This window comes from Flavobacteriales bacterium, assembly GCA_025210295.1.
In the GTDB taxonomy this organism is placed as follows: Bacteria; Bacteroidota; Bacteroidia; order Flavobacteriales_D; family Parvicellaceae; genus S010-51.
Genome location: JAOASC010000028.1, coordinates 115,343 through 173,013, shown reverse-complemented (window position 1 = coordinate 173,013; position 57,671 = coordinate 115,343). Strand labels below are relative to the sequence as shown.

Here is a 57,671-nt window from a genome sequence, read left to right as displayed (position 1 = left end):
CGCTGGAATTCCCTATAAATCAGCTTCTAGTTCTTTAGATGCTCTTTATGCTATGGACCCTGGTTATGATAGAACATCTACACAATGGGGAGACAAAATTAGAGACGAGCATCCTAACTATACTGGAAGCTTTCCTAAAATGGCTATTTTTCATGGAACAAGTGATGCCGTAGTGGCTCATGAAAACGCAGTTGAATTAACCGAACAATGGTGTGATATAAATGGGGCTGACATTAACCCCGACATTACCAATAGTAACTTTCAAAACAACAATATTGTAACTCAAAAAGTTTATCTTATGCCCAACAATAGTGATACTGCGGTATTAAGATATGACTTTCAAAACATAGGTCATGTTATTCCTATTGATGAAGGAAACGGTCTGATGCAAGGAGGAAGTCCTGGTGCTTATACTCAAGATATTAATTTTTACTCTACCTACTGGGTAGCTGACTTCTTTAACCTAATTCCTTCGGTCTCTAATCAAGTAGAAGAAACAAATGATATCTCCTTTAAAGTATATAATATTGATCAAAACTCTTTTGGGTTTTCTAGCAATTCATCTAAAAATTTGATCTACGAGATTTATGATTTTAATGGAGGCTTAATACAAAATGGAATATTGAGCGATCAAGCAATTGTCACGTTAAAAAAACATATCAGCATAGGAATCATCGTGTTAAAACAAAAAGAAGAAGTGATTTATTCGAAAAAGATTATATTTGAATAAAAACCTACTTTATTATGAAACATCTTTTTTTTGCTGCCCTGCTACTTTCATTTTTTTCGAATTTAGCACAATTCGACACCACTCAATGCGATTTTGAGGTTATCGATACAATTCAATATGTAATTAACAAATCCAATACACCTACAGCGTTATCTGTAAACACAATTAACGAATCTACCACACCTGCGAACGATGATGGATACAGCGCTTATGGTCAACTTTTTGAAGCTCCTGACACCGTTCAACTCAATGGATTTTGTTTCTATGCATTTATGTACAGTGGAACTACCGACAGTGTACTCTCAAGAGTCTACCAAACCAACTCCTCTGGAGAAATAGACAGTTTAATAGACTCTATGTGGATAACAGTTCCTTTACACGCCAACTACAATGGAGACTTATATTCAGACAGTATTAAAATATGTGCCACATTCAACTCGCCACTTCAATTGATAGGCGACTATGTGATTACATTAACTAACAACAGTACATCTGATATGTATATTGTTAGAAACGGTGATGGACAAGGAGAAGACCTCTCTTTCTCTTTTTATTATTGGGCATCTAATCATTCTTTTGATGGATGGTACCGCTCATTTAGTGCATTTGGAAGTGCTTGGGATTTTGATATTATCATTGAGCCAATTGTTTCTTATTTTATTACGACACAGCATATCACCAATCAAAATAGTAACTGCTTAGGAGATACGCTAACCATAAGTAGCAGCATTGCATATAGCGACAGCTTGCTTCACCATAGGATGTATAACCCAAATTTCAACAGTTATACTCCTGCACATAGTTTTATTTATCATTATGGGGATACCGTCAAATCTGATACTTCCCATAATTATGCTAACCCTGGGGCATACAACCTGTTTTTAAATGGTGTAACAACTATGAGTGGATGGACTTTTAACAACTATACAGCTGTTTGTCCTTACAATATCAATGTATTAGATCTACAAATTGACCTTGGCCCTGACACTAGCCTTTGTATGGACTCTATCAACCTTACTGCTGGTCAGTTTTTTGATGGCTACCTCTGGAATACCATGGACACCACAGCTATTTTAACGCTTTATGCTGACTCTTTAAATAATGGAGTATACCAATATGCTATTCGTACTGAATACAATGGATGTTATAGTCATGATACTATAGACATTACAGTTGGTAGCTTACCTATAAACTTAGGAAATGATACGACACTATGTCTCAATCAACAACTGGAACTTACCACCAATAGCAATGGACAACACAGTTGGAATACAGGACAACTCACCAATACTATTACTGTAGGACCATTTAACGCTCCTAACTCACTCACTTATACTGTAGAAGTAGAAGCTGCAGGATGTATAGGACAAGATACCATTAATGTTGTAATTGATAATTGCTTAGACATTTATGATTCGCCAGCACCAGAAATAACCACTTACCCTAATCCTTCTAATCAGTATATAACTATAACGAATGATTTATGGAGTGCTTACACCATCACTATTAGTGACTTAAGTGGTCAAATAATCATGCAAGAGCAAGGTTTGGAGTATCAACAGACCTTAGATTTAAGTAACATTAGTACGGGAACTTATATTTTAACACTATCAAAAGACCACCAAAAATATCAACAAAAACTACAAATAATAAAATAAGGTATTGCAAATAAAAATAATATGACTATCTTTGCGACCTTGAATTAACAAAAATAAGATTTTTAGAGATGGCAAAAGCTAAGGGAAATAGAATACAAGTGATACTTGAGTGTACAGAACATAAGAATTCTGGGATGCCAGGAACTTCTAGATATATTACTACGAAGAATAGAAAAAACACTCCAGAAAGAATAGAGTTAAGAAAATACAATCCTGTATTAAAGAAATACACAGTACACAAAGAGATTAAATAATTTTGAGACATGGCAAAGAAAGTAGTAGCATCCTTACAAAAAGGTGGGGGAAAACAACACACTAAAGTTATTAAAATGGTAAAGTCTCCTAAGTCTGGAGCTTATTCATTTAAAGAAGAAATCGTACACAACGATAAAGTAAAAGAATTCTTCGAGAAAAAATAAAATTTATTTTTTTATCAAAGCCCTTGTATAGTAATACAAGGGCTTTTTTTTGACTAATTTCTAACATTTTATTGCAGTTATACTTAAAATTAGGTAAATTGTAGCCGAAATAGATTATATCATAAATAAGCTTATGGCATTTGAAGTAGAAAAAACACAAAAGACTCCAGAAATATTTTTTGACGCAGATAAAGGTTTTTTTAAAATTCACGGAGCTATTTTCCCTGAAAATTCAGCTAAATTTTTTGCTCCCCTCTTCAACTATGTTCAAGAATACCTTTCAAACCCTAAACCTGAAAGCACCTTAGAATTGTTTATATTCTATTTTAATACCTCTTCTTCAAAACAAATATATGAATTCATCAAACTGTTTGATGCAAACAAAACCAAAACAAAGGTTACTGTGAATTGGCTGTTTGACGAAGACGATGAGGATATGGAGGAAACTGGAGAAGAATACAATACTTTCTTCACTGAGTTGCCTTTTAATTTCCTTCCTCAAGAATAAACTTTTGGAGCTTACGATATAATAAATGTAGCGGCAATCCCATTACATTATAGTAATCACCTTTCATTTCTTTAATTCCGATATATCCTATCCACTCTTGGATACCATAAGATCCAGCTTTATCAAAAGGTTGATGCTGCTCTATATAAAAGTCTATTTCTTCATCTGACAACTCATAAAAGGTCACCAAAGTCTTATCATAAAAAGAAAGCTTTTGGGTATTAGTTAGAAGTGTTACCCCTGTTATTACCTCATGTGTATTCCCACTCAATCCCTTTAGCATTTTAATAGCCTCAGTTTTATCTTTTGGTTTACCTAACACTTTGCTACCTATACAAACTATAGTATCAGCTGTAATTATAACTTCTTCTTGTTGTACATCCTCCTTAAAAGCTTGCGCTTTTAATTCACTCAAATACACGGCTATTTCTCCATTTGTTAGTCCATCAGGAAAAACCTCATCAACTGATCTAACCTCAGTTTTAAAATCATCGACAATTCCCGACAGTAACTCTTTTCTACGCGGTGATTGAGATGCTAAAATAATGGTTTTATCTTTTATTAAATTCGTCAACATCATGGAAGTTATTTAAAGTTGTCGTTAAATTAAGAATTTTATTCATTTTTGGATGTAGTCAAAGTTCAATTTTTACTACATAGCCTTAGCTACGGAATAAAAATTAACTGAAGAATAAATTCAAAAAGGGCTAGTATTTAAGGAAGACTAAAAAAAACTTCATAATATAAATAAAATTAATACTCCTGAAAAAAGGGTGAGTTTGAGGAATAAACTTGCTTTTGAGTATTGCTTTTTAAACACAAAGTATAAACTTAAAATATAAATCAAAAACACAATAAATAAAATAAATTCATTTGAAAATAAAGTTAAAATGAGACCAAATAAAAAAGAAAAATAATCTATTGAAAAAGGTAAAATTGACCATACTAATAGAGTAGGCAACAATATAAAACTACACATTAAAACTATCAACAAATTTCTTGTTGTATTTTCTCCTATCAAAACCGGTAAAGTTTTATATCCACATTCTCTATCACCTTTTAAATCTTCAATATCCTTTACAACTTCTCTAAACAAGGTGATAAAGAAACCGATAACTGATAAAAAATAGGGTACTTCGATGAAATAATATGGTTTTTCAACTATCGCATCAAACTCAATATATAAAAATGGTATAATAGCTGTCAAACTCGCTACAACAATGTTCCCTATTAATGGTTGTTTTTGAAAAAGAATGGAATACCAATATAAAAACACTATTGCTGCCATCAAAAACACAAATGTTACAACTGACTCTACAACCAATATCGACAAACAAATTGCCGACACATTCATAGCTGTATATATAATCCAAGAAGTCTTCTTGGAGTATGCCAAGGATTTATTTGGACGGTTTACTTTATCTACATCAACATCTATAATATCATTAACTAAATATCCAGCTGCTGAAATCAACCCAACAATGACTAATAAAATCAAAAATTCTACATCACTCCTAGAAAAAAAATAGCTTTTATACGCTACACTTAAATTAAATCTATAAAACCTAAGTCCCACTAGCAACAACAGCATTGAAAAAACATTCAATAACCGAAAAGACTTTAACAAAAGGACCAAGTTCTTCAAGACAGTTTCATTTTATATTTGCGGAACAAACCATTTGCCTTGTACACGCATTGTTTGTTCTATAACATCACGTACTGCTCCTTTTCCCCCTTTAAAAGTTGAGACATAATCAGCAATCAATCGCAATTCTTTTACTGCATCTCTTGGACATGTTCCTATCCCTGCCAATTGAAGACATTCAAAATCTGGGATATCATCTCCCATATACAAGACCTCATCTCTTGATAAGTTTTCCTCCTTTAAAAACTCAGAAAAAACCTTTCCTTTATTCATCACATTTAGAAAAACACGCGCTACTCCAATCTTTTCAAACAGCTCCTTTACAACATCTGAGTCACCACGTGTAATGACAGCTATCTGAAACCCTTTTTCTAATGCAGCAGTTATGGCATAACCATCTTTTGCGTTCAATGCACGAACCGTTTCTCCTTGCTCTCTAAAAAATATTTCTCCATTTGTAAATACCCCATCAACATCAAAAACAAATGTGGTGATTGCAGCTAAACGTTCTTTATAGTTTGAATTGGTTTTCATGAAATTCGTCTAAAATTAATTGTGAAAATGTTTTATATATTCTTTGGTACTTAGGAGAGTTTTCCAATTGGTCAATATGTTCTTTAATAATAGCAACATCTCCCCTTCTTGCCGGCCCTGTTTGCATATTTAAAGCCCCATCTACATAAAAAGAATTATTGACAGTCTGCATCAATAAATTTGTTAGGTACTCAGGTTTTAGATTACTTTCTTCGCAATAATGTTTAGTAATACTCAATAAGTAATGTGTAAAATTGTTCAAACCAACTCCAGCAATGTGCAACGACTTACGTTCACTAGAAGTCATTTCGACAACTTGTTCTGAAAATAACTTAGCAGTCGTTTTTATTACTTCTTGATCTTCGTTAGTATTTGCTTCAATAAAAAAATGAATTTCTTCTAGTTTCGTTTCTATTTCTTTTCGAAATGTTTGAAATGGATATATGCATCCGTATCGCTTAGAAAATGATTCCAGATTAGCAGTATCAAAACTACCTGAAGTATGTACAATTAACCCTGAAATATTATCAGTTCTTTTCAAAACATCCACAATAATATCATCTTTTAATGCAACAACTATTAAATCACTATCAAAAGTCATCTCTTCTAACTGATTGATAGGCTTGGCATTAATTTTTTGTGCCAATAAAGTAGCGTTTTCAAGGGTATTACTATAGATATACTCAACAACAATTCCCTTTTTATAAAAGGCTTTCGCAAGATTTGTTGCTACGTTCCCAGACCCTAAAAAAGAAACAGTTTTTATTCTATTCATAAGCAAAACAAAGATAGACAAAATCCCTATTTACCTACTATGAATAAGATGCAAAACAAAATATTCTATTTTTTTGTCATTTTTATGTACCATTTATATTCCTTTGTATTTAACTAGTTGAATTAATAACAATCTAAGTTTTGGAGACGAGTAAAAAGAGTAGGAATATTGCTTTAGAAAAGAGACAGATTGAAGCTGCAAAGCTTAATCCTGCTCATTTTGCTCCTTTGTATAACACCTATTTTAAACCAATATACATCTTCATTTTTAAAAAGGTAAAAAATGAAGATTTAGCTGGAGACATTACTTCTAAGGTCTTCTTAAAAGCATTATTAAACATTAAGAAGTATAAACACATGGGATTCCCTTTCTCATCATGGTTATATCGTATTGCTAGTAATGAAGTAAACCTTCATTACAGGCAACTAAATAAAACGACAGAAGTTGAATTATTAGAAAAGGACGTCATTGCTTTATTAGATGAAATCGACCACCCTGAAGATATTCAACAACAAGAAAGAATGTTAAATGCATTAAACAACTTACCTTTGCATACAGCAGAGTTAATTGAAATGCGTTTTTTTGAAAAACTCTCTTTCAACGAAATTGGTGCAGTTCTTGGATTAAAACCTGTCACAGCAAAAATTAGGGTGTATAGAGCATTGGATAAATTAAAAAAGCAAATTTTAACTACTTGAAGCAGTATAAAATAAATAGAGACCAAAAACCAAAAGCAATTCCTTCGGATGAAGTTATTGCTAAGTATCGTAACTTTAAGCAACTACAAGTAAGCTATAATGATGTTACGAAACGCTCTAGAATTCCGCTATATAAAAATAGAAAGATGTTCCTATTTTTACTAATGGTTGGGCTTGTTGCTTGGATCATTGCTGAAGGTGGTTTTGAAGATGAAGAGCCTCCAAAAGAGAACACTGAAATTTCTAAATAATTTACCTCATCCATTTTATTCTTTTTTAACACAATCAGAACTTTACTAAACTTAGTTTATGATATAATTCCTTATCTTTGTGCCCATCTATATCATAAACCATGAAACTAAATACAATAGAAGAGGCTTTAGAAGACCTTAAACAAGGAAAAGTTATTATCGTAGTTGACGACGAGGATAGAGAAAACGAAGGTGACTTTGTAACTGCTGCCTCTAATATTACCCCTGAAATAGTAAACTTTATGGCGCGTTACGGTCGTGGGCTAATCTGTGCTCCGCTTACAGCCAAAAGATGTGATGAGTTAGGCCTCGATTTAATGGTGAATAACAACACCGTTTTACATGCCACTCCTTTTACTGTTTCTATTGATTTAATTGGACAAGGTTGTACTACTGGTATTTCTGCTAGTGACCGTTCTAAAACAATTCAATCATTAGTAGACCCCAATACTAAACCAGAAGATCTAGGTAGACCAGGACATATTTTTCCTTTGAGAGCTAGAGATGGTGGTGTTTTGAGAAGAGCAGGACATACAGAAGCAAGTGTCGACTTAGCTCGTTTAGCAGGATTAGAACCTGCTGGAGTTTTGGTTGAAATCTTAAACGAAGACGGTTCGATGGCTAGAATGCCACAATTACAAGAGATCGCTAAAGAACATGATTTAAAAATCGTTACTATTGAAGACTTAATTCAATATAGAATGCGTCATGAATCTCTAGTAGATGAAGTAGTAAAAGTTAAAATGCCAACAGTGCATGGAGACTTTACATTAAGAGCTTTTAAAGTTTCTACTACTGGCGAAGAACATTTAGCAATAACAAAAGGTACTTGGGAAAAAGATGAACCAATATTGGTTAGAGTTCATTCTTCATGTGCAACAGGAGATATTCTTGGATCGTTAAGATGCGATTGTGGACCTCAACTAGAAGAAGCTTTAAATAAAGTTGAAAAAGAAGGAAAAGGAGTTGTTTTATACCTTAACCAAGAAGGTAGAGGAATTGGGTTGATCAATAAATTAAAGGCATATAAATTACAAGAAGAAGGATACGATACTGTTGAGGCCAATGAAAAGCTAGGTTTTTTAGCTGATTATAGAGATTATGGTATTGGAGCACAAATACTTCACAAACTAGGAGTAAGCAAAATGCGTTTAATGAGTAATAACCCTAAAAAAAGAACTGGACTTACAGGGTATGGGTTGGAAGTCGTTGAAAATGTTCCATTAGAAATAACATGCAACACTCATAATGCCAATTACCTAAAAACTAAAAAAGAAAAATTAGGACATAGCCTTAATTTAAAATAATCTAAACCATGAAATACGAACAAATAGATCATCAGTTATTTATACACAACAGAGCTAAATATGTAAAAGAGTTAGCTCCTAATTCGTTAGCAGTATTTAATTCTAATGATATTGTAACTACAGGTGCAGATAGCACTACTCCATTTGTTCAACATCGTGACATCTTTTATTTATCAGGAGTAGATCAAGAAGAGAGTATTTTGGTTTTATTCCCTGATTGTAAAGATGAAAAACATCGTGAAATTTTGTTCTTAAAAGAAACGAATGAAACGATAGCTATTTGGGAAGGAGAAAAGTTAAATGAAGCACAAGCATTTGAAACTTCTGGAATCAAAACAGTTTACTGGCTAACTGATTTTGAACGTGTTTTTGAATCATTAATGACTACTGTAGAAAATGTTTATTTAAATACAAACGAACATCACAGAGCCAATAAAGAAGCTGAAACAAGAGAAGATCGTTTTATCGCCAAGTGCAAAGCCCAATACCCATTACACACTTATAAAAGAAGTGCACCAATCATGCATAAAATTCGTTCGATAAAACATCCTATCGAAATTGATCTAATGCAAAAAGCTTGTAATATTACAGAAAAAGGAGTACGAAGAATTTTACCTTTTATCCAACCAGGTGTGATGGAATATAATATTGAAGCAGAATTAATGCACGAATTCTTAAACAATCGTTCAAAAGGTTTTGCTTATACACCAATTATTGCTTCTGGTTTTTCTGCTTGTGTACTGCACTATATTGAAAACAATAAGGAATGTAAAGATGGCGATGTCATCTTAATGGATTTTGGTGCAGAATACGCGAATTATTCATCTGATTTAACAAGATGTTTTCCTGTAAATGGAAAATTTACTGAACGACAAAAGGCGGTATACAATGCTGTATTACATGTGAAAAAAGAAGCAACCAAATTATTAGTTCCTGGTACACTTATAGGAGATTACCATGCGCAGGTTGGAAAAATCATGGAGGGAGAATTGCTAAAGTTGGGATTAATTACTGAAAAAGACATTCAAGAACAAGATCCAAAGTGGCCAGCATATAAAAAATACTTTATGCATGGAACCTCACATTTTATTGGCTTAGACACACATGACTTAGGTTTATACGACCAACCAATTGAAGCAGGGATGGTATTTACAGTAGAACCAGGCATTTACATCCCAGAAGAAAATTTAGGAATTCGTTTGGAAGATGATGTAGTGGTACAGGAAAATGGAGAACCATTTAACCTCATGCAAAACATTCCTATCGAAATTGAAGATATTGAAGCTTTAATGGCTTAATAAAAAAGACCTCATTTAAGTGATTTAAATGAGGTCCTTTTATTTAATGATTTAGAGATCCTATATTCCCCAACCTATTATAACACAATAAAAACAGCGTTATATCTTTATAGTCTCTTAGTATTGAACAGGTATATTATTATGATCATACATCCCATAAAAATGAAATATTTACTATCTATACTAATTTTTATATCTATTAAGACGACTTTTTCTCAGAACATAGATACAACGATTATAAATTATCAGTGAGAAAAATTTTACCACCTAAAAAACAAAAACAATAAAAACATTTTAATTTTCTTACATGGGGGAATTAAAAACCCTATTTATAAAAGCGCTCCAGAACTAAAAAAGTTAAATACATTATTAGAAAACAATCATACATTTATCCCTTTAGCTATAGCCAACGGGTTTGACGTTCTTATTCCTCAAACCAATGATAGTTTAAACTGGTTAACCAACCTACAATATTGTTTTCAATTCTTATCTGATTACATTACCTCACAATCCTACGATACTAAAGTTATTGCTGGATTCTCTGATGGTGGTACAGGAAGTTTTAAATTATTTTACCAGCACCCCAATTACTTTGACGGATTAATTGTCTTTAACGGATATCCACAACACCAAAACTTTTATAGAAATGTAAATTATAATGCGATAACCAATCAAAAAATTCTATTTTATTCAACATTTCAAGATAAACGTATTCCTTACGAATTTTTATTAACTGAATATAGCAAACAAAAAAAACTAACCCCAATACCTACTTATATATAAAACCTGGTACACATTCTTTTAATACTTATCAAGCAACTGATTTTAAAATATGTTTTGACATTTTAAATGCTAAGATAACCAACACCCAAACAATTCCAATCCATGGATATATTAAACAAGATACATTAGTTGACTTTTACACATTTAGAAAGAAAGTATACAAAAAATACGCCTTTGGTAAACTTGACTATTTGGAGAATAAAAAACAAAGTAAAATTTACAAATAATTATAGTTTAAAATTGCATAAAAGTTAAAAGCTTCATTTTTCTAAAAATAAAATTTAATCATTAAATTTGTGACTATGTCGAAGATAGAAACATTAGAAAATAAAATAGCTGAATCGAAATTAGGAGGAGGCGAAAAGAGAATAGCATCTCAACATAAAAAAGGTAAACTAACTGCAAGAGAACGTATCCACTTTTTAATGGACAAAGGCTCTTTCGAAGAAATTGGAGCTTTTGTTACACACCGTTCAACCAACTTTGGTTTAGATAAAACAAAATTTTTGGGTGATGGTGTAGTTACAGGTTACGGAACTGTAAATGGACGTTTAACTTATGTATTCTCTCAAGACTTTACGGTAATGGGAGGTTCTTTAGCCGAAGCACATGCTGAAAAAATCTGTAGAATTATGGATTTGGCTATTGAGAATGGAGCACCTGTTATTGGTTTAAATGATAGTGGTGGAGCTAGAATTCAAGAAGGCGTAGTTTCATTAGGAGGTTATGCTGATATTTTTTATAGAAACACACTTTCTTCTGGTGTTATTCCACAAATTTCTGGAATAATGGGACCTTGTGCTGGTGGAGCAGTTTATTCTCCAGCTTTAACAGACTTTATCTTGATGGTAGAAAACACCTCATATATGTTTGTTACAGGACCAAACGTAGTTAAAACCGTTACCAACGAAGAAGTAACTGCTGAAGAACTTGGAGGCGCTACAACACACTCATCTAAATCTGGTGTTACGCATTTTGCATGTGCCAACGAAATTGAAGCTATTACAAACATCAAAAAGCTGTTATCATACGTACCACAAAACTGTGAAGAAAAACCTCCAGTTTTACCTTACGATATGAATGTAGACGAGAAAAGAGATGTTTTAAACTCTATAATTCCAGATAACCCTAATCAACCTTATGATATTAAAGAGGTTATTGACGGTATTATTGATACAGACTCTTTCTTTGAAGTACATAAAGACTATGCTGAAAATATTGTTGTTGGTTTTGCTCGTTTAGCTGGGCGTTCTATTGGTATTGTTGCTAATCAACCATCTATGCTTGCAGGAGTTTTAGATGTAGAAGCTTCTAAAAAAGGTGGTCGATTTGTTCGTTTTTGTGACTCTTTTAATATTCCTTTATTGGTTTTAGAAGATGTACCAGGTTTCTTACCAGGAACTGACCAAGAATGGAATGCCATTATCACTAATGGGGCTAAATTGTTATATGCATTCAGTGAAGCTACTGTTCCTAGGATTACAGTAATTACTCGTAAAGCATACGGAGGTGCTTATGATGTAATGAACTCTAAGCATATTGGAGCTGATATGAACTATGCTTGGCCAACTGCTGAAATTGCAGTAATGGGAGCAAAAGGAGCAGCTGAAATTATCTTTAAAAACGAAATAAAATCTGCTGATAATCCTGAAGAAAAATGGAAAGAAAAAGAAGCTGAATACTCAGAGCTTTTTGCCAATCCATACAATGCTGCTTCAAGAGGGTATGTAGATGAAGTAATCAAACCTGAAGATACGCGAAAAAAGCTAATTCGAGCATTTAAAATGTTAGAAAAGAAAGCAGTAACGTTACCCAAGAAAAAACACGGAAACATTCCATTATAAATCATTAAAAAGCCACTTCAATTACTAGAAGTGGCTTTTTATTTGAGCCAAAACTTAAATATTTGTTAATTTTGGCACGGTGATTGTTTGTAATAGAGTAATTATAAAATAATCATTATGAAAAGCATTGTTTATACCATACTAATTGTTCTAGGAGCATCATCAACTTTGTTTGCTCAAAATAATTCTGATCAAAATCCTAATTATAGAAAAAGTTTAACTAAATACGAAACGTTAAGTGCGACTGCTGAAAATCAACAAAGTATTACCATTCATGATACCTATGAAGTAAAAGATTGGAGAGAAGAGAAAGCTAAGCAAAAAGAATTAAAAGCTGCTCGTAAACATGAGTTGAGAAAGATGAGAATTGAACAAAGAGCTCAAAACAGAAGAATGAATCCTTTCTTCAACCCTTATTATACACCTTATTATCTTTATTAATCAATTAGTTATGAAATCACTTTTACTTTTTATCGCATTAATTTTAGGGGGAGTATCGACCTTTTTTTCACAAACAGAGCCAGATCAAAACCCTAACTATAAAAGAAGCATGGATAAATACTTATCTATGAAAGATTCTTCACATGTTTTTATGAGTACTACCATACACGACGTATATGAAGTGGTAGATTGGGCAGAAGAAAAACAAAAACAAAAAGACCTAAAAAAAGCCAGAAAGCATGAATTAAGAAAAATGCGAATAGAGGCTAATAACCAAAATCGTAGATACCGATATAGAAGAGGATATAATCCCTATTACTATAACAATTACGACAATTACAATTATAACAACCCTTACTATGGTTCTTATGGCTATGGGAATGGGTACCATTATGGAATTAGTAACGACTTACTTATTTTAGGAACCTTACTTTATTTATTCAATTAATAAAACATCTTATAAAAATATAAATCATGAAACTATTTAACATCAAAACAGTTATTTTACTTTTAGTATTAGGAACAGCGATTGCCAGTTGTTCTAGAAAAGTAACACGAGTGGATATTGACGAACAAATTGACTTAAGTGGAAAATGGAACGACACCGATTCTAAGTTGACTTCTGAAAAGTTAACCAAACAAATGACTTCAGAACAATGGTTAGCAGATTTCTTGCAAGCTAATAATGGGAATAAACCAGTGATGATTGTTGGTTTTGTTAAAAACAAATCTCATGAACATATCGAAGCTGAAACCTTTATCAAAGATATTGAACGTAACCTTATCCTAGATCAAAAAGTAAGAATTGTTCAAGGAGGAGAAAAAAGAGAGCAATTACGTTTAGAGCGTGCTGATCAACAAGATAATGCCTCTGTATCTACCATGAAAAAATGGGGATTGGAAGTTGGTGCAGATTTTATGCTACAAGGAGATATCAATTCTATTGTTGATCAAATTGATAAAAAAAGAGTGGTTTTATATCAGATTAACCTGGAATTAACAAACATACAAACCAATGAAATTGTTTGGGTTGGAGAAGAGAAAATCAAAAAGTTTATTAAACGATAAATGAAAGTTTTTCTTATCCTGACTTTCTTATTGATCAGTAGTGTTTTTGTGAATGCGCAAAACGTATTTTCTACGCAATACAGTCACCAAGCAACTACCAAAGTTTTTGTTGTAGATCATGAACATCAAGCAGATCTATTAGTATACAAAGTAGCTTACTCGCATCAAGTAAAAGGAAATAAGGGGTTGTGGTTTTTTACAGAATATGCCCATCAAGCTGATAAAAAAGTATTCTTTACAGAATATGCTCATCAAGCTGATTTAAAAATATATTTTGTAAAATACCACCATCAATCTAAATGGAAAGACCAATCTAAAATTCACTTACTGCTATAATTACGCATTATCAGTTTCTATGATAAGAGTATCAATTTACATATTGATTATACCTATACTCCTACTCTCTTGTAAAACTTATCACGAGAAAAGTTTGGATACACAGCAGGCTATCAGAAATTATGATTATCAGACGGCCTTAAACTTAACAGCAGGAAATAAATTTTTGAAACGCAAAAAAAATACGCTTTTATACCATTTGGAATTAGGACGTTTGTTTCATTTACAAGGGCAATACCAAGAAAGTAATAAGCATTTGAATTACGCAGATGACTTAATGGATTATCAAAATTCACTTGCTGACTTCGCGGCAAGTGTTTTGGTAAATTCTAACGCAAAAAAATACCGAGCAGAAGATTTTGAGAAAATTCTTATACATTACTACAAAGCTTTAAACTATTCTTATTTAAATCAAACTGAAGATGCTTTAGTCGAAGCAAGAAGAATGAACTTAAAGGAAATGGAGTTGAGTGAAAAAGGAAAGAAAAAATACAATAAAGATGCTTTTGGACACCTTTTAATGGGGCAAATTTATGAAAAATCCTATGAATATAACAATGCTTTTATTGCCTATAGAAATGCTTATGAAGCTTATACTGAAGACTTTCATAAACTGGGAGAAACCGCTCCAAACCAATTAAAAATAGACATTTTAAAAACTGCTTACTTAAGTGGCTTATATAGTGAGTTGAATCGTTATGAAAAAGAATTTAATATTAAATATACACCCAATGCTACCCCGTATGGAGAGGTTATTCTATACTGGGAAAATGGGCAAGCTCCTTTTAAAGTAGAAAAAAACTATATTTTCAGCCTAGTTGGAGGAGTAGGTGGCTTTTATTTTGTTGATGATGAACAGACAATGGAAATCCCATTCTTGGGTAATCCCAACAATAATTCATTATCCAATTTAACAGCTATACGTGTCGCCATGCCAAAATACCGTCATACCACGCCTTATTATCAACCTAATTATAGCACTATTGAAGTCAACGGTGTAGACATTCATAAACAGTTAGCCCCAGTAGAGAATATTAATCAAGTTGCCGAACAATCTTTGCAAGATCGTTTTATGAAAGACTTAGGAACACATCTTACCAAATTAGCCATTAACAAGCTCGCGCAACAAGCTTTAAAGAGCGACTCAACAACAGAGGCTCTCGGCATGGTTCTTGAGGGTATTGGCTTTATAACCGAACAAGCAGATACAAGAAATTGGCAATCACTACCTAGTTTAATCAACTATAGTAGAGTTCCACTAACTCAACCTGATACAAACTTGATTCAAATCACATTAATGAACCAATTTAACCAAAAAGAAACAATAGAAATACCGGTAGTAAGTAAAGGTAATCATCTACAATTTAAAAACGTTTTCACACCAGATCGAATACTTTCTAACAATTCTTCTTTACTGCCACTAAACGATTCACTAACACTTAACACCATATCACCATGAAAAAACTAATCATATTAGCCGCAGTTGCTTTCAGCACAACATTTGCTTTTGCACAACATACAGATCGTTCTTCAGTAGAAGACCACGATGTCAGAAAAGGGTTTTATGGAAACCTCAACATTAATTCTTTATCTCCTTTTGATCAAACCTACAATTTTGGAGTTGGTGGAGGAATGCATTTTTCCGAACAGTTTCACATAGGGTTAAGTTACTTTGGTGGAAAAGGAAGTACTTCAAGGCTATTTTCTGATTCTGTTAGTGATTTAGGGATTAATGCTGATCTAAAATACCGTTCTTTTGGAATAGAATTGGGCTATGAAGTTCCCTTACATGAGCATTTTAGCATTATGCCATATTTTAACCAAAGCTTTGTAAAATACACCTATGAAGGAAATTCATTATTTTTACCTGAGATAGGAATGAATTTAGAAGACAATTTCCTAAACACACAAATTGGAGCTAAGCTCTTCTTTGTTGCTAATGAAAACATAAAAATTGGAGCTAATATTGGTTATGGATTAGCTAATGGAGTTAACCTATACAATACTGAAGCTTCAAATTTAAGTGGTCTAAATGCAGGAATCACATTACAATACAACTACTTCTTACCTAAATGGTAATGATAATTTTGCTCAGATTCAATGGCTTATTTGATGATATTCATTAAATAGGCCATTTTTGTTTTTATATTTGTTCTAAATTGACAACTATAAATGGCAAGATTCGGTAGAAATAAAGATGAAAAAAAAGTTAAACTTGAAAAAGGTGCCTACAAAAGAGCAATGCGGGTTTTTAAGTTTATTTCTCCATACAAAGGAGTTTTCTTCATTGGGATTATATTCCTGATTCTTTCTAGCATCACCTCAATGGGGTTTCCATATTTAGTTGGCGAACTCTTTGGCACAAAAGATCCAAGTCAAATTGATGCCAATGTTGATTGGAAAGAATTTGAAGATACTAATCTGGTAATGTACCTTTTATTTGGGGTTTTTATTGCAAATGCCATCTTTAGTTTTTTTAGGATTTATCTCTTTAGTATTGTAACTGAAAAAACATTAAGAGATCTTAGAAATCAAGCTTTTAATAAACTAATACACTCCCCTATTTCTTTTTTTGATAAAAGTAAAGTTGGAGAATTATCTAGTAGAATTGCTACTGATATTAATTTATTACAAGAACTCTTAATGACGACTCTTGCCGAATTTATCAGGCAATGGCTAACGGTTATTTTTTCTACTACCGTGATTGCTTATACATCGCCAAAGCTGGCAGTCATCATGTTATCTATTGTACCAGTAGTACTAATTCTTACCATTATTTTTGGAAAAGCAATCAAACGTTTATCTAAACAAGCTCAAGATGCAGCTGCAGAATCTAATTCTATTTTAGGAGAAGTACTAACAGGGATTAAAAATGTTAAAGCTTTTGCCAATGAATCCTACGAAATGGTTCGATATGGTACTTACAATGAAACGATTAAAACTTTATCCATCAAAAGTGCCATTTGGAGAGGCTTATTTGCGAGCTTTATTATTGTAGGGATGTTTGGCGCAGTAAGTATTGTCATCTGGCAAGGAGTTTTATTGTTACAAACTGGAGAACTGGAGATGGAAGAGTTTATGCGCTTCATTCTATTTACCGTATTCTTAGGGGCATCATTTGGCGGAATAGGAACTTTATTAGGTGCTATTCAAAAAGCGATTGGAGCAACTGAACGGTTAATGGACATCATCTACCAAGATGAGGAAACCAGTGTTGAAAATGGAATAACAACAGCATTAAAAGGTAATGTAAGCTTTGAAAACGTAGGCTTCTTTTATGAAACAAGAAAAGATGTTCAAGTTTTAAAAGAGCTTAATTTGAATGTACATTCAGGGCAAAGTATTGCTATTGTTGGCCCGTCTGGTGCAGGAAAGTCTACTTTATCATCTTTATTACTCCGTTTTTATCATCCTAGTAGCGGCGCTATACTTTTTGATGGCATCAATGCTAACCAATATGATATCCAGAGTTTGCGTTCTAATATGGCTATTGTACCTCAAGATGTTATTCTTTTTGCTGGCACAATTCGAGAGAATATAGCTTACGGTAACGTAGCTGCTACTGATGAAGAAATAGATGAGGCTGCTAAAAGTGCTAATGCTTTTGATTTTGTTAATGCATTCCCTGATGGGTTTGATACTTTAGTTGGAGACCGTGGAATTCAACTTTCTGGAGGACAAAAACAACGTATTGCTATTGCCAGAGCGGTCTTAAAAAACCCTAAAATTTTGATACTGGATGAAGCTACTAGTTCCTTAGATTCTGAATCAGAACAACTGGTACAAGAAGCTTTGGACCGTTTAATGGAAGGGCGTACAACTTTTGTAATTGCACATCGCTTATCAACCATTAAAAATGCGGATAAAATTATCGTGTTGGAACAAGGTAGATTGGTAGAATCAGGAACGCACGATGAATTGGTTAAACATGGAGGTGTTTATGCCAATTTATCTTCGATACAGTTGGGGTGATATTACACAAAAAACAACGGTACTACAGCTGAAGCAATAACAATTAATAGTGAACTAAACACGATGAATTGATCTTTCAATGTTTTTGATGCACTAAATATTTCGTACCAAAAAAAGCGTTGAAACGGTAATACTAACATCACCACAAGTGCTATATTCGCAAATAGTTCTGGCCAAAAATCAGGCATATCAAACGATAATCCTTGACTATTGCCAATCATCATTATGTTCCAACTTAAAGCAATTCCAATACTCACATAATATTGATATAATCTATTATAGGCTTTTTCATGTTTAGGAGGCTTTAATTCAGCTTTATCCTCAACAAATAGGATCATTGCTTCTGCAATTAATAACAAAACTGATATGATAATCAACGTCATACTTAAGTATGTTTTGAAACCTTCATTAGCTTCTATATCTCCAAAAATATTATTCGTTGATATGAAAGAAAAGTTCATGGTTGAAGTTAAAGCAAACAATAAAAGAACGCCTATAAAAAAACGTTCAAATTTTGAAATATTCTTTTGGGCATTATAAGCTGAACTATAAGCCATCTTTACTCTTACCAAAAAGCCCAACACAAAAAAGATTAATAAACCAATTCCTAAGCCAACATTTTCTTGATGCATTACCTCATCGTATTTAATCACCCAATCTTGCGTATTGAGAATTAAAAACACAGCTGTCAAGATATTGGTCAACAAAAATTTAAGGGTGATTTTATGCATGGAATAAAGCTTTGGGAAACAATATATATAAATTTCCAAAACAAACTTTCATTTTTTATTGAAAGTTTAAAAACTTTTATTACATTTACACTATGCAATTAGAAGAAGCACAACATAAATTTATTCAATCGTGGGGAAGTTTTGGTTCTCAATGGGGGATTAACAGGACTATGGCACAAATACATGCCTTGTTTTTAATCACTCCAGAATCGATGAGTACCGAAGAAGTTATGGAAGCTCTTCAAATCTCTAGAGGAAATGCCAACACCAATATTAGAACTTTAATTGATTGGGGATTGCTTTATAAAGAATTTAAAGTTGGGGAACGTCGAGAGTTTTTTATTGGAGAAAAAGATATTTGGACTATTGCTAAACGTATCATAAAAATGCGTCAACAAAAAGAGTTATTGCCAATGCTTCAAATTTTAGGTCAATTGCAATCAACTGAAATTAAAAGTGAAAATAAACCTGAAGAACTAGAGCATTTTATCAAACAGATAAACGACATCAATGATATGGCTATTAAAGCCGATAAAACATTAACTAGAGTAAGTACATCTGAAAAAAGTTGGTTTATGAAAACCATCATGAAATTGTTCAGCTAATTTTTTTTTGAATCAAACTTTCATTTTTTTCTGAAAGTTTAAAAACTACAAACAAATGAAAAAGAAATTAAAAATAACAAGAACTACAGCATACATACTTTCAAGTATAATAACTGTTCCTTTTCTAATTACTCAACAATTCGAACCAGAAATCATAGCGTTCATGATTGGTATGTATGTAATAATCTATTTCCTCACTAGACTTTTTGCACAGAACTATTCTTTAAAATGGCCCCATATTTTGGGAGAAAGTGTACTTACAACTATGGTTAGTTTTATAGGAGGGCTTATAATTGCTAGTCCAATTGCTGCCTTTGGAAAATTCGGAATTGGAGTTCTTTTTTTACCAACAGTTGTTGGAATTCCTAGTTCACTTATAATTGGTTTAGCTCTATTTATAATGAACTATGTAGGTGTGCTAATTATTAAAAATATAGAAAAGTGAAAAACAAATTAATCATAACACGAATAACGGCTTACAGCTTATCAAGTGGAATCATGCTCCCGACTTTGTATAAGAATTTAGACCCTTTATTATCAATTTTTATAATTGGTGTTTACCTTTCTATCTTCTTTATTACCAGATATTATGCGAAGAATAACACCTATAAACCTTTAGATATATTTACTGAAAGTATCCTTACAACAGTTGGAAGCTTTGTTTGTGGTATGCTAGCCATTTCAATACTAATTTGGTACTTGGATGGATTCTACAGCTGGTTTATGGTCGTTTTAATTGGTTGTATTTGTTCAATATTTATTGGCATAGCTCTATTCATCATTAACGGTATTATTATCACAACTCTACAAATTACAAGCAGATTATGAATTACCAACTAATCAGTTATATCATATTTCTATCCAGTAGCTTTTTTATAACCATCAAAATTGGTTGGGTACTGTACAAAAATGGAGAAGTTTATTTACTCGAAATTTTTCAACATCAGACAGCTTATGTTCATTCAATCAATAAATTATTATTGATTGGTTACTATCTAGTAAACCTAGGAAAAGCAGCATTAGAAATCACCAATTGGGAAGTTATTTACACTCTACCAGATGTATTTAGAATAACTGGTCAAAAATTAGGGAACCTTTTATTACTTCTGGCCATCATGCATTATATCAATGTTATAGGATTAAATATATATAGCAAAACAAAAAAATCATTAACCATAAAAAAATAAAGATCATGGAAAATTATCACATCATTACCACTTACCTCGTTTACCTAACCGTTTCAATAACACTAACATTATATGTAGCACATATCTTATTCAAGAATGGGAAAGTTTATATGCTTGATATCTTTCATGGAAGAGAAGATATTGCCCTAGCTACTAATCGTCTATTTGAAGTTGGCTTTTACCTGTTTAATATCGGCTTTGCATTAAGTATTTTAGAAGTCAATTTCTACGGAGTAGTCACCTACCAAGAAGTTATAGAAGTCTTGAGTCAAAAAATTGGAGGCTTCTCAATTTACTTAGGTGCGATGTTATTTTTTAATCTCTATTTATTCTTTAGAGGTAAGAAAGCTGCTAAAAAGAACAGCACAGCAAACACGCCTAACTTTAGAGCTAATTTCAATGAGGAAAATATAATCATCTAATCCTAATTATTATGTCATTTTTAAAAGCAGAATGGAGAAAATTAATTTTAGTGAACTATGAAGTTTCACCTCTCCTACTTCAACCATTAGTTCCAAAACATACCGAAATTGATTTATGGAATGGGAAGTGTTATCTTTCATTAGTAGGCTTTCTTTTTAAGGAAACAAAAGTAAAAGGAATCAAAGTCCCTTTCCATATCAACTTTGAAGAGGTCAATCTACGATTTTACGTAAAACATAAGGTTCAAAATGAAATTAAAAGAGGTGTTGTTTTTGTCAAGGAAATTGTTCCAAAACCACTCATCAAATTTATTGCAAATGCAATTTATAACGAAAACTATGAGTCAACATCAATGCAACATGCGTTAAGTGAGGATACTAAGAATATAGAAATAGGTTATCAATGGAAAAGTAACGATAAAATTCAATCATTTGGTGTTGTTGCTCAAAATACGCTAAAACAGTGTCCTAAAAATTCGTTAGAAGCGTTTATTACAGAACACTATTGGGGCTACAATCAAAAAAAAGATACAACTTTTGCTTATGAAGTAAAACATCCTAAATGGGAAATCTACCCTATTCATTCAGCTAATATAAATGTAGATTTTGGTGCTACTTATGGTCAAGAATATGATTTTTTGAGTCAACAAAAACCTAATGCTATCATTCTAGCAGAAGGATCAGAAATTAGTGTAGAACACGCCAATAAAATTAAAATATGAGATTATGAAAACAATAGTAATAACAGGTGGAACAGGTTTCTTAGGTAAAAACCTGGCGCTACATTTTAAATCAATAGGGTATCAAGTTATCGTGCTTAGTAGAGGAGAAAAACGAGAGGGAAATGGAATAATATACGAACAATGGGATGGAAAAACAGTTGGGAATTGGTCCAAATGGATTCATAAAGCAGCTATTGTTATTAACCTTGCTGGCAAATCGGTTGATTGTCGATATACAAAGCAGAATCAAGCATTAATTATGAATTCAAGAATTGATGCAACTCGTTTGTTAGGTCAACTTATTTCAGCAAGTCCAACGCCTCCTAAATTATGGATTAATGCCAGTACAGCAACCATCTATCGCCATGCTGAAGATAAGATGATGACTGAAGAAAATGGTGAAATTGGTAATGACTTCTCGATGAATGTCGCTAAAAATTGGGAAAAAGAATTTTATAGCCATCAGACGCCTCAGACACGAAAAGTTGCCTTACGGACATCTTTAGTTTTGGGAAATAATGGAGGTGTTTACCCTGTTTTATCGAGGTTAGTAAAATTTGGTTTGGGCGGTAAACAAGGAGATGGAAAGCAAAAGTTTGCCTGGTTACACATTCAAGATTTTATCAATATTATTGATTTTGTGATTAAAAATAAACAACTCACAGGTAGCATTAATACCACTGCTCCCTCTAGTATAGACAACAGCGAATTTATGCATTCTTTAAGAAATTCTTTGGGACATTGGTGCGTTTTACCCCAACCTAAATGGTTATTAAAAATAGGCGCATTTCTAATAAGAACGGAACCCGAACTCGTATTAAAAAGCCGTTGGGTCTATCCAGAAGTATTAGTAGATAACGGCTATCAATTTATTTTTAAAGATATTGATTGGGCTTTGAAAGATTTAAAAGAATAACGATTTAATCTATTCAAATAGACTTTTTCTATTTCTATCCATTAATCCTACCCATTTAAACAAAACAATGTTAAAAACCATGAATTCGTCGAATTATTTTCTACATTTATATTAACATTAAAACAAAGCAAACATGAAAACAAGACTACCCCTTTTGTTTTTGTTTTTGAGTACATTGAATATCAACTTAGCTCAAAAAAGCGAAAATCTTTTTGATTTTTGTTTTTTTAAAGCTAGGAATATTCAATATGTCATCAACAAATACTCCGAAAAAAATGTAAAGATACAAGCACTGGATAGCATCCGAGATATTGCATTTGTATCTACCGAAGAAGGTCAGTTATCCATGATCTATAATTATCAGTTAGAAGATTTCACTTCAATCACCATTTTTAATGCTTGCGGAAAAAACGAATTTACGAAAGCTTTTAATAACGATAAGTTTTTCAAAAAAACAGGAAATTGTATTACCAATTTAAACGACCAAACGTTTTCTACACGAGGAAAATCTGCAATAGATGATGAATTTAGCGCGGATGTTATACTCTATTTTTCTGCTAAAACTCCCTCATTATTAATTGATATGGAAGATAAAAACACCAACTTGATTTGTGACGTTGAGTTATTATCTAAAGCTGGAATATACCTTAACAGAATGGAATTTAACCTCTATTATGATGATGAAATTCATCCCAAAGCTAGGTTTGCTAATACAGAAGAAGCTACATCAACTTTGATTAAGCAATAGAGATCAGAAAGAGAAGTCACAATTTTATCTTTTAGTTCATTTAAAGTGTATATATTTACAGTGGTTATAGTTGGTTAATAATCGTGATGGAAAAAAGTAGGTATAAGTTGTTGCTAAAAAATAGGTTAAACATTGATAAACTCAAACTAACAACTTTACAACGTCGACTTCTCTTTTTGGTCTTATTCTTTTTTTATGTTTTCTTTTTTATTAGTTCATCTGGAAGGAATGGTTCTAATGATGGAGGACACATGGCATTAGCCAGTAGCATTTACTTTGAGCATCAGTTGAGCATCAAAAAATACGAATGGAAATATGTTACCCCTCCCGATTATGCGATGAAAGATGGTATAATGTATTCGGATCGTCTGCCTGGCACTGCTGCATTTATCATTCCTTATCTAGCCTATGCTGATTTGATTCAAGGCGCTTTACCTGAGCATACTAAAAGTAAACCTGATTATTATTTTATTGCTGCTTCAATTCTCCCAAACCTTGCTGGGGTAATAGGGCTATTCCTTTTATTCATATTGTGTTACCATCTTTTTTCATTTGATTATCGCTTGTCCTTAACGATGACAATCATCTGTGGATTAGCCACATTATATCATTTAGAAAGCACCCATATTTATTCACACATCATCTCTTTAGTAGGCGTTACACTAGCTACCATTGTTACTTTAAAAGGGAAAAATACAATGAACTGGCATTGGAACTTATACCTAACGGCATTTATTATTGGTGGATTTACGCTAGTTGAATTGCAAAACATTCTGTTTATCATTCCCCTGTTCTTCTACTTGATGCTAGTCAACAATCAATCCCTAATAAAATTTACGACTTATTTTAACAAACATACCATTCGAACAGCGTTAATTTTGATGACTTTCTTAGGTTTACTCTTAACATACAATTACATCACTTTTGGCGAATTTTTCTTTAAAAGTAATAAGTACAACCCTTATTTTGAAGAGGAAAAAACATTTCTTACAGCATTATCGGGAAACTTTTTTGAGGGATTAGACAACTTACTTACAAGTTTTAACAATTTACCTGCTTATTTCGATTGGTCAAAAGGTGTAAACAATGGTACTCCAGGCATATTAATTGCTAACCCAATATTTATTTTATCATTTCTGGGATTTATTCCTTTCTATAAAAAACGTAAACAAGAAGCATTATTATTCATCAGTATGATTGTCATAGCCATTTTAATTGCTGCATTTCATGTAACGACTTTAACACGACATATCTTTACCATTCATCTGCTTTTATTCTTTCCGCTTATTTATTTTATCGATTGGATTAAAAATCAAACAAAGCCCAAACAGTACTTTTTATATGGAACTGTTGTTAGTCTTTCCACTCTAAGTTTTGTTAAAGAAATTTACCTTAGCAACCATTACTGGGGCAGAAACTTTGACTTTCTCCACTTCGAATACGCTCAACATTTAGATCTTTTCTTTTATATGAATCTACCTCTTTTGGTATTCGGAATTTTGTATATGGTTTTGAAGAGTAGAAATTCCTCTCATTATTCTTAATTCTTATTTAATTCTCACTTCATTTATTTTGAGCATCCCAAAGGATTTTAATACCTTTGCGACCTTAAATTTAAACACGAATATGATATCTGTTAACAATGTATCGTTACAATACGGTAAACGCGTTCTTTTTGATGAAGTAAATATTAAATTTACAGAGGGTAATTGCTATGGAGTAATTGGAGCAAATGGTGCTGGAAAATCTACCTTTTTAAAGATTTTAGCTGGCGATATAGACCCTAATTCTGGAAAGGTAAAACTAGAAGATGGTAAAAGAATGGCTGTATTGCGTCAGAATCACTTTGAGTTTGACGAAGAAACGGTATTGAACACTGTACTAATGGGCTATAAAGAGTTATGGACTATTATGAAAGAGAAAGATGCTATCTATATGAAAGAAGATTTCTCTGAAGAAGACGGGATTAAAGCTTCTGAATTAGAAGCGGAATTTGCGGAGATGGACGGTTGGAACGCTGAATCTGATGCTGCTAACTTACTAAGTGGTTTAGGAATTAAAGAAGAAAATCACGATAAACTATTGAAAGAACTGAACGGAAATGAAAAAGTACGTGTTTTATTAGCACAAGCTCTGTTTGGTAATCCTGATTTATTGATCCTAGATGAGCCAACCAATGATTTGGATATGAATACCATTTCTTGGTTAGAGGATTTCTTATTAGACTTTAAAAATACGGTAATCGTTGTATCTCACGACCGTCACTTTTTAGATACTGTTTGTACCAACATTGCTGATATTGATTTTGGAAAAATTAAAATTTACACTGGAAACTATACCTTTTGGTACCAGAGTAGTCAGCTAGCCTTAAAACAAAGGCAAATGGCCAATAAAAAAGCTGAAGATAAAAAGAAAGAATTACAAGACTTTATTGCTCGTTTTAGCGCCAATGCTTCTAAATCTAAGCAAGCAAGTAGCCGTAAAAAATTATTGGAGAAAATCAATGTTGATGAAATTCAAGCTTCATCACGTAAATATCCAGCTATTATTTTTAATCAAGAAAGAGAAGCAGGAGATCAAATCTTACACGCGAACAACCTAAGTAAAAAATTAGAGGGGGAATACTTATTTAAAGATTTTGAAATCAATGTAGCTAAAGGTGATAAAATTGCTGTAATTAGTGATAACGGCATGGCCACTACCGCGCTATTCGAAATTTTGATGGGAGAGCAAGAACCTGATAGTGGTGATTTCCACTTTGGGCAAACGATTACAACGGCATATTTACCAAACGAAAACGAAAAATACTTCCAAAACGATTATTCTTTAGTCGATTGGTTAAGACAATTCTCTGAAGAAAAAGACGAAGTATATATTAGAGGATTCTTAGGTAAAATGTTGTTCTCAGGTGAAGAAACATTGAAACAGAGTAATGTACTATCTGGAGGTGAAAAAGTAAGATGTATGACTTCTAGGATGATGTTAAAAGGCGCTAATCTTTTGATATTAGACGAACCTACCAACCACCTGGATTTGGAGTCAATTACTGCTTTTAATAATGCATTGATTAATTTTCCTGGTACAGTAATCTTTACTTCTCATGACCACGAGTTTACACAAACTGTAGCCAATAGAATTGTAGAGTTAACTCCAAATGGATGTATAGATAAAGTTACCACCTTTGATGAGTTCTTAGTTGACCCTAAGGTGAAAGCTCAAAAAGAAGCTTTGGTTTAATTTTTGTACCTTTTAGGAATATTAAACTAAAAACTACAATTATGGACTTTAGAAAAATTTTACCACTTTGCTTGGTTATTGGAGGCCTTATATTCTCTACTCATTCTTGTAAAAAAGAGGAAGAACCAGCTGAAGAAGAACCGTCAACAAACATTGATGCTTCAAAAGATTATGCAGTATCAGAAACAGCTTTTAATGATGTATATGCTATTGTTTCTGAAATTGCACAAAATGAAAATGATTTAAAGTCCACTTACTTTTTTGGTAATTGTGCAGCAATAACTATTAGCCCATCATTACCTGATACTACTTTTCCTAAAACGGTAACTATCGATTTTGGAAACTCATGTGTTGGTTTAGATGGTAAAACAAGAAGTGGAACAGTTACTGCAACATTCTCTGGGAGATATAGAGATAGTAGTACCGTGATCAATGTAACTCCGAACTATACTGTTAATGGTTATACTTTGACTGGATCTAAAACCATCACTAATGAGGGGAGAAATAACCTGCAACAATCTTATTTCTCTATTGTTGTTAATGGTACAGTAACCCATCCCAATGGAAATAGTTCTACGTGGACATCTAACAGAACTAGAACTTGGATTGAAGGAGAAAACACGACATTTCTTTCTCATGGATGGACTGGAATTACAGATGACGTCTATGAAATTAGTGGAACTGGAAGTGGTGTGACGCAAAACGGTTTAGCATATACAGCTAATATTTCTACACCTCTTATCATCTATGTTAACTGTAGATGGATTGTAGAAGGAGTTTTAGAGATTACACCAAATGGTCTAGCAACACGTTCAATTGATTATGGTGTAAGAGCTGATGGTTGTGATAATAATGCTACTGTTTCTGTTAATAATTTATCATTCCCAATTCAATTAAATTAATTGCTATATATTCAAGACTATAATTGATAATACTGATCAATAAGCCTAACAGTTTCTACTGAGCTGTTAGGCTTATTTATTGATTTTTTTATGCGCTACTTTGTTCAAATTGCATATAACGGAAAAGATTTTCACGGTTGGCAAGTTCAACCCAATGCGAATACTGTTCAAGCTGAAGTAAACAAAGCACTAACCACTTATTTTAATAATGGTCCAATTCATTGTGTGGGATGTGGTAGAACAGATACAGGCGTTCATGCTTCAGACTTTTACCTCCATTTCGATATTGATAAAGCAATTGATACAGAAGAAACGACTTACCGTATTAATCGCATTTTACCCTTTACAATTGTCGTCAAACGTTTTATAAAAGTAGAAGACCACCAACATACACGTTTTGATGCGCTATCCAGAACTTACGAATACCATATTCATACACAAAAAAATCCTTTTATTCTAGAAGGTTCACTCTTCTACCCCTACCCATTGGATATTAAGCGTATGAATGAGGCTTGTCAGTTATTATTTAACTATAGTGATTTTACTTCATTTAGCAAAGTGCATTCAGATGCCAAGACAAACATTTGCAAAATCATGTATGCCAAATGGGAAGTCAATAATGATCAAATAGTATTTACTATTCAAGCTGATCGTTTTTTGAGAAACATGGTAAGAGCTATAGTAGGTACGTTGCTAAAAGTTGGTCAGCACAAGCTCTCTATTAATGATTTTGCTAATATCATTGAAGCTAAAGATCGCTGTGAAGCTGGAAAATCTGTAGATGGTAAAGGCTTGTATTTATCTAAAGTTGAATACGACTTTATTGACTAAACAAACTTTTTCTTCAATTGTAAAATGGGCTTCTCATACAATTCGTATGAAAGCACAGCCATTAAAAGTACCAACAAAATATTTAAAGGATATTGCTGAACTGCCAGTTCTCCCCCAGGTCCAGTTCGTAAGAAAAACCCCTGATAAACGTATATTCCATAAGATATTTTCCCGATATATCTAAACAAAAGATTGTCTAGAATTGCTGTTATTTTTGATGACTGATTGTATAACAACCATATTAATCCTAAACTTACGCCAACAGCCTGAAAAATTGGTGCAGTAACTAGTAACAGTTCTAACGAATAAAGGGGATAAAGAAATAAGCCTATTCCAGCAATTAAATACCAATACTTACTATGGAAATGAATCTTCCATTTTTCTGAGTATCGATTATTGAGTATCGCAAAAAGACTCCCTACTATTATCGGGGCTACAGCTGGAAAGAACCAACGGTCTGTATGATAATGGTCAGCTACAGCTAACGTCGGGAAAAGATAATATCCAATTAAACACATGATCAATATTCCTCCTACAATAAAATACAACTGGTTTACTCTTTTAAACAGGCTAAGGATAAATGGCCAAGTTAAATAAAACTGTTCCTCAACTGCTAATGACCAAGTATGTCCCAATTCAACTGTATAGTAATCGTGATGCACAAAATTATAGACATAAAACACTGAAAACACATACCCTATCAACGTTGAGGAAATATCCCCTCTGAGCATAAATACTGCTATGATAGCGTAAAATAAAATCAATGGAGGAAGCAAACGTATAAAACGTCTTGCAAAGAAGTTTTTAAAATTGATTTTCCCTTTTTTACCTCGCTCTTTTAGTAAAATGGTGGTGATTAAAAAACCACTTAATGTGAAAAAAATCTGAACGCCAGTTGTCCCCGAGACAACAATCCACATCCGAGTATCATAAAAGGCATAACCGGCTGGTAAAAGATGAGATACGACAACTAAAATAATTGAAAAAGCGCGCAAAGTATCATATCCTTTAATATAGTTCATCAGTATCTTTGTATTTACTTCGAATCAAAACATCATCACTTAAGCCCTTTACAACTCCAAGTTTTAGACTTTAACCGTTTCAATTAAAAATATAGTGACGCTAAATTAAAAAATTAGAAAGATTTCTAAAAATAGATCTTAAAAGCGTTTTCCTATTTCAACTCTTAGTTTTCGAGTATAATCATCTTCTAACCACTGTACGTAACTTGGTGTACTTTTGCAAATACAATAAGTATAACGTCTAACACGATCCTTGATGTCATCTTCCAACAATTCTGCTAATTTTCTAGCATCATAAGCATCTTCTGCGTTTTCACAACAAATCGTTGCATGTTGATTAATAGATTCTTCTATTACCAACTTAGGACGCTGATGTTGAGATAACACCTGCTTATATCTTGCTTTTACATCAAAATCTAGCTCTTTAGAATTAGGGAATTGAGCCCTAACTTCAGGAGGCATTTTATAGACAAAGTTTTTCTCTATTTCCTCATCCGTTTGAATGGTCTCTAAATATAAATCTGGAACTCTAAAAATATACTGCCAATCAACTTTCTCATACCAAAGACCAAAACGAGCAGCATTGTTCCCTAAATCAATGACTGAAAATTCTTTTTTATCAGGTAATACACGCGAGCCTCTTCCAATCATTTGGAAATATAATGCTAATGATTTGGTCGCTCTATTTAAAACAATTGTTTCTACTGTTGGTTCATCAAACCCAGTAGTTAAAATACTAACTGAAGTAAGAATAGCATCTGGTGTCGTTTTAAACCAATACAAGATTTCTTCTCGCTCAGCTTTACTATTTTTATTATCTAAATGACGAATATTATACCCCGCTTCTTTGAAAGTTTCATAAACCTGTTTTGAAGTATTAATTCCGTTATTGAAAATCAATGTTTTGGTCCCTTTAGCCTTTTCCTCATATGCAAACAATAACTTTTCTTGCATTGGGTAATCGGTGTATAATAATTCTGAAGATTTTACAGTATAATCTCCATTAATCCCAATTTTAAGTGATGTTAATCCAACATCATAACTATAAGTTACAGCTTTTGCTAAGTACCCCTCTTTAATCAAAGCAGCAATATCAAACCCTGTTATTAGTTCATCGTAATTATTCTTCATAGGAAGCTTTACATTTGAACTCAAAGGGGTAGCTGTTACTCCTAAAATAAAACGATCTTCAAAGTATTTGAATAACTTATTAAAAGAGTTGTAATGTGCCTCATCAATAATAACAAGCCCAATATCTTCCAACTCAAACTTCTCATCTAACAGACGATTATTCAGTGTTTCTACCATTGCTACAAAACACTTATAATCGGATTGGTCAGGAAGCTCCTTTACTTTACTGTCTATTACTTTGTTCTTAATTCCAAATCCATGTAGCATTCTATCTGTTTGCTTACACAGCTCCACTCGATGTGTTAGAATCAATACTTTCTTTCCTGTATTCTCAATATATTGCCTAGAAATTTCAGAAAAAATAACTGTTTTTCCTCCCCCAGTTGGTAACTGATACAATAAGTTATAGTTATCTGGATGCTCATCAATTCTAGTAAAGATTTCTTTTAAATCTTTTAATTGATAATCATATAATTTTTTCCCGTCTTGTTTCGCTTCAATATCGAAGGTTTCCATCTCCATTCTTTCTAAAATTCGTGCAAAACTACATATAATAAAACGCTTTATGAAACGTTTTTTTGAGTTTTTATCTGAATTGTGAAATTGAACTTTTAAATAACGAGATAATTTACAATAAAATATCCATCGCCGTATGAAATCGATTTAGTATTTTCGTGAGCAACAATAAAGATCATTATGAATACTATGCACGCTACTGAATTAGGAAACGTTGAAATACAAATAAACGACAAAGGAATTGCAACCATTGAGTTTTCTCACCCACTAAGCAATTCTTTACCTGGAAAAATTCTTCAAAAATTGGCTAATACGATTACTGAAGCAGGGAACAATGATGCCATAAAAGTTATTATTTTAAAATCTGCTGGAGAAAGAGCTTTTTGCGCTGGTGCTAGCTTTGACGAATTAATTGCTATTGATGACTTGGATACTGGAAAAACATTTTTCTCTGGTTTTGCCAATGTAATTAATGCTGCGCGTAAATGTCCCAAATTAATCATTGGAAGAGTTCAAGGAAAAGCTGTTGGTGGAGGTGTTGGAATGGCGAGTGCCGTTGACTACTGTTTTGCGACTAAATTTGCAGCAGTTAAACTGAGTGAATTAGCTGTTGGAATTGGACCTTTTGTTGTAGGACCTGCAGTTGAGCGAAAAATAGGAACTTCTGCTATGAGTCAACTAGCAATCAATGCTACTGAATGGTACCCTGCTAACTGGGCGAGAGAAAAAGGACTCTATACTGATGTCTATGAAACTGCTGAAGAAATGGATGAGGCGATAGAAGTATTAGCTCATAAACTAGCAAACTCTAATCCTGAAGCAATGCAGTTATTAAAACAAATTTTCTGGGAAGGTACCGAAAATTGGGATAGTCTATTGAGTGAGCGTGCTGCTATGAGCGGTAAATTAGTACTCTCTGATTTTACTAAGAATGCGATCAATGCTTTTAAGAAAAAATAAAACCATTGAGAGAATTAGCTAATTAGATGATTATTCGACAAACAATAACAACTTACCAAAGGAAAAGATCATGAGTATTGCACAACTACATGAGTTATTTACAAAATCTTCTGGTGTCTGTACAGATACTAGGAACATTATAAAAGATAGTATTTTTTTCGCGCTTAAGGGAGCTAACTTTAATGGTAATAAATTTGCTGTAAAGGCGCTCGAAGAAGGATGTGCTTACGCAGTTATCGATGAGGCTGAATTTAATATGCACGACAACTGTATTTTAGTTGATGATGTCCTAAAAACGTTGCAAGATTTAGCTCACTTTCATCGTAAACAGTTTCAAATCCCTGTATTAGGAATTACTGGTAGTAACGGAAAAACAACCAGTAAGGAATTGATTGGGGCTGTACTAAATCAAAAGTTTAACTTATTGATGACTCAGGGTAACCTCAATAATCATATTGGTGTTCCATTAACCTTATTACAATTGAACGAAAAACATCGGTTTGCGATCATTGAAATGGGGGCAAATAAACCGAAAGACATCAAGGAATTGGTAGAAATAGCAGCTCCTACACACGGTATTATAACCAATATTGGCGCTGCGCACCTCGAAGGTTTTGGTTCTTTGATGGGTGTGATTAATACTAAAAAAGAGTTATACGATTATATCTCTGAGCATGAGGGAGTTTTATTCTACAATAACGATGATGAAATTCTAAAAAATATCTTACCTAATAATACGGAGAACAATGAATATGGTACAACAGAAGGAACGGTAAGAGGTGAATTAAAAGAACTCACTCCTTATGTTCGATTCAGGTGGAACTTTAAATCGACTTATTCGTCTCCTATTCTGACTTCTAAATTGGTTGGAAAATACAACTTCACCAACTTCATTGCGGCAGCCTGTATTGGTAAATATTTTAAAGTTGATAACGATAAAATTGGAAAAGCTTTAGAAAATTACACCCCTACCAATAACCGTTCACAAGTTTCTGTAATTGAATCAAACACCTATATAGTTGATTGTTATAACGCTAACCCAACAAGCATGCTTTCTGCTTTAGAGAGTTTTGTAGAAATTACTCATGATAATAAGGTTGCCATACTTGGTGATATGCTGGAACTTGGGCATTATTCATCTGATGAGCACAAAAAAATAGTAACTTACTTATTACAACATAACATCAAAGCATTGTTAGTTGGCCCTGAATTTGGTAAAAACAACAATTCTTTTGAGTCATTTCAATCCGTTGATGAATTGATTAAATCTGGTAAGCATCAATTGAATGACGCTTTAATATTGTTAAAAGGCTCTAGAGGGATTCAATTAGAAAAGATTTTGAAGAGTTGAGGAATTAGGAGCTGAGGAATTCAACTATACCAATAAATAATACAATGAAAAAAATATATTACTTAAGCACTTGTGATACTTGCAAGCGTATAATGAAAGCAATCGAAGTAGATGAAACTTGGGTTAAACAAGACATTAAAACTGAAAAAATAACAGAAGTCCAATTGGATGAAATGAAAGCACTTTCTGGATCTTTTGAAGCTCTATTTAGTAGAAGAGCTCAAAAATACAAAGCGTTAGGTTTAAAAGAACTTTCTTTATCTGAAGACGATTATAAAAATTACATTTTAGAAGAGTATACTTTTTTAAAGCGACCTGTTACGATTATTGACAATCAAATTTTTGTTGGAAATTCAAAAAAAGTGACGGAAGCTGTTATTCAAGCATTAAAATAAATGAAAGCACACATCGCTTTATTTTCTGTTAATTTAATCTACGCGCTAAGCTATGGGATTTCTAAAGAAATTATGGGGGAATATATTCCATCCTCTTTATTTATCTTATTTAGAGTCTTAGGGGCTGGGCTTTTATTTTGGCTGTTCTTTTTTAAAACAGAAAAAATTCAAACCGTTGATTATTTTAAGATTGCACTGGCTGCTGCATTTGGTATTGCGTTCAATAAACTATTATTATACGAAGGTTTAGGGCACACTTCTGCTATCAATACTTCTATCATAATGGTGAGTTCGCCTATACTCGTCTTAATTATCGCTAGTTTTCTATTACGTGAACGTTTATCCTTTCTGAAAATAACTGGTGTCACAATAGGATTAACGGGCGCCATTTCTCTCATATTATTTGGAAATCAAACAGAAACAGGACAAGTCAATTGGTATGGAGATGCTTTAATTTTATTGAATGCTACGTTATACTCTTTTTACCTGGTAATTATTAAACCTTTAATGAATAAATATAGTCCATATACTTTCGTAAAATGGGCGTTTACATTTGGTTTAATCTATGTACTTCCTTTTGGAATTGCAGAAATGCCTAATGCCAATTGGGATATGCCCCTTGACGTTATTTTAAAGATCATTGCCGTGGTATTCTTTGCTACATTTTGCACCTATTTATTTACGGTATATGCGATTACCAAAGTTAGCCCTACGGTGGTCAGTTCATATATCTATTTACAACCTATTTTTGCTACATTATTTGGGATTTACTTTGGAACAGAAAGCATTTCCACCTTTAAAATTATTTGTGGTTTAGCCATATTCATAGGGGTTTATTTAATTGGATTAACCCCTAAAAAAGCATTAACAACACCCAAAAATGCCTAAAAACTTTAAAGCACATATTGCGCTCTTCTCGGTTAACTTAATTTATGCCTTGAGTTTCGGGTTTTCTAAAGATGTTATGGATGGATATATTCCTGCTTTTACCTTTATTTTATTTAGAGTTTTAGGGGCTACTTTTTTGTTTTGGCTACTCTTTTTTAAAACGGAAAAAATTGAACGAAAAGATTACGGGAAATTTGCTATAGCTGGTATTTTTGGTGTTGCAGCAAACCAACTCATGTTTTTTGAAGGCTTAGATCACACCTCTACCATTAATGCTTCTATTATTATGGTGAGCACACCAATACTTGTACTAATATTTTCTGCTTTTTTAATCAAAGAGCGGATCTCTAGAAGGAAAATACTAGGTGTTTTTATTGGACTAATTGGAGCTGTTTCCTTGATCTTATTTAAAGGTAATTCTATTCAAAATGAGGCAACCTTTTATGGAGATTTATTTATTTTTTTAAATGCTAGTTCTTATGCGCTATACTTAGTTTTAGTAAAGCCTCTAATGAATAAATACTCTCCTTATACCGTCATCAAATGGGTCTTTACTTTTGGGTTAATTTATGTTATTCCATTTGGAGTAAGTCAATTTGGTGCTACTAACTTTGATATGGATTCAAATATAATTCTAAAAGTTATCTTTATCATTGTATTCACCACATTCCTCACCTATCTATTAACGATGTATGGCTTAAACAAAGTAAGTCCAACAACTGTAAGTTCTTATGTCTACTTACAACCTGTTTTAACAACAATTATTGCTTTAATTCTTGGTTTTGAACAACCTACATGGATTAATTTATTTTGTGGCTTATTAATCTTCATTGGTGTTTACCTCGTTAGTTTTAAGCCTAAAACTTTGCACAAAAAAAAGGCACATTAAAAAATGTACCTTTTAAGTATTTAGACGCTAGTCTTTTTATAAGTCAGCGGCATTAGCAATCATTTCAGCAATATCTAACACTTCTATTTCATCTTCTTTATTGAAGTGTTTTACACCATCAGTCATCATTGTATTACAGAAAGGGCATCCAGTGGCTACAACATTTGCCTTAGCTTCTAGCACATCTTCTGTACGCTCAACATTTACTTCTTTATCACCTTTCTCTGCTTCTTTAAACATTTGAGCACCTCCAGCCCCACAACATAGGCCTTTAGTTTTACAACGTTTCATTTCTACCAACTCACTATCCAATTTGGATAATAACTCTCTTGGTGCTTCGTAAACATCATTAGCTCTACCTAAATAACAAGGGTCGTGGAACGTAATCTTCTTCCCTTTAAAATCTCCTCCATCTTTTACAGAAATCTTACCTTCTTTTAATAAAGTATTGATTAACTGAGAATGGTGTACCACATCATAATTCCCCCCTAGTTCAGGATATTCGTTTTTAATCGTATTAAAACAATGTGGACAAGCAGTTACAATCTTTTTGATTTCATATCCATTCAACACCTGAATATTTTGAACAGCTTGCATCATAAAAGTAAATTCGTTTCCTGCTCTTTTAGCTGGATCACCTGTACAAGACTCTTCAGTTCCTAGAACAGCGAACTTAATCCCAGCATGATGTAAAATTTTTACTACAGCTTTGGTTATTTTTTTGGCTCTATCATCAAAACTACCTGAACATCCTACCCAAAATAAGATTTCCGGAACTTCTCCTGCAGCAACCATTTCTGCAACTGTTGGAACTTTTATTTTTTCACTCATTTTTTTCTTTTTAGACAAAAAGCTCAAGACCAAAAGGCTCAAGACTTCTCAAATATTTTATATAATATCACTATTATCTCATTAATCTTCATCAGCCCATTTCAAACGGTCTGTTGGTGAGAATTGCCATGGCGCTCCATTGTTCTCAATATTCGTTAGCATTCCTGCCAACTCACTTGGAACTTTAGATTCTTCCATAACTAAATATCTTCTTAAATCGACGATAACACTTAATGGATCAATATTAATCGGACATTCCATTACACAAGCATTACAACTTGTACAAGCCCATACTTCCTCCTCTGTAATATAATCTCCAAGTAAAGATTTACCATCGTTAAATTCTTTTCCTTCTTTCTTCGCTTTTTTAGCTTCCTCTCCTATTTCTTCAACTCTATCACGAACATCCATCATGATTTTTCTAGGAGAAAGTTTCTTTCCTGTTTGATTCGCAGGGCATGAATCTGTACATCTTCCACACTCAGTACAAGTATATGAATCCAATAATTGCTTCCAAGTTAAATCCAATACATCTTTTGCTCCAAAACGCTCTGGTTCTGCTATCTCTCCTCCTTCTGGCGGAGCTGCATAGGGATCAAAATTAGGATCAAACATTTTTTCAACCTCTTCTTTAACAGCAGCTAAATTAGTAAACTGTCCTTTGGCTTTTAGATTGGCATAATAGGTATTTGGAAAAGCCAATAAAATATGAAAATGCTTCGAATACGGGAGGAAATTCAAGAATGCTAAAATTCCCATAATATGAAACCACCATGTTCCTCGCTCAATAAAAATTAGCGTCCCGTCAGATAATCCATCAAACAAAGGAACTAATAATCCACTAATTGGAAACGAACCAGCTTCTACATAATGTCCTACACCTCTTGACTGTAATATTGCATCTGAAGCATTCATAATTAAAAATGCTGACATCAATAAAACTTCTGACACCAAAATGATATTTGCATCATCAAATGCCCATCCTTTTAATTCTGGTTTATGAAAACGAGGAATAGTAATGACGTTCCTTCTTATTAAGAAAATGATACAAGATAGCCAAACTAAAAACGCTAAGATTTCAAACGAACCAATTAATGCGTCATATAATCCTCCTAGTCCAGCAAATACTCTGTGGTGCCCCGTAATTCCATCAATAATAATTTCTAACACCTCAATATTGATAATCACAAATCCTACATAAACCAAAATATGTAAAATTCCTGCGATTGGTCTTCTCGTCATTTTTCCTTGTCCGAGCGCAACACGAATCATATTTTTCCATCGTTCCCCACTATTATCCGTACGATCTAACTCTTTCCCTAGCTTTATATTACCAGAAATACGCATGATATTTTTCCCAAAAAATACTCCCGCACCTACTAGTAACACTACAAATATTATACTTGCCAACATATTCTATACAATTATTTTTTTTGCAACTACAAATAACGTAAAGATTCTTATAAGCGCAAAAGAAAAAGAGGTTTACGATATCTTAAACCTCCTTGTTTTAACTTATTTATATTTATTCTAATTAAAGCTGATAATTAACCCCTAGACTCGCTCTAGCATATAACCTATCAGCACCACCAATTAGAAAACCTGTAGATGAACTTCTTCTATCAGCAATTGGAAGTGTTGGCTTTTCATATCTTACTGTTGATCGATTTACATTAAACATTCCTAAATTTACCTTAGCTTCAAAAGCTAATTTATCATTTAAGTTAAATTTGCAGCGAGGCCCCATATTTATATCTACCCCAAAATCACTTTCCCCATAATTAAAATCGGTAGATAAGAGAGGGTCTCTTGATATTTTAACAAAGTAAGGTTCAGCACCTACTCCAATAAAACATTTTAACTTTTCAAATGATTTAAATATGGCGAAGTTATAATTATAACTTAGGCGTAAATCCATCCCAGAAAGATTTTTTTCCCATCCGGAGTTAGAGTAAAACTTAAACTTAATAAGTTCAAATTCATTAAAGTTTCTTTTCTCCTTAGACATTAACTCCATTGCTACAGAGATATAGGAACTTGATTTAAACTCTGGATAAGTACGCTCTTTTTCCACATCAAAATTCCAAAAAGACTTCAGCTTAATATTTTTATTTGAACTAGCAGAAACTTGAGCTGTTGACAAATTATAAGCCCCTATTAATAATAACAATATTTTTATCTTCATTGTCGAATAGTTTGTACATAGAACTATGAAAAAATAAAAATATTGTAGCTAGATAACGTATTATTTCTTATGATACCCCAATAAACCTTTGTTGCTTTCTAATAACTCTGTAGTATATTTTTTTGACCTTAAACAAGCTTTAATTAAGGGAAACTCTTTTGCTAAATTTGCTGTTAAAGCACTTGAAAACACACAACCACTTCCATGTTTAGCAGTAGGGTATTTCCCCATCGGATTAAAGGGATACACTTTTCCTTTTGATGTATAAAGGTAGTCCTTTCCTACTTGTTCATCGGCATGCCCACCTTTTAAATAAACATTAGTAAAACGGGCTAACTTAGCAGCTCCTATGTGTGGGTCTTCTTCTCCAGACAACGTTTTAATTTCATTCCAATTTGGAGTCAGAATATCAATATTCTGGAGGAGCTCTTCTAAACGATCTAATTGATGTTGAAAATCAAAACCTGATGAAGTACCCAAAATAGGGTCCCAAATCACTTTTGCTGTTTTTAGTTCAGGAATTTTTAATACTCTTAATAAAAAATCAAGGCTGGGAACTAGCCCTATTTTAATGTACTCAAATTGATATTGCGACAAAAGCGTTCCTAGTTGCTTTTTAATAAAATCTTCATTCACCCATTCTACCTTTACAAAGGTATCTTCGGTTTGAATAGTATTCCCAGTAACAACAGCCATTCCCTGCACCTTATGTTGTTCAAACACTTTGATATCAGCCAACACACCTGCGCCACCAGAAGGATCAAATCCTGCTATACTTAAAACTAAAGGTCTTTTCTTCATAACTACGACTTAGCTTTCAAGCTATTTCTTTCTGATGACATACGAAAAACCATTAGATTGCCTTAAACATTCTATTTTATAATATAAATCAGCTGTTTCTTTTGCTTCTTCAGTACTTAATTTTCTTTTATATTTTAGCCCTAGATATCCAAATTTTGACTTTACCTTAAATGTAAATCGCATCATTTTAGCGATTAGCTTTCTAAAAAGTTTAAAGGGTAAAGGATAAAAAAGAACATTCAGATGATAATCTATCCCAAATGCTCCCCCTCCAGAAACTTTTTCTAATTTCATTCCGTTAATATTTGAATAATGCTCTAAAGCTTTAAAACTCAAATGTGAATACGAAATTTCATGAAAGCACTCCATAAAAGCAACATACCCAACAAAAACACCTCCAGGCTTCAATACTCGAGCGACTTCTGAAAAGGCCTTTCCAACATCAGGGATATGCTCTAATACAGCATCCATTATGGCCACATCAAATGTAGCAGTATCAAAAGGTAAGTCTTCTGCATCTCCCACAACAACATGAGCACCACCTTCAAAAGGCTCTACCCCAATCCATTCACCTCCTACAGCTTCTACAATAGCTCTGTTTTTACCATATCCACAACCTATATCCACTACTTTCTTGTTAGCAACAACTTCTCGAAGTTGATATACCGGTTGATTAATATAAATCTCACAATCAGGAGCTTGATCTTTTAAGGTTAACTTTCTTACTCCTTGCCCTGGCACTGGTTTCTTCTGTCCCATAAATTTCGTTTACATTAAGCCTATAGCTTTCAACCTTCTATTTAAATAATCACCCGCAAGTGTATCTTCATGTAGTTTCGGATGAGCCTCATCTATACATTCTTCCAAACAATTTAAAGGCATGTCAGGTCTTGGATGTAAAAAGAATGGAATAGAAAAACGATCTTCTCCCCATTGCTCTTTAGGAGGATTAACTACTCGATGAGTTGTTGAACGTAACTTATTATTCGTCAAACGTTGAAGCATATCTCCTACATTTACCACAATATGGTTTTCGATAGAAGTTACGGCCACCCATTCTCCTTGTTTATTTAAGACCTGTAAACCATCAGCAGAAGCTCCAACTAACAATGTAATTAGATTAATATCTTCGTGTTCTCCAGCCCTAACGGCATCTGGTTCTGGATTTACAATTGGAGGATAATGAATTGGTCTTAAAATACTATTTCCATTATGAATATGTTGGTCAAAGTAATCTTCTTTAATTCCTAAATACAAAGCTATAGCCCTTAACAACGTCCTACCTGTATTCATAAATGTTAAATAAGCTTCTCTCCCAGTACTTAAGAAGTTTTCAACTTCTGGCACATCAACATTATCAGGATAAATTTCTTTAATTGAATCTCCATCTTCAACAAACTGACCAAAATGCCAAAACTCTTTTAAGTCACCTGCTTTTGACTGTTTTGCATGCTCTCTTCCAAATGAAGTATACCCTCTTTGTCCACCTATCCCCTCAATTTCATATTTCATCTTAATTTCAGTTGGCAAACTAAAAAATGCTTTTACTTTAGCATATAATTTTTCTATCAACTCATCTGAAATCCCATGATTTCTAACTGCTACAAATCCAATAGACTCATAAGCTTCTCCTATAGATTTTACAAAGTGCTCTCTTCTTGTTACATCGTCTGATAAAAAATCTGCTAAATCAATTGACGGTATTCCAACAGGTGTGTTCATATTCTATTTTATTGGTTGTTATTTTATATATATCCCTTGAGTTTCAACAACACAAGGCTTAGGTTGTTTTAATTTAATGCTTGTCTTAAATCTTCTAAGATGTCTATGGTGTCCTCTATTCCAACACTTAAACGTATCAACGAGTCTGAAACCCCACTCTTCTCCCTTTCTTCTTTAGGGATTGCTGCATGTGTCATGGTAACTGGATGGCCAACCAAGGATTCTACACCTCCTAAGGATTCTGCCAAAGCAAATATTTTTAAGTTTTTTACAATGGTCAAAGCATCTTCTAAACGATCTCCTTTTAAGGTAAATGAAACCATACCGCCAAAATCTTTCATTTGCTGCTTTGCTATTTCATGATTTTGATGCTCTGGCAAGCCTGGCCAATACACTTGATCTACTTTAGGATGAGTCGCCAGCATCTCAGCCACTGCTTTTCCATTAATACAATGTTGCTGCATTCTCAAGTGAAGAGTCTTTATTCCTCTTAATACTAAAAAAGCATCCATAGGACCACAAATTGCCCCACTACTATTCTGAATTCTATAGATTTCTTTCGCTATGTTTTCGTCCCTACAAACGAGAAGTCCCATTACAACATCTGAATGTCCACCTAAGTATTTTGTTGCTGAATGCATTACAATATCCGCTCCTAAATCTAATGGAGTTTGTAAAAAAGGGGTTGCAAAAGTATTATCTACAGCCAACAAAACCTTATACTTCTTCGCCAACTCAGCCATAGCTTTGATATCGATAACCTGCATTGTTGGATTGGTTGGTGTTTCAACCCAAATTAATTTTGTACGTTCGTTGATTGCTGTTTGAACCAACTCAATGTCTCCCATTGGCACAAAACGAAAGTGTATACCATACTGCTCAAATATCGTTTTAAAAATACGATAAGTACCACCGTAGAGGTCATTGGTTGAAATCACCTCATCACCAGGTTTTAGCATTTTAATAACACAATCTATTGCTGCCAAGCCAGATCCAAACGCTGCTCCATAGTTCCCATTCTCTATTGCTGCTACATTACTTTCTAGAGCGCTTCTAGTTGGATTTCCTGTTCTTGAGTACTCAAACCCTTTATGTTTCCCAACCTCATCCTGAACATAAGTAGAAGTCTGATATATAGGCGTCATAATTGCTCCTGTTGAGGAGTCTGGTTCTATTCCAGCATGTATTGCCTTGGTTCCGAATTTCATTTTTCTTCTTAACGCGCTTTGACTAGACGCGAAAATAATGTTTATTCTGAAAAAGCCCAAAATTAAGCCCATTCATTTTCGTTTTTTAAACATTGTAACTTTTATATGTTTTGACTTGTTCTATTTATAGTACCATTAGTATTTTTAACTTTAGTTTTTATGTCTAAACAACTTTTTCTTTTAATACTTTTTCTCCCCCTTACTGTTCTAAAATGGGGACAGGATAGTACTACAATAACTCAATCTAAAGACTTAAAGACTAATACTATTGCCTATATTCAATTCAATTCGATTAGAGATGCCGCAAACATTGGAATACAAGGAAGAAACATTACTTTAAGAAGCTTTTCTAATCTCCCCAACCCTTCTTTTACAGAAATACACAACAGTGTAAATATAGATGGCTATCTTGACAAAAATAATTCAGTTGGTTTAGGCCTTTATTATTCTATAGACAATTGGAGCAATCTACTTTTTAGGAATACTCTTGGATTTGGATTTAAAAAGAAAATTAAAAACTTCCATCTAGGTATTAACATTGAGAAAAATACATTAAGTAAAGATTCAGCCCAATTAACATTTGGAGATATGATTGATCCTAGTGCTGGTATTATTTATCCAACAAACGATAATGGAGCAAGTAATAAAGTTATCAACTACCTAAACTTTAGCCCCTCTATTATATATTCCAATAATAAACTAAAAATTGGATTATCCTTAAACAATATAACGGAGCCAAATCAAGCTCTAATAAATGATTACACAGGTGTTCCAATGGAAACAAACATTACTATTTCATACCTACTTCGTATAAAACAAAAATGGGCTTACATACCAATGATTAATTACAATGCTTCGAAACATTTTAATACAATTAGATTAAGCAATCTAATAACCTATTACGCGCCTAGAAAAATTCACTTTTTAGCAATCAGTTATATAGATAAGAAGTGGTTAAGTAGCCAATACGGTATTAACTTTAGTAATCGTTTTAAGTTTTTTGGCGAAGTAAATTTTCCAATTTACTACACCAACCTCTTTCCTATTTCAGCTCAATTAGGAGCTCAGTACACTTTCAAACCTAAAAGATAAAAGACATGAGATTAACTACTTTAGGTATAATTACATTAGGACTATTATCTTGTAAAAAAGAATCTGCAGGAAATTTAGGTACTTGTAAATCCATTTATGACTCCAATAGTATTACAATAACCAATGAAACTTCGCAAATCTTCTGCTTATTAGATGATTACGATTATCAAATAGACATTTCTAACCTGAACTTATCAAATATTGAATGGAATTCTGGTGAAAACACACCAAACATTTCAATTAATAAACCTGGTACTTATTCTGGTTATGGTTTAAACAATAATAACGACACCATTGAATTTTTATTCGAAGCTCAAGATTGTGATAATCACATTTATATCCCAAATGCTTTTACCCCAAACAATGACGGTCAAAATGATAGTTTTAAAGTATACTTTGAATACAGTACTGTTTGTGAAGAAGATTTTAAACTCTCTATTTTTGGCACTACCCATCAATTAATTTACCAAACTAATGATTATTATCTCGCTTGGGATGGAACAACTAAAGGTTTAAATTCTCCTCAAGGAGTATATCATTATGTGTTAGCATACAAGAGAGAAGATGGTAAAGTTTTTGAAAAAACTGGACAAATTTTATTGATGCGTTAATATTAATTCAATATAACTTACATTTTTTACTAAAAAAGAAAAAAGCGGAATAGAAAAATCTATTCCGCTTTTTTGATTAATTAACTAATCTATTGTATTAGTTTAATACAACTCGTTTAATAACCATATTATTTGAAGCATTGGTGACTTTCACCATATATACCCCTCTTTCTTTCTCAGTTAAATCAATGCTATGTGTACTTAACGCAACTGTTGAAGTATAGACAACTTCCCCAATTAAATTATAGATCACAACTTGTACCTCTTCACCTGCATTAACGGTTAACATACCTTTGGTAGGATTAGGCATAACTTCTATCGAATGCTGCAAGAGTTCTTCTACAGCTACATTTTGAAGATCATACGTTCCAGTCCCACTACATCCATTAAATGCAGTTGTTATCACTGAATATACTCCATTAGCAGTAGGCGTATGATTTTGTCCTGTAGCTCCTGGTATTGTATCTCCGTTCAATAACCACTGATAAGAGACACCATTAGACGAAACCAAATCTCCATTATTTTCTGTAATAGTAATTAACGGAGTAGCTTTTACCGAAAGTGTTAAATTAACTGTACTATCACACCCTCCAGCAGTACTAAACACTTCTGTATATGACCCTGTAGTTGTTAATGTTTGTGTTCCTAAGACATAAGACTCTCCTTGGCAAATTTCCGCGACAATTGTCGTATCATTAGCATTTCCAAATGTAATTTCTAATGTTACTGTGCTGTCACACCCTGTACTTGTTTGGAATATTTCAGTATACGTACCGTTCTGAGTAATTGTTTGTGTTCCAAAAACATAAGGGTTTGAACATACTGTAGTAGCATACGTTGTATCATAAGGATCTGTAATTGTTAATCCTAACAATACTACACTATCACATCCCATAGAACCTTGGAATGTCTCTAAGTAAGTCCCTGATTGAGTAAGCGTATCATTACCAAACACATATAAGCTTCCTGCACAAATAGTATCTTCAACAACAAATTGAGTTGGAATTACTGTTAACTCTAATGTAACGATACTATCACAACCAGCCATATTCGTTAATGTTTGAGTATAAGTACCTGTACTATCTAAATTCTGACCATCAAATACATAAACTGCTCCTTCACAAATCGTTTCATTAATTGCAACTTGATCTACACAAGGATTTACAGAACAAGTGGAAGCATGTGTACCAATATTAGTAATATCATCTAAAGGTAATGCATCCCATTCAACTGATGGATCAAATGAAGCTGGATTGGTATTAACTCCTACTTGAACAGAAGCTTTTCTTACCAACGTCATATTTTGTGTTGAGACAGTACCTCCTAACCAATCAGAACCTGGATCCTCTCCTACTTTTCCTACGATATCGATGGTATCTGTTGCATTTTTCAATAAAACAATAGCATCATCACCATTAAAGGTCAAAGCTCCAGAAGCAATAGTACCAAGAGCTAATAAATTATTATTTGCTCCATTATTTACAACTACAAATGTTGAATTTGGAGCTAATGTACCTGACAATGGAATTGTTGCATTTGGAGTTGTAGCTCCATTAGCAAATATTGCAATACTATAGGTTGCTAAGTTCACGTTGATTGCTGATGGATTGTATATTTCTAACGCTTTATTATTTGCAGAACCTTCTAAATATTCTGAAATAAACAACTCAGTACATGGCTGAGCAACACCACCATTTACAGTTACAACAACAGTATCTGTATTTTCACAACCATTAGCATCCACACCTGTTACGATATATGTATTCGTACCAGTTGGTGTAAAGGACACGCCGTCTGTTACTCCATTATTCCACATATAAGAAACTCCTCCAGCTCCTGATAGTGTCACTGCATCTCCATTGTTAATCGTAACATCATTTCCTGCACTTATCGAAGGCAATGGATTAACGGTTAATGTTAACGTTACCACACTATCACATCCACCTACATTAGTTAAGGTTTCTGTATAAGTTCCAGAAGTAGTTAATGTCTGTGTCCCTAACACATAAGACGTTCCTTGACAAATGGCTTCAGAAACTGAAACATTATTAGGAGTACATGAATTTTCACAATCTGAAGTATGTGCACCAAGACCTGCAAAATAATCTGTACCTGATGCTACCCATTCAGTTGAAGGATTAAAGTTAGCTGGATTAGATGACACTCCTTGAGTTACCGTTGACTTTCGATATAAAGTTTGATCTAAAGAACTTTCAGGAGAGTTAACCCATTCTGAACCTGGATCTTCACCTATTTTACCAAAAATATCTATGGTATCAGTAGTACTTAACAACACTACAGCGTCGTCTCCATTAAAACCTAATGATCCTGAAGTCATATCAGCTTGAGCAGTTAACCCTGCTACTCCATTGCTATTGGCAACTACATACTTTCCATAAGCTGCTAGATTACCTGATAAATTAATTGTTGACGATGACGTTGTACTTCCATTTGAAAAGATCTCAATTCTATAATTCGCAAGGTTTATAGGAGCATTTGTTGGATTATAAATTTCAACCGCCTTATTACTTCCTGTTCCTTCAATGTATTCTGAGAAAAATAACTCATCACACCCTTGTGGTCCATTATTAACAGGTGTACAAGTAACTTCTAAGGTATAAGGCCCCTCATTTACTCCAGGAGCACCAAACCCATCAACAACAACATAGTATGTACCTGGTGCTAAAGCATTGACAGTTACTGCTGTGTTGTTTCTTCCTAAACAAGCATTGGCGTCACATGATGATAAAACGTGGATATCTAAATCAGCTGTCATACCTGATAATGCCGCAGTAATATTGGAAGCTTGAGTTAGTGTAATGGTATGAATTTTTTCTTTCCCTCCTTCTTGTTGTTGTCCACAACTGTATTGGTTAAAGTTTGACTCGCCATCAACAGTCGTTCCCGTATAAGGAGTTCCACAAGTTAATGGAATTGGAGTTGTACAAGTTCCTGTTCCTCCTGTATTAATTGGATCACAAGTAACTTCTAAAGTATAAGCCCCTTCATTTACTCCAGGAGCACCAAATCCATCAACAACAACATAGTACGTACCTGGTGCTAAAGCATTGACAGTTACTGCTGTATTGTTTCTTCCTAAACAAGCATTGGCATCACATGACGATAAAACATGAATATCTAAATCAGCTGTCATACCTGATAGTGCTGCTGTAATATTAGAAGCTTGAGTAATGGTAATTGTATGAATCTTCTCTTTTCCTCCTTCTTGTTGTTGTGCACAGCTGTATTGGTTAAAGTTAGACAGTCCATCAGCTGTAGTCCCTGTATAAGGCGTTCCACAAGTTAATGGAATTGGATTAGTACAATCTCCAACTGTTGTACTTTGTGGACAAGTAACTTCGACAGTATAAGCTCCAAAATCACCTGTTTCATCACCATCTACAACAATATAATACTGTTGCCCAGCTACAGCATTATTAATACTTGCTGTGATTGTAGTTCCAGTACTAAAAGTAGTCATATCTAAACACGCTGTTTCATTACATGCAGATAAAATTCCTATCTCTAAGTCTTCACTACTAGGACGTGTCAATGTAGCTGTTAATGTTCCATTCCCTGGTGAAGTAATTGTATGGATTACTTCTGGTCCTATTTTATCAATATTGGAACAACTGTAATTTCCGAAGTTATTTAAAAATCCTGTGGTATTTCCAGAGTATGGTGTTCCACATGTTAACGGAATAGGGTCTGCACATGTCCCTGATGTATTATTTGCTGAACAAGTAACTTCTAAAGTATAAGCCCCCTCAACTGCTGGTGCTGGACCAAATCCATCTACTACGATATAGTATGTTCCTGCTGATAAGTTTTGTGCTGTTGCCGTAACATTACCTCTTGCTAAACATGAATTTTCATTACATGATGATAAGATATGAATATCTAAATCTACAGACATTCCTGATAAGGTTGCTGTTAAATCAGAGTTTTGGTTGATTGTAATGGTATGAATTTTTTCTTTCCCTTCTTCTTGTTGTGAAGCACAGCTATATACATCAAAATTCGATTGTCCATCTACAGTTGTTCCTGTGAAAGGTGTACCACATGTTAATGGGATTGGGTTGGCACAATTTCCAGAAGTATTTTGCGGGCAGGTCACTTCAACAGTATACTGACCGTTATCTGATTGTGTATCACCATCAACAACAATATAGTATTGTTGTCCTGCTACTGCATTATTGATTGTTGCAGAAATTGTTGTCCCAGAATCAAAAACTGTTTTATCTAAACAAGCGTTTCCATCACAAGCTGAGAGTATCGCTATTTCCATATCCATTCCAGATGGTCTTGTTAAGGTTGCGGTTAATGTTCCATTTGATGTTGGTGTAATGGTATGAATTGCTTCAGGACCTACATTATCCCATATTGAACAACTATAATCGAAAATGGTATTGGTTAACCCTGTAGTACTACCTGTATAAGGAGTACCGCATGTTAATGGTATTGGATTAGCACATGAACCAGAAACAGAATTTGGAGTACAAGTTACTTCCAAAGTATAAGCTCCTTCGACTGCTGGTGCTGGCCCAAATCCATCTACTACAACATAATATGTTCCTGCTGATAAGTTTTGAGCTGATGCTGTAACATTTCCTCTTGCTAAACATGAATTCGCATCACATGACGATAATATATGAACATCTAAATCTACTGACATTCCTGATAAAGTTGCTGTCAAATCTGAATTCTGCGCAATGGTTATCGTATGAATTTTTTCTTTTCCTTCTTCCTGTTGTGAAGCACAACTGTATACATCAAAATTAGAAACACCATCTACTGTTGTTCCTGTATAAGGTGTACCACATGTTAATGGAATTGGATCAGCACATGACCCTGTACCAGTATTAGAACTACAAGTTACTTCCAAAGTATAAGCTCCTTCGACTGCTGGAGCTGGTCCGAAGCCATCTACAACCACATAGTATGTTCCTGCAGATAAATTTTGTGCTGTTGCCGTAACATTTCCTCGTGCCAAACATGAGTTTGCATCACATGATGATAAAATATGAACATCCAAATCCACAGACAGCCCTGATAAAGTTGCTGTAATATTGGAGTTTTGTGTTATTGTAATGGTATGAATTTTTTCTTTTCCTTCTTCCTGTTGTGAAGCACAACCATACACATCGAAATTAGATTGTCCATCAACAGTTGTTCCCGTATATGGTGTTCCGCACGTTAATGGGATTGGAGTATTACAATCACCTTGCGCATTAACAGCTGTATTAAACAATAAAAAAAAGAGGGTAGCTATTTGCCATAAAGAAATTTGTAATCTTTTTATCATACTTATGTTAAATTTACATTAAGAAACAAATAAACACCATTTTGTTAATAAAAACAAAAAAAAAGCGGAATAAGAAAACTTACTCCGCTTTAACCTGCGATACCGTATAGGTTACAAGGTTATTTTTTAATAATACGTTTTATTAACTTTTCTCCTTTTACAGTAGTCAAGACCAATAAATAAACGCCATTCTCTTCATTCGAGATATTCACCATTTGATTTTGTCTTGGGTTGCTATCATTGATAACCAACTCTCCTAATACATTATACACTTCGTATTTAAAGTCAATACTTGCTGCTACATTGTAGATCCCTGTACTTGGATTTGGAGCAATTAATACATCAGTTAAACTCAATTCAGCAATCGATACATTCTGAATAGTATAGTTATTTTGATCACTACACCCATTAAATGCTGTCATATCTACTGTATACACTCCATTTTCTGTAGGAGTATATATTTGACTGGTAGCTCCTGAAATAGAATCTCCATTAAAGAACCATTGGTAGGCATCTCCTTGCGTACAGATTAAATCTCCACCAGATTGAGTAATCGAAACAATTGGATTAGCTTTTACTGAAAGTGTTAGTGTTACTGTACTATCACATCCTGAAGCATTGGTAAACGTCTCTGTATAAGAACCTGTTTCGGTGAGCACCTGTGAACCAAATGTATAAAATTCACCTTGGCAGATTTCTTCAACTACAGCAGTATCACTTGAATTCCCAAATCCAACAATAGCAGTAACAACACTATCACAACCGTATATATTTTGGAATGTTTCTGTATATGTACCAGGTTGAGTAATTGTTTGCGTTCCAAAAATCAAACTACTTCCATTACAAATGGATTCATTTACAATTGTATCAAACGGCATCAAAACTGTTAAATCTAATACAACGATACTGTCGCATCCAGTTGCTGATTGTAAAGAGTCAGTAAATAATCCTGTTTGTGAATAAGCAATCCCTCCAAACATAACACTATCTCCTGAACAAATTGTTTGCGCTAGTGTATCTATCATTTCAGGTAGCACTGTTAACGTAAATGTAATCACACTATCACAACCAGCTGCATTAATGATGGTATCATAGTACACTCCTGAAGTTGTTATATTTTGCCCTCCAAATTCAATGCTTTCATTTGCACAAATTGTCTCTGAAATTTGACTACTAGTTGATTGAACAACTTCTAACTCCATGGTAACAATACTATCACACCCTCCAGTAGAAGTAAAGATTTCTGTATAAAGTCCTGTTTGTGTTAACACTTGTGTTCCAAACACAACACTATCTCCACTACAAATAATATCCGAAACCTCTAAAGTATCCGTATTACCAACTATTAACTCTAAAACAGCAATACTATCACAACCTGTAACACTTGTTAAAGTATCCATATAAACTCCAGATGTTGAATAAAATGCTCCTCCAAATGCTACTGAATCACCTGTACACAAGAATACATTTTGAGTTGAAGTTTCTGTAGGTATTACATTTAATTCTAAAACGATGATACTGTCACAACCTAAAGTTGTTTGTAAAGAATCAGTATAGGTTCCAGCTTGAAGAATAGCTGTATTACCAAATTGATAAGCTTCTCCTTCACAAATTGTATCTTGTATTGTAATCAACTCTGCTTGATTAACTACTAATTCTAATGTAACAACTGAATCACACCCTGCCATATTAACAAATGTTTCGGTATATGTTCCTGAGTTCATTAAAGTTTGCCCACCAAAGACTAAAGAATCATTACTACAAATTGTCTCATTAATTGTTACTGAATCGATCCCACTTACAGTAAGCATAATTGAATTAGAAGTTATTGTCGTTCCACAAGTTCCTGATGTTGTAACTTCCAAAGTTATTACATCTCCATGATTTGTACTAGATGACAATGAATTGTAGGTCGTTAAACCTGTACCTACGTTATTCCCGTTTCTTTTCCATTGGTAATTGATGTTTTGACCTCCATGAGTTACAATTGATGAGAAACTTGTTCCTTCTCCATCACAAAGCATAGAGTCAGGTGTCATTATTTGAACAGTAGGTAAAGTATCATTTGAAATTACAACTTCTACTGTATCTGTGTTTGAACATCCATTAGCTGCAACACCAGTCACAACATAACTATCTGATTGGTTTGGAGTAAATGCTACACCATCCACTACCCCATTATTCCAGGTATACGTTAAAGCTCCTTGTCCAGAAAGTACTACATCAGCTCCAAAACATAAAGTATCAGCTGAAGTTGAAGCTACTACTGTTGGCAATTGATTTTCAATTAATGTTAATTCTACTACAGAATCACAACCTGCTATATTGGTAAATGTTTCGGTATAAACACCTCCACTAGTTAAGGTTTGTGTTCCAAAAACTAAACTTTCTCCTGTACAGATGGTATCGTTTACACTTACGGCGTCGATCCCACTAACACTAATTGTTATGGCATTTGACACTATGGTTGTTCCGCAAACTCCAGTAGTCGTTAATTCACAAGTAATCACATCACCGTGGTTTGTACTTGACGATAATGAGTTATAAGTAGACAATCCTGTTCCTACATTATTCCCATTTCTTTTCCATTGATATGAGAAGTTTTGACCTCCATTAGTAATTACTGAAGAAAAACTTGTTCCTTCTCCATCGCACAACATCGAATCTGGTGTGGCAATTGAGATCGTTGGAGTTGGAGCAGCTGTTACCACTACTGTAACAGTATCTGTATCCATACACCCGTTAGCATCTGTTCCTGTTACCACATAATCACTGGATTGATTTGGATTAAAAGCAACTCCATCAGTTACCCCATTATTCCAAGTATACGTTACAGCACCTTGACCAGACAATGTTACAGCACCTCCCATACAAACAGTATCGGCACTTGCCATAGTCGTTACTGTTGGCAACTGATTTTCAACTAAAGTTAATTTCACTACAGAATCACATCCAGCTATATTGGTATAGGTTTCGTAATAAACTCCTCCAGTAGTTAAGGTCTGTGATCCAAAAGCTAAGCTTTCTCCTGTACAAATCGTATCGGCTATATTCACTGAATCAATAGCATTTACAGTTACACCAATAGCATTTGAAGCAGTTGTATAACCACAAACACCAAATGTTGTATATTCAGCAAAAACAAAATAATTTGAACTTTGAGCTGGGCTATTATAAGTTGTAGAGTTATTTCCTACATCATTTCCTGTATTCTTCCATTGAATTACAGCACTATTTCCTCCATTTGAAACCACAGCATTAAATGTTGTCCCTTCATTTTCACATAAAACTGAATCTTGAGTTGACACACTAATAGTATGTGGAGTAAAACTTTCTACAACAACCGCTGTAGAGTCAATCCCTAAACATCCATTTGCATCCTGTCCTACAACGGTATACATTGCTGTTGCATTAGGCGTAATTGCTACTCCATCTGTAACATTATTATCCCAGATGTAAGCAGTTCCTCCTTGTCCTGTTAATGTTACATTATCTCCTTGACAAATAGTATCTGCTGTTGAATTTGCTACAATTACTGGATTTTGATTCACCGTTAATGTTAAGACCAAAATACTATCACAACCTCCTATATTTTGTAAAGTATCATAATATACACCAGCTGTAGTAATTGTTTGCCCATTAAACGTATAGCTATCTCCTTGACATATTGCATTGGTTAATTGCGTAGTATCAGCTGTACATCTAGGACACGTTGAAGTATGTATACCAATATTAGAAAAATCATTTTGTCCTAAACTTGTCCATTCAATTGAAGGGTCAAAACTGGTAGAATCAGGTCCTATCCCCACTTGAACGGAGCTATTTCTAAGCATTGTTTGATTGGCTGTTGAAACGCCATTATTTGACCAAGCACTACCTGGATCTGTTCCAATAACACCGATAACATCTACAGTATCTGTATTGGAAACTAAAGCTACAGCATCATCTCCATTGAATGTTAATGACCCAACTGTCGAATCAGCATGATTCTTTAATGCCGGAGCAGCTCCAGAATGCGTAATCACATACACACTATCACCTTCTAACATTCCTGATAATTGGATTGTTATACCAGAATTAGGATTTCCGTTACTAAAAATTTTAACTGAATAATCAGACAAATCAATTGTTGTCATAGAGGGGTTATAAATCTCTAGTCCTTTATTTAAACTAGAACCTTCTATATATTCTGAGAAGAATAATTCAGAACAATTTGTTTGCGAAAACACAGAACTCATAGAAGTTGTCATCCAAAATACTAAAGCATACTTTAGCATTTGTAACATGTTGCTTTTCATAACTTTATTTTAAAAATTTTCGCGAAGTAAAACTATTTTTATTAAAGCAACAATAATTTAACGTTAATAAATCGACATTATTAACTTTTTATTCGCTAACCAACAGATTACACCCTCTGGTATCGGAAAAATCAAATCTTCCTAAGATTTCAAATGTGTTCTCTTCGTCGTTAATTTTCCCCAAATCTTGAGTAGCAATAAAACTACAACTATTCAAATTGGCTAAATCAATAATATTGATTCCTCCTGATTTTTTTTTGCTTTGAAAGGACAACGGATCATTGATGTCTCTAACAAACACTTTCATCCACTTCGGTGTTTTAAATTTCGTATTCCCCATTGAATAGGCTTGCGACAACAACTCTGTCATCCCATATTCACTATGGATGGTTGGCACCCCAAATCCCGCTTTCAGAGTTTGGTGTAGTTCCTGTTTAGTCAGCTCTTTTCTTCGTCCTTTCATTCCTCCAGTTTCCATAATCACAAACTGGTCATTCAATTCGAATTGCTGATATTCGATTAAATCCAACAGCGCATAAGTGACTCCAATAATAAGAACTTTTTTACCTTTAGTTTTTAATTCTTTTAGTAATTGAGCGGTCTCTTTTAAATTTGTTAAACAATAGCCACTCTCTTCCTGAATAGATTCTTCAATAAAATAGTCCACCATATAAATTAATGACGAATCTCCTTGCTCGATGTAATTAGGCAATAAGGCCAGGACTACATAGTCCTCTACAGCGCCATAAAAAGATTTAAAACTTTCTAAGAATGATCTTTCATATAGTTTTAAATCGGTGACTAAATGTTGACTTCTTCCACTTTGAGTAGTCCCGCTACTCTTAAACACTTTTTGGACATTTTGTTCATCTCCCGACAACACCTTAAACGATTTAAAAAATCGTATTGGTAAAAAAGGTATTTCACTAATAGCTTGTACGGTCTCAACATTGCAATGAATCAAGCTCAAAAACTTTTTATAAACAGGATTATTTTCTGCTTGATAACGAAATATTTCTAAAGCAATTTCGTTAAACTCTATATCATCTTTGATGGAAAATATTTTGGATTTTATTGAGGATATGGAATTGAGCATTTGATTATTATTGTAACTTTACTACTTATATCGTATTACGGATGATTTCAAAGACAAAAATAGGTGTTGTATTTATAATTTCACAGCTAATTGTACTTTCTTCTTGTTTAAAAGTAGAAACTTATCCTGATGAACCTGTGATTGAATACAAATCTTTTGAAGTATTTCAGGACTCGGCAATTGTTACGGTATCATTTACCGATGGTGATGGCGACATTGGGCTAAGTACAGGGGACACTCTTGGCGACTATGCTCCTGGTAGCTTTTTTCATTACAATGCTTACCTCGAATATTATGAGTACATGAATGGTGAATGGGTAAAAGGAACCGCTGATCCTGCAGGAAACAATTTTCCTACAGCTGATACGATTGTTTTTACAAATCGACTCCCCAACATTACTCCTATAGGACAGAATAAAGCCCTAAAAGGCGACATCAAATTGACACTTGAACCCAATTACTTCAACCCTATTTCTAATCATAATGACTCTATCAAATATAAAGTCTATATTATTGACCGAGCATTAAACATTAGTAATACCATAGAAACAGAAGTTATCACTCCATAAAGATTATTATATATGCGTTATATTTTATGGATTTTTTCTATTATTTTATTGGGCAGCTGTTCAAGCAATAGTAACATCCCACAAAAAAATATTTCTGTAGCAAAAGAAACTAAGACCAACATTATGGCTCCTGATTTTGCTATTTACAACCCATCTACCGATAGTACAATCGTCTATTTTAAAATCGCTACAAAAAATATTCTTTATACTCGAGAAGATAAACTCTCTCCCTATAAAGCCAACATTAAAATTCACTATCAACTTTTTCCTTATGGAAATTCTAAGACCATTGTTGATAGTACTTCTTTTTTTATTCAAGATGAAGTCAGAAGTAAAACCAGCAAAAATTTATCTGGAAACTTTACCATCAACACCCCTGATGCAAAAGACTATCTTCTTAAAGTCACAACGGAGGACCTAAATCGAGGGGCATCTATAGAAAAGAAGATTTACTTAAGAAAATCGTATGTTCATAACCGCCAATATTTTCTTGTATTAAAAGATAGCACTAAAACTCCTGTCTACAACTTTTTTGTGAATGATACTTCTGCATTGCAAATCAAAGCTGAACAACACAAAAACCAAATGATTTTTATTCATCACTATAATCGTAATTTTAATATTGCTGCTCCTCCATTTGCTTCTGTCAACACTAAACCTTTTAATTACTCCCCTGATCAAACAACCTCATCCCAACTCAATGCTTTGGGTGAAACTAAAATCACCCCTCCGACTAATGGCTTTATTCATATTCAAACCGATACGAGTTCAAAAGTTGGCTACACACTTTTTAAATACGAAAAGAACTACCCTACTATCCATGCTATTGAAGGGCTTGTTAAACCATTACGATACATTTGCTCTACTGCCGAATACAACGCGCTATTGAATAGTCCCACCCCTAAAAAGAGCATTGATGAATTTTGGTTGTCTAAAGCTAGTAGTAAAGAACGCGCCAGAGAACTAATCAAACAGTATTATAATCGTGTTGAACAAGCCAATAAACATTTTTCATCACATGTTGAGGGATGGAAAACGGATAGAGGAATGATCAGTATTATCTATGGAACACCTACAGTTGTTAGAAAGACTGGTAGAACTGAGACATGGATCTATGGAGAAGAGAATAACCTTATCGCTCTTAACTTTGTCTTTAATCAAAAAAACAATCCTTTCTCTAACAACGACTACAAACTTCAACGTTCGTCTACTTATAAAACAAGTTGGTATAGAGCTGTTGATACTTGGAGAAGTGGACGCGTTTATTATGGATATTAGATAATTAGCTAATGAGATAATGGGCTAATGAGATGATGGGAATTACTAAATAGCGAAAGAACGCAATTAATAAAAAAACAGATAAGCAGAAAATGTATCAAGATAAAGGAAAAAAAAAGAATACTGATTTTATTTTTGGAATTAGGGCAATTATTGAGGCTATTGAAGCCAACAAAACCATCAACAAAATTCTTATTCAATCGGGGGTTAAAGGGGAATTGATGTCTGAACTAAAAGAAGCTCTTAAAGGCCAAAAAATAATCACACAACAAGTACCTAGTCAAAAACTTGATCGCATTACTAGAAAAAATCACCAAGGAGCAATTGCTTTTATATCTCCTATTGAATACCAGCCTTTGGACCAAATCTTACCCTCAATTTATGAAAATGGAGAAACTCCGTTTATTTACATATTAGATAGAGTTACAGATGTAAGAAACCTTGGTTCTATTGCTAGAAGCGCTGAATGCAATGGTGTTCATGCTATTGTTTTACCTTCTAGAGGTTCTGCTTTGGTAACTGCTGATGCTGTAAAAACCTCTGCTGGCGCGCTACATAAAATCCCTGTCTGTATTGAGCACAACCTTAAAGACACCATTCAATATCTTAAAGATTATGGTGTAGAAGTCGTTGGGTGCACTGAAAAAACAGAAAACCTACTTCCTAATACTCAACTGGATAAAGCTATTGCTGTTATTATGGGTTCTGAAGAGAATGGAATCTCTAACGAGTATTTAAAACTTTGTGATAACAGGGTTAAAATTCCAATGTTTGGTACTATTGAATCTTTAAATGTTGCGGTCTCAGCTTCAATTGTCATGTATGAAATAAATAGACAAAGAAATGCGTAAGTTCTTAAAATGGTCATTAATTGGTTTTCTCACCATCTCTCTAACTGTTCTTGGAGCCGATTATTGGGTTAAATCTAATGCTGCAATAAAAATTTACAGTAATG

Annotated in this window: 57 protein-coding genes (2 of these 57 running past the window's edge); 40 read left to right on the top strand and 17 right to left on the bottom strand. The window is 33.5% G+C overall.

Features of this window, described 5'->3' with window-relative positions:
- The 5 genes from N4A35_09020 to N4A35_09000 form a co-directional block, all read left to right on the top strand.
- Positions 1 to 730, top strand: the 3' portion of a protein-coding gene (locus N4A35_09020; GenBank protein ID MCT4581544.1) for a PHB depolymerase family esterase. Its footprint begins 479 nt before the window's first position; 730 of the gene's 1,209 nt are visible here — the last part of the coding sequence; its start codon lies off the left edge, out of view; the stop codon is at positions 728 to 730.
- A gap of 14 nt (positions 731 to 744) precedes the next feature.
- A complete protein-coding gene (locus tag N4A35_09015) occupies positions 745 to 2,388 on the top strand; it encodes a T9SS type A sorting domain-containing protein (protein MCT4581543.1) in 1,644 nt (547 codons plus the stop codon).
- Positions 2,389 to 2,456: 68 nt separating this feature from the next.
- Entirely contained in the window at positions 2,457 to 2,642 is a 186-nt protein-coding gene (gene rpmG / locus N4A35_09010; protein MCT4581542.1) for a 50S ribosomal protein L33, read from the top strand.
- Between the two features lie 9 nt (positions 2,643 to 2,651).
- Positions 2,652 to 2,807, top strand: coding sequence for a DUF4295 domain-containing protein (locus N4A35_09005; GenBank protein ID MCT4581541.1), 156 nt, complete (start codon positions 2,652 to 2,654; stop codon positions 2,805 to 2,807).
- A 133-nt stretch (positions 2,808 to 2,940) separates the two neighbouring features.
- Complete coding sequence (locus tag N4A35_09000; GenBank protein ID MCT4581540.1) at positions 2,941 to 3,315, top strand: DUF1987 domain-containing protein; 375 nt, start codon at positions 2,941 to 2,943, stop codon at positions 3,313 to 3,315.
- On the opposite strand, the gene N4A35_08995 is transcribed toward N4A35_09000, so the two are convergent.
- The 4 genes from N4A35_08995 to N4A35_08980 all read right to left on the bottom strand — a co-directional run bounded on the left by N4A35_08995 (position 3,293) and on the right by N4A35_08980 (position 6,269).
- On the bottom strand, positions 3,293 to 3,895 hold the full coding sequence (locus tag N4A35_08995) for a Maf family nucleotide pyrophosphatase (protein MCT4581539.1): 603 nt from the start codon (positions 3,893 to 3,895) through the stop codon (positions 3,293 to 3,295). The genes N4A35_09000 and N4A35_08995 overlap by 23 nt on opposite strands.
- A gap of 156 nt (positions 3,896 to 4,051) precedes the next feature.
- Positions 4,052 to 4,906 (bottom strand): UbiA family prenyltransferase, encoded by an 855-nt coding sequence (locus tag N4A35_08990; GenBank protein MCT4581538.1) that lies wholly within the window; start codon positions 4,904 to 4,906, stop codon positions 4,052 to 4,054.
- A 66-nt stretch (positions 4,907 to 4,972) separates the two neighbouring features.
- The gene (locus N4A35_08985) at positions 4,973 to 5,494 is read right to left on the bottom strand and encodes an HAD hydrolase family protein (GenBank protein MCT4581537.1); all 522 of its coding nucleotides are present in this window, start codon (positions 5,492 to 5,494) and stop codon (positions 4,973 to 4,975) included.
- The gene (locus tag N4A35_08980; GenBank protein ID MCT4581536.1) at positions 5,472 to 6,269 is read right to left on the bottom strand and encodes a F420-dependent NADP oxidoreductase; all 798 of its coding nucleotides are present in this window, start codon (positions 6,267 to 6,269) and stop codon (positions 5,472 to 5,474) included. Before N4A35_08980 ends, N4A35_08985 begins: the two co-directional genes overlap by 23 nt.
- 140 nt (positions 6,270 to 6,409) lie before the next feature.
- Between N4A35_08980 and N4A35_08975 the strand changes: the two genes are divergently transcribed.
- The 12 genes from N4A35_08975 to N4A35_08920 all read left to right on the top strand — a co-directional run bounded on the left by N4A35_08975 (position 6,410) and on the right by N4A35_08920 (position 18,267).
- Entirely contained in the window at positions 6,410 to 6,967 is a 558-nt protein-coding gene (locus tag N4A35_08975) for a sigma-70 family RNA polymerase sigma factor (protein MCT4581535.1), read from the top strand.
- The gene (locus tag N4A35_08970) at positions 6,964 to 7,218 is read left to right on the top strand and encodes a hypothetical protein (GenBank protein MCT4581534.1); all 255 of its coding nucleotides are present in this window, start codon (positions 6,964 to 6,966) and stop codon (positions 7,216 to 7,218) included. The genes N4A35_08975 and N4A35_08970 overlap by 4 nt, the downstream gene beginning before the upstream one ends.
- A 101-nt stretch (positions 7,219 to 7,319) precedes the next feature.
- The gene (locus N4A35_08965) at positions 7,320 to 8,525 is read left to right on the top strand and encodes a bifunctional 3,4-dihydroxy-2-butanone-4-phosphate synthase/GTP cyclohydrolase II (GenBank protein MCT4581533.1); all 1,206 of its coding nucleotides are present in this window, start codon (positions 7,320 to 7,322) and stop codon (positions 8,523 to 8,525) included.
- A gap of 8 nt (positions 8,526 to 8,533) precedes the next feature.
- Positions 8,534 to 9,823 carry an aminopeptidase P N-terminal domain-containing protein gene (locus N4A35_08960; GenBank protein ID MCT4581532.1) on the top strand — a complete coding sequence of 430 codons (1,290 nt, stop codon included), beginning with the start codon at positions 8,534 to 8,536 and terminating at the stop codon, positions 9,821 to 9,823.
- A gap of 1,085 nt (positions 9,824 to 10,908) precedes the next feature.
- Complete coding sequence (locus N4A35_08955; protein ID MCT4581531.1) at positions 10,909 to 12,450, top strand: acyl-CoA carboxylase subunit beta; 1,542 nt, start codon at positions 10,909 to 10,911, stop codon at positions 12,448 to 12,450.
- Positions 12,451 to 12,567: 117 nt separating this feature from the next.
- Positions 12,568 to 12,891: a hypothetical protein gene (locus tag N4A35_08950; protein MCT4581530.1), complete on the top strand. Its 324-nt coding sequence runs from the start codon at positions 12,568 to 12,570 to the stop codon at positions 12,889 to 12,891.
- Positions 12,892 to 12,901: 10 nt separating this feature from the next.
- Positions 12,902 to 13,339 (top strand): hypothetical protein, encoded by a 438-nt coding sequence (locus N4A35_08945; protein MCT4581529.1) that lies wholly within the window; start codon positions 12,902 to 12,904, stop codon positions 13,337 to 13,339.
- A gap of 26 nt (positions 13,340 to 13,365) precedes the next feature.
- Positions 13,366 to 13,959: a penicillin-binding protein activator LpoB gene (locus N4A35_08940; GenBank protein MCT4581528.1), complete on the top strand. Its 594-nt coding sequence runs from the start codon at positions 13,366 to 13,368 to the stop codon at positions 13,957 to 13,959.
- Positions 13,960 to 14,295, top strand: a complete 336-nt coding sequence (locus N4A35_08935; protein ID MCT4581527.1) for a DUF6150 family protein — start codon at positions 13,960 to 13,962, stop codon at positions 14,293 to 14,295.
- Between the two features lie 19 nt (positions 14,296 to 14,314).
- Positions 14,315 to 15,754 carry a hypothetical protein gene (locus tag N4A35_08930; protein MCT4581526.1) on the top strand — a complete coding sequence of 480 codons (1,440 nt, stop codon included), beginning with the start codon at positions 14,315 to 14,317 and terminating at the stop codon, positions 15,752 to 15,754.
- Positions 15,751 to 16,374, top strand: coding sequence for a hypothetical protein (locus tag N4A35_08925; protein MCT4581525.1), 624 nt, complete (start codon positions 15,751 to 15,753; stop codon positions 16,372 to 16,374). Before N4A35_08930 ends, N4A35_08925 begins: the two co-directional genes overlap by 4 nt.
- A gap of 93 nt (positions 16,375 to 16,467) precedes the next feature.
- Complete coding sequence (locus N4A35_08920) at positions 16,468 to 18,267, top strand: ABC transporter transmembrane domain-containing protein (protein MCT4581524.1); 1,800 nt, start codon at positions 16,468 to 16,470, stop codon at positions 18,265 to 18,267.
- A 2-nt stretch (positions 18,268 to 18,269) separates the two neighbouring features.
- Here the strand turns inward: N4A35_08920 and N4A35_08915 are convergent, their stop codons facing one another.
- Entirely contained in the window at positions 18,270 to 18,998 is a 729-nt protein-coding gene (locus N4A35_08915; GenBank protein ID MCT4581523.1) for a hypothetical protein, read from the bottom strand.
- Positions 18,999 to 19,090: 92 nt separating this feature from the next.
- On the opposite strand from N4A35_08915, the gene N4A35_08910 reads away from it, so the two are divergent.
- From N4A35_08910 to truA, 12 genes are all read left to right on the top strand, one after another.
- The gene (locus N4A35_08910) at positions 19,091 to 19,603 is read left to right on the top strand and encodes a transcriptional regulator (GenBank protein ID MCT4581522.1); all 513 of its coding nucleotides are present in this window, start codon (positions 19,091 to 19,093) and stop codon (positions 19,601 to 19,603) included.
- Between the two features lie 55 nt (positions 19,604 to 19,658).
- Positions 19,659 to 20,048: a hypothetical protein gene (locus N4A35_08905; GenBank protein MCT4581521.1), complete on the top strand. Its 390-nt coding sequence runs from the start codon at positions 19,659 to 19,661 to the stop codon at positions 20,046 to 20,048.
- The gene (locus N4A35_08900) at positions 20,045 to 20,431 is read left to right on the top strand and encodes a hypothetical protein (GenBank protein ID MCT4581520.1); all 387 of its coding nucleotides are present in this window, start codon (positions 20,045 to 20,047) and stop codon (positions 20,429 to 20,431) included. The genes N4A35_08905 and N4A35_08900 overlap by 4 nt, the downstream gene beginning before the upstream one ends.
- Positions 20,428 to 20,790: a hypothetical protein gene (locus N4A35_08895; protein MCT4581519.1), complete on the top strand. Its 363-nt coding sequence runs from the start codon at positions 20,428 to 20,430 to the stop codon at positions 20,788 to 20,790. The genes N4A35_08900 and N4A35_08895 overlap by 4 nt, the downstream gene beginning before the upstream one ends.
- A gap of 5 nt (positions 20,791 to 20,795) precedes the next feature.
- Positions 20,796 to 21,212 (top strand): hypothetical protein, encoded by a 417-nt coding sequence (locus tag N4A35_08890; protein ID MCT4581518.1) that lies wholly within the window; start codon positions 20,796 to 20,798, stop codon positions 21,210 to 21,212.
- A gap of 11 nt (positions 21,213 to 21,223) precedes the next feature.
- Positions 21,224 to 21,934 (top strand): DUF2071 domain-containing protein, encoded by a 711-nt coding sequence (locus tag N4A35_08885; GenBank protein ID MCT4581517.1) that lies wholly within the window; start codon positions 21,224 to 21,226, stop codon positions 21,932 to 21,934.
- A gap of 4 nt (positions 21,935 to 21,938) precedes the next feature.
- Entirely contained in the window at positions 21,939 to 22,850 is a 912-nt protein-coding gene (locus N4A35_08880; GenBank protein ID MCT4581516.1) for a TIGR01777 family oxidoreductase, read from the top strand.
- A 133-nt stretch (positions 22,851 to 22,983) separates the two neighbouring features.
- Positions 22,984 to 23,598, top strand: a complete 615-nt coding sequence (locus tag N4A35_08875; GenBank protein MCT4581515.1) for a hypothetical protein — start codon at positions 22,984 to 22,986, stop codon at positions 23,596 to 23,598.
- Between the two features lie 86 nt (positions 23,599 to 23,684).
- Complete coding sequence (locus tag N4A35_08870) at positions 23,685 to 25,142, top strand: hypothetical protein (protein MCT4581514.1); 1,458 nt, start codon at positions 23,685 to 23,687, stop codon at positions 25,140 to 25,142.
- 82 nt (positions 25,143 to 25,224) lie between these two features.
- Entirely contained in the window at positions 25,225 to 26,835 is a 1,611-nt protein-coding gene (locus tag N4A35_08865) for an ATP-binding cassette domain-containing protein (protein ID MCT4581513.1), read from the top strand.
- Between the two features lie 41 nt (positions 26,836 to 26,876).
- Positions 26,877 to 27,737 (top strand): hypothetical protein, encoded by an 861-nt coding sequence (locus tag N4A35_08860; protein ID MCT4581512.1) that lies wholly within the window; start codon positions 26,877 to 26,879, stop codon positions 27,735 to 27,737.
- Positions 27,738 to 27,827: 90 nt separating this feature from the next.
- Complete coding sequence (gene truA / locus N4A35_08855) at positions 27,828 to 28,568, top strand: tRNA pseudouridine(38-40) synthase TruA (protein MCT4581511.1); 741 nt, start codon at positions 27,828 to 27,830, stop codon at positions 28,566 to 28,568.
- On the opposite strand, the gene N4A35_08850 is transcribed toward truA, so the two are convergent.
- Entirely contained in the window at positions 28,565 to 29,590 is a 1,026-nt protein-coding gene (locus N4A35_08850; protein ID MCT4581510.1) for an acyltransferase, read from the bottom strand. The genes truA and N4A35_08850 overlap by 4 nt on opposite strands.
- A gap of 138 nt (positions 29,591 to 29,728) precedes the next feature.
- On the bottom strand, positions 29,729 to 31,243 hold the full coding sequence (locus tag N4A35_08845) for a DEAD/DEAH box helicase (GenBank protein ID MCT4581509.1): 1,515 nt from the start codon (positions 31,241 to 31,243) through the stop codon (positions 29,729 to 29,731).
- Between the two features lie 183 nt (positions 31,244 to 31,426).
- Between N4A35_08845 and N4A35_08840 the strand changes: the two genes are divergently transcribed.
- The 5 genes from N4A35_08840 to N4A35_08820 all read left to right on the top strand — a co-directional run bounded on the left by N4A35_08840 (position 31,427) and on the right by N4A35_08820 (position 35,720).
- The gene (locus N4A35_08840) at positions 31,427 to 32,197 is read left to right on the top strand and encodes an enoyl-CoA hydratase/isomerase family protein (GenBank protein MCT4581508.1); all 771 of its coding nucleotides are present in this window, start codon (positions 31,427 to 31,429) and stop codon (positions 32,195 to 32,197) included.
- 70 nt (positions 32,198 to 32,267) lie between these two features.
- Positions 32,268 to 33,548: a UDP-N-acetylmuramoyl-tripeptide--D-alanyl-D-alanine ligase gene (locus N4A35_08835; GenBank protein ID MCT4581507.1), complete on the top strand. Its 1,281-nt coding sequence runs from the start codon at positions 32,268 to 32,270 to the stop codon at positions 33,546 to 33,548.
- 44 nt (positions 33,549 to 33,592) lie between these two features.
- The gene (locus tag N4A35_08830; protein MCT4581506.1) at positions 33,593 to 33,943 is read left to right on the top strand and encodes a hypothetical protein; all 351 of its coding nucleotides are present in this window, start codon (positions 33,593 to 33,595) and stop codon (positions 33,941 to 33,943) included.
- Complete coding sequence (locus N4A35_08825; protein ID MCT4581505.1) at positions 33,944 to 34,831, top strand: DMT family transporter; 888 nt, start codon at positions 33,944 to 33,946, stop codon at positions 34,829 to 34,831.
- Positions 34,824 to 35,720, top strand: coding sequence for a DMT family transporter (locus tag N4A35_08820; GenBank protein MCT4581504.1), 897 nt, complete (start codon positions 34,824 to 34,826; stop codon positions 35,718 to 35,720). The genes N4A35_08825 and N4A35_08820 overlap by 8 nt, the downstream gene beginning before the upstream one ends.
- Before the next feature lie 36 nt (positions 35,721 to 35,756).
- On the opposite strand, the gene N4A35_08815 is transcribed toward N4A35_08820, so the two are convergent.
- From N4A35_08815 to N4A35_08785, 7 genes are all read right to left on the bottom strand, one after another.
- Positions 35,757 to 36,551, bottom strand: a complete 795-nt coding sequence (locus N4A35_08815; GenBank protein MCT4581503.1) for a (Fe-S)-binding protein — start codon at positions 36,549 to 36,551, stop codon at positions 35,757 to 35,759.
- 81 nt (positions 36,552 to 36,632) lie between these two features.
- Positions 36,633 to 37,964, bottom strand: coding sequence for a (Fe-S)-binding protein (locus tag N4A35_08810; protein ID MCT4581502.1), 1,332 nt, complete (start codon positions 37,962 to 37,964; stop codon positions 36,633 to 36,635).
- 121 nt (positions 37,965 to 38,085) lie between these two features.
- On the bottom strand, positions 38,086 to 38,736 hold the full coding sequence (locus tag N4A35_08805; protein ID MCT4581501.1) for a hypothetical protein: 651 nt from the start codon (positions 38,734 to 38,736) through the stop codon (positions 38,086 to 38,088).
- Positions 38,737 to 38,796: 60 nt separating this feature from the next.
- Positions 38,797 to 39,537, bottom strand: coding sequence for a hydroxymethylpyrimidine/phosphomethylpyrimidine kinase (locus N4A35_08800; GenBank protein MCT4581500.1), 741 nt, complete (start codon positions 39,535 to 39,537; stop codon positions 38,797 to 38,799).
- Positions 39,538 to 39,558: 21 nt separating this feature from the next.
- On the bottom strand, positions 39,559 to 40,296 hold the full coding sequence (locus tag N4A35_08795; GenBank protein MCT4581499.1) for a methyltransferase domain-containing protein: 738 nt from the start codon (positions 40,294 to 40,296) through the stop codon (positions 39,559 to 39,561).
- A 9-nt stretch (positions 40,297 to 40,305) separates the two neighbouring features.
- Positions 40,306 to 41,259 (bottom strand): isopenicillin N synthase family oxygenase, encoded by a 954-nt coding sequence (locus tag N4A35_08790; protein ID MCT4581498.1) that lies wholly within the window; start codon positions 41,257 to 41,259, stop codon positions 40,306 to 40,308.
- Between the two features lie 68 nt (positions 41,260 to 41,327).
- A complete protein-coding gene (locus tag N4A35_08785; GenBank protein ID MCT4581497.1) occupies positions 41,328 to 42,503 on the bottom strand; it encodes a cystathionine gamma-synthase in 1,176 nt (391 codons plus the stop codon).
- Between the two features lie 123 nt (positions 42,504 to 42,626).
- On the opposite strand from N4A35_08785, the gene N4A35_08780 reads away from it, so the two are divergent.
- Positions 42,627 to 43,559: a type IX secretion system membrane protein PorP/SprF gene (locus N4A35_08780; GenBank protein ID MCT4581496.1), complete on the top strand. Its 933-nt coding sequence runs from the start codon at positions 42,627 to 42,629 to the stop codon at positions 43,557 to 43,559.
- Between the two features lie 5 nt (positions 43,560 to 43,564).
- Positions 43,565 to 44,170, top strand: a complete 606-nt coding sequence (locus tag N4A35_08775; protein MCT4581495.1) for a gliding motility-associated C-terminal domain-containing protein — start codon at positions 43,565 to 43,567, stop codon at positions 44,168 to 44,170.
- A 97-nt stretch (positions 44,171 to 44,267) separates the two neighbouring features.
- Here N4A35_08775 and N4A35_08770 read toward each other — a convergent pair whose 3' ends face one another.
- The 3 genes from N4A35_08770 to N4A35_08760 all read right to left on the bottom strand — a co-directional run bounded on the left by N4A35_08770 (position 44,268) and on the right by N4A35_08760 (position 54,869).
- Positions 44,268 to 49,475 carry a lamin tail domain-containing protein gene (locus N4A35_08770; GenBank protein MCT4581494.1) on the bottom strand — a complete coding sequence of 1,736 codons (5,208 nt, stop codon included), beginning with the start codon at positions 49,473 to 49,475 and terminating at the stop codon, positions 44,268 to 44,270.
- A gap of 119 nt (positions 49,476 to 49,594) precedes the next feature.
- The gene (locus N4A35_08765) at positions 49,595 to 53,773 is read right to left on the bottom strand and encodes a lamin tail domain-containing protein (protein MCT4581493.1); all 4,179 of its coding nucleotides are present in this window, start codon (positions 53,771 to 53,773) and stop codon (positions 49,595 to 49,597) included.
- An 88-nt stretch (positions 53,774 to 53,861) separates the two neighbouring features.
- Positions 53,862 to 54,869, bottom strand: a complete 1,008-nt coding sequence (locus N4A35_08760) for an acyl transferase (protein ID MCT4581492.1) — start codon at positions 54,867 to 54,869, stop codon at positions 53,862 to 53,864.
- Positions 54,870 to 54,910: 41 nt separating this feature from the next.
- Between N4A35_08760 and N4A35_08755 the strand changes: the two genes are divergently transcribed.
- The 4 genes from N4A35_08755 to N4A35_08740 all read left to right on the top strand — a co-directional run.
- On the top strand, positions 54,911 to 55,438 hold the full coding sequence (locus tag N4A35_08755; GenBank protein ID MCT4581491.1) for a hypothetical protein: 528 nt from the start codon (positions 54,911 to 54,913) through the stop codon (positions 55,436 to 55,438).
- Positions 55,439 to 55,450: 12 nt separating this feature from the next.
- Positions 55,451 to 56,716: a GWxTD domain-containing protein gene (locus N4A35_08750; protein MCT4581490.1), complete on the top strand. Its 1,266-nt coding sequence runs from the start codon at positions 55,451 to 55,453 to the stop codon at positions 56,714 to 56,716.
- Positions 56,717 to 56,808: 92 nt separating this feature from the next.
- The gene (gene rlmB, locus N4A35_08745; GenBank protein MCT4581489.1) at positions 56,809 to 57,567 is read left to right on the top strand and encodes a 23S rRNA (guanosine(2251)-2'-O)-methyltransferase RlmB; all 759 of its coding nucleotides are present in this window, start codon (positions 56,809 to 56,811) and stop codon (positions 57,565 to 57,567) included.
- Positions 57,560 to 57,671, top strand: the 5' portion of a protein-coding gene (locus N4A35_08740; GenBank protein ID MCT4581488.1) for a YdcF family protein. 521 nt of this gene lie beyond the right edge of the window; 112 of the gene's 633 nt are visible here — the first part of the coding sequence; it begins with the start codon at positions 57,560 to 57,562; its stop codon lies off the right edge, out of view. The genes rlmB and N4A35_08740 overlap by 8 nt, the downstream gene beginning before the upstream one ends.

Bases quoted from the DNA above. Each gene is read 5' to 3' on its own strand.
- rlmB (MCT4581489.1), top strand. From the start codon at position 56,809: ATGTATCAAGATAAAGGAAAAAAAAAGAATACTGATTTTATTTTTGGA.
- N4A35_08920 (MCT4581524.1), top strand. From the start codon at position 16,468: ATGGCAAGATTCGGTAGAAATAAAGATGAAAAAAAAGTTAAACTTGAA.
- N4A35_08895 (MCT4581519.1), top strand. From the start codon at position 20,428: ATGAATTACCAACTAATCAGTTATATCATATTTCTATCCAGTAGCTTT.
- N4A35_08880 (MCT4581516.1), top strand. From the start codon at position 21,939: ATGAAAACAATAGTAATAACAGGTGGAACAGGTTTCTTAGGTAAAAAC.
- N4A35_08820 (MCT4581504.1), top strand. From the start codon at position 34,824: ATGCCTAAAAACTTTAAAGCACATATTGCGCTCTTCTCGGTTAACTTA.
- N4A35_08795 (MCT4581499.1), bottom strand. From the start codon at position 40,296: ATGGGACAGAAGAAACCAGTGCCAGGGCAAGGAGTAAGAAAGTTAACC.
- N4A35_08800 (MCT4581500.1), bottom strand. From the start codon at position 39,537: ATGAAGAAAAGACCTTTAGTTTTAAGTATAGCAGGATTTGATCCTTCT.
- N4A35_08765 (MCT4581493.1), bottom strand. From the start codon at position 53,773: ATGAAAAGCAACATGTTACAAATGCTAAAGTATGCTTTAGTATTTTGG.
- N4A35_08995 (MCT4581539.1), bottom strand. From the start codon at position 3,895: ATGATGTTGACGAATTTAATAAAAGATAAAACCATTATTTTAGCATCT.
- N4A35_08840 (MCT4581508.1), top strand. From the start codon at position 31,427: ATGCACGCTACTGAATTAGGAAACGTTGAAATACAAATAAACGACAAA.
- N4A35_08960 (MCT4581532.1), top strand. From the start codon at position 8,534: ATGAAATACGAACAAATAGATCATCAGTTATTTATACACAACAGAGCT.
- N4A35_08965 (MCT4581533.1), top strand. From the start codon at position 7,320: ATGAAACTAAATACAATAGAAGAGGCTTTAGAAGACCTTAAACAAGGA.
- N4A35_08770 (MCT4581494.1), bottom strand. From the start codon at position 49,475: ATGATAAAAAGATTACAAATTTCTTTATGGCAAATAGCTACCCTCTTT.
- N4A35_08825 (MCT4581505.1), top strand. From the start codon at position 33,944: ATGAAAGCACACATCGCTTTATTTTCTGTTAATTTAATCTACGCGCTA.
- N4A35_08945 (MCT4581529.1), top strand. From the start codon at position 12,902: ATGAAATCACTTTTACTTTTTATCGCATTAATTTTAGGGGGAGTATCG.
- N4A35_08830 (MCT4581506.1), top strand. From the start codon at position 33,593: ATGAAAAAAATATATTACTTAAGCACTTGTGATACTTGCAAGCGTATA.
- N4A35_08935 (MCT4581527.1), top strand. From the start codon at position 13,960: ATGAAAGTTTTTCTTATCCTGACTTTCTTATTGATCAGTAGTGTTTTT.
- N4A35_08910 (MCT4581522.1), top strand. From the start codon at position 19,091: ATGCAATTAGAAGAAGCACAACATAAATTTATTCAATCGTGGGGAAGT.
- N4A35_08980 (MCT4581536.1), bottom strand. From the start codon at position 6,269: ATGAATAGAATAAAAACTGTTTCTTTTTTAGGGTCTGGGAACGTAGCA.
- N4A35_08815 (MCT4581503.1), bottom strand. From the start codon at position 36,551: ATGAGTGAAAAAATAAAAGTTCCAACAGTTGCAGAAATGGTTGCTGCA.
- N4A35_08940 (MCT4581528.1), top strand. From the start codon at position 13,366: ATGAAACTATTTAACATCAAAACAGTTATTTTACTTTTAGTATTAGGA.
- rpmG (MCT4581542.1), top strand. From the start codon at position 2,457: ATGGCAAAAGCTAAGGGAAATAGAATACAAGTGATACTTGAGTGTACA.
- N4A35_08915 (MCT4581523.1), bottom strand. From the start codon at position 18,998: ATGCATAAAATCACCCTTAAATTTTTGTTGACCAATATCTTGACAGCT.
- N4A35_08810 (MCT4581502.1), bottom strand. From the start codon at position 37,964: ATGTTGGCAAGTATAATATTTGTAGTGTTACTAGTAGGTGCGGGAGTA.
- N4A35_08955 (MCT4581531.1), top strand. From the start codon at position 10,909: ATGTCGAAGATAGAAACATTAGAAAATAAAATAGCTGAATCGAAATTA.
- N4A35_08990 (MCT4581538.1), bottom strand. From the start codon at position 4,906: ATGCTGTTGTTGCTAGTGGGACTTAGGTTTTATAGATTTAATTTAAGT.
- N4A35_08760 (MCT4581492.1), bottom strand. From the start codon at position 54,869: ATGCTCAATTCCATATCCTCAATAAAATCCAAAATATTTTCCATCAAA.
- N4A35_08875 (MCT4581515.1), top strand. From the start codon at position 22,984: ATGAAAACAAGACTACCCCTTTTGTTTTTGTTTTTGAGTACATTGAAT.
- N4A35_08850 (MCT4581510.1), bottom strand. From the start codon at position 29,590: ATGAACTATATTAAAGGATATGATACTTTGCGCGCTTTTTCAATTATT.
- N4A35_08950 (MCT4581530.1), top strand. From the start codon at position 12,568: ATGAAAAGCATTGTTTATACCATACTAATTGTTCTAGGAGCATCATCA.
- N4A35_08790 (MCT4581498.1), bottom strand. From the start codon at position 41,259: ATGAACACACCTGTTGGAATACCGTCAATTGATTTAGCAGATTTTTTA.
- N4A35_08890 (MCT4581518.1), top strand. From the start codon at position 20,796: ATGGAAAATTATCACATCATTACCACTTACCTCGTTTACCTAACCGTT.
- N4A35_08925 (MCT4581525.1), top strand. From the start codon at position 15,751: ATGAAAAAACTAATCATATTAGCCGCAGTTGCTTTCAGCACAACATTT.
- N4A35_09000 (MCT4581540.1), top strand. From the start codon at position 2,941: ATGGCATTTGAAGTAGAAAAAACACAAAAGACTCCAGAAATATTTTTT.
- N4A35_09015 (MCT4581543.1), top strand. From the start codon at position 745: ATGAAACATCTTTTTTTTGCTGCCCTGCTACTTTCATTTTTTTCGAAT.
- N4A35_08755 (MCT4581491.1), top strand. From the start codon at position 54,911: ATGATTTCAAAGACAAAAATAGGTGTTGTATTTATAATTTCACAGCTA.
- N4A35_08780 (MCT4581496.1), top strand. From the start codon at position 42,627: ATGTCTAAACAACTTTTTCTTTTAATACTTTTTCTCCCCCTTACTGTT.
- N4A35_08845 (MCT4581509.1), bottom strand. From the start codon at position 31,243: ATGGAGATGGAAACCTTCGATATTGAAGCGAAACAAGACGGGAAAAAA.
- N4A35_08750 (MCT4581490.1), top strand. From the start codon at position 55,451: ATGCGTTATATTTTATGGATTTTTTCTATTATTTTATTGGGCAGCTGT.
- truA (MCT4581511.1), top strand. From the start codon at position 27,828: ATGCGCTACTTTGTTCAAATTGCATATAACGGAAAAGATTTTCACGGT.
- N4A35_08930 (MCT4581526.1), top strand. From the start codon at position 14,315: ATGATAAGAGTATCAATTTACATATTGATTATACCTATACTCCTACTC.
- N4A35_08885 (MCT4581517.1), top strand. From the start codon at position 21,224: ATGTCATTTTTAAAAGCAGAATGGAGAAAATTAATTTTAGTGAACTAT.
- N4A35_08775 (MCT4581495.1), top strand. From the start codon at position 43,565: ATGAGATTAACTACTTTAGGTATAATTACATTAGGACTATTATCTTGT.
- N4A35_09005 (MCT4581541.1), top strand. From the start codon at position 2,652: ATGGCAAAGAAAGTAGTAGCATCCTTACAAAAAGGTGGGGGAAAACAA.
- N4A35_08985 (MCT4581537.1), bottom strand. From the start codon at position 5,494: ATGAAAACCAATTCAAACTATAAAGAACGTTTAGCTGCAATCACCACA.
- N4A35_08865 (MCT4581513.1), top strand. From the start codon at position 25,225: ATGATATCTGTTAACAATGTATCGTTACAATACGGTAAACGCGTTCTT.
- N4A35_08860 (MCT4581512.1), top strand. From the start codon at position 26,877: ATGGACTTTAGAAAAATTTTACCACTTTGCTTGGTTATTGGAGGCCTT.
- N4A35_08905 (MCT4581521.1), top strand. From the start codon at position 19,659: ATGAAAAAGAAATTAAAAATAACAAGAACTACAGCATACATACTTTCA.
- N4A35_08835 (MCT4581507.1), top strand. From the start codon at position 32,268: ATGAGTATTGCACAACTACATGAGTTATTTACAAAATCTTCTGGTGTC.
- N4A35_08805 (MCT4581501.1), bottom strand. From the start codon at position 38,736: ATGAAGATAAAAATATTGTTATTATTAATAGGGGCTTATAATTTGTCA.
- N4A35_08870 (MCT4581514.1), top strand. From the start codon at position 23,685: ATGGAAAAAAGTAGGTATAAGTTGTTGCTAAAAAATAGGTTAAACATT.